Annotated in this window: 48 protein-coding genes, 1 other RNA gene and 1 pseudogene; 29 read left to right on the forward strand and 21 right to left on the reverse strand. The window is 65.6% G+C overall.

The window, feature by feature from the left end:
- Positions 1-249, forward strand: a pseudogene (locus tag AB0L58_RS40740) (cytochrome P450); the annotation flags it as partial.
- 243 nt (positions 250-492) lie between these two features.
- Positions 493-717, forward strand: a complete 225-nt coding sequence (locus AB0L58_RS40745) for a hypothetical protein (protein WP_364396291.1) — start codon at positions 493-495, stop codon at positions 715-717.
- A gap of 116 nt (positions 718-833) precedes the next feature.
- Here the strand turns inward: AB0L58_RS40745 and ssrA are convergent.
- The 11 genes from ssrA to AB0L58_RS40800 all read right to left on the reverse strand — a co-directional run bounded on the left by ssrA (position 834) and on the right by AB0L58_RS40800 (position 10,972).
- Positions 834-1,204, reverse strand: a transfer-messenger RNA (tmRNA) gene (gene ssrA, locus AB0L58_RS40750).
- A gap of 246 nt (positions 1,205-1,450) precedes the next feature.
- Positions 1,451-2,314 (reverse strand): DMT family transporter, encoded by an 864-nt coding sequence (locus AB0L58_RS40755; RefSeq protein ID WP_364396294.1) that lies wholly within the window; start codon positions 2,312-2,314, stop codon positions 1,451-1,453.
- Positions 2,311-2,784, reverse strand: a complete 474-nt coding sequence (gene smpB / locus AB0L58_RS40760; protein WP_364396297.1) for an SsrA-binding protein SmpB — start codon at positions 2,782-2,784, stop codon at positions 2,311-2,313. Before smpB ends, AB0L58_RS40755 begins: the two co-directional genes overlap by 4 nt.
- A gap of 51 nt (positions 2,785-2,835) precedes the next feature.
- The gene (locus AB0L58_RS40765; protein WP_364396300.1) at positions 2,836-3,081 is read right to left on the reverse strand and encodes a hypothetical protein; all 246 of its coding nucleotides are present in this window, start codon (positions 3,079-3,081) and stop codon (positions 2,836-2,838) included.
- Between the two features lie 53 nt (positions 3,082-3,134).
- A complete protein-coding gene (locus AB0L58_RS40770) occupies positions 3,135-4,214 on the reverse strand; it encodes a metallophosphoesterase (protein WP_364396303.1) in 1,080 nt (359 codons plus the stop codon).
- A gap of 8 nt (positions 4,215-4,222) precedes the next feature.
- A complete protein-coding gene (gene recQ / locus AB0L58_RS40775) occupies positions 4,223-6,097 on the reverse strand; it encodes a DNA helicase RecQ (RefSeq protein WP_364396306.1) in 1,875 nt (624 codons plus the stop codon).
- Positions 6,098-6,266: 169 nt separating this feature from the next.
- On the reverse strand, positions 6,267-7,172 hold the full coding sequence (gene ftsX, locus AB0L58_RS40780) for a permease-like cell division protein FtsX (RefSeq protein WP_364396309.1): 906 nt from the start codon (positions 7,170-7,172) through the stop codon (positions 6,267-6,269).
- Entirely contained in the window at positions 7,172-7,861 is a 690-nt protein-coding gene (gene ftsE / locus AB0L58_RS40785) for a cell division ATP-binding protein FtsE (protein WP_364396312.1), read from the reverse strand. The genes ftsX and ftsE overlap by 1 nt, the downstream gene beginning before the upstream one ends.
- Positions 7,862-8,076: 215 nt before the next feature.
- Positions 8,077-8,934, reverse strand: a complete 858-nt coding sequence (locus AB0L58_RS40790) for a mechanosensitive ion channel family protein (RefSeq protein WP_364396315.1) — start codon at positions 8,932-8,934, stop codon at positions 8,077-8,079.
- Positions 8,935-10,050, reverse strand: coding sequence for a peptide chain release factor 2 (gene prfB, locus AB0L58_RS40795; RefSeq protein WP_364396318.1), 1,116 nt, complete (start codon positions 10,048-10,050; stop codon positions 8,935-8,937).
- Between the two features lie 64 nt (positions 10,051-10,114).
- Positions 10,115-10,972 (reverse strand): helix-turn-helix transcriptional regulator, encoded by an 858-nt coding sequence (locus AB0L58_RS40800; protein WP_364396320.1) that lies wholly within the window; start codon positions 10,970-10,972, stop codon positions 10,115-10,117.
- Positions 10,973-11,102: 130 nt separating this feature from the next.
- Between AB0L58_RS40800 and AB0L58_RS40805 the strand changes: the two genes are divergently transcribed.
- On the forward strand, positions 11,103-11,690 hold the full coding sequence (locus AB0L58_RS40805; protein WP_364396323.1) for an NAD(P)H-dependent oxidoreductase: 588 nt from the start codon (positions 11,103-11,105) through the stop codon (positions 11,688-11,690).
- A 128-nt stretch (positions 11,691-11,818) separates the two neighbouring features.
- Positions 11,819-12,601, forward strand: coding sequence for a histidinol-phosphatase (gene hisN, locus AB0L58_RS40810; protein ID WP_364396326.1), 783 nt, complete (start codon positions 11,819-11,821; stop codon positions 12,599-12,601).
- Positions 12,602-12,638: 37 nt separating this feature from the next.
- On the opposite strand, the gene AB0L58_RS40815 is transcribed toward hisN, so the two are convergent.
- From AB0L58_RS40815 to AB0L58_RS40825, 3 genes are all read right to left on the reverse strand, one after another.
- Complete coding sequence (locus tag AB0L58_RS40815; RefSeq protein ID WP_364396329.1) at positions 12,639-13,178, reverse strand: GNAT family N-acetyltransferase; 540 nt, start codon at positions 13,176-13,178, stop codon at positions 12,639-12,641.
- A 9-nt stretch (positions 13,179-13,187) separates the two neighbouring features.
- Entirely contained in the window at positions 13,188-14,153 is a 966-nt protein-coding gene (locus tag AB0L58_RS40820; protein ID WP_364396332.1) for an SMP-30/gluconolactonase/LRE family protein, read from the reverse strand.
- 274 nt (positions 14,154-14,427) lie between these two features.
- The gene (locus tag AB0L58_RS40825) at positions 14,428-16,188 is read right to left on the reverse strand and encodes a glycosyltransferase family 39 protein (protein ID WP_364396335.1); all 1,761 of its coding nucleotides are present in this window, start codon (positions 16,186-16,188) and stop codon (positions 14,428-14,430) included.
- Between the two features lie 133 nt (positions 16,189-16,321).
- Here AB0L58_RS40825 and AB0L58_RS40830 point away from each other — a divergent pair, with 133 nt between their 5' ends.
- The 10 genes from AB0L58_RS40830 to AB0L58_RS40875 all read left to right on the forward strand — a co-directional run bounded on the left by AB0L58_RS40830 (position 16,322) and on the right by AB0L58_RS40875 (position 28,125).
- Positions 16,322-17,713, forward strand: a complete 1,392-nt coding sequence (locus tag AB0L58_RS40830; protein ID WP_364396338.1) for an acyl-CoA dehydrogenase family protein — start codon at positions 16,322-16,324, stop codon at positions 17,711-17,713.
- A 33-nt stretch (positions 17,714-17,746) separates the two neighbouring features.
- The gene (locus tag AB0L58_RS40835) at positions 17,747-18,967 is read left to right on the forward strand and encodes an acyl-CoA dehydrogenase family protein (protein ID WP_364396340.1); all 1,221 of its coding nucleotides are present in this window, start codon (positions 17,747-17,749) and stop codon (positions 18,965-18,967) included.
- A 102-nt stretch (positions 18,968-19,069) separates the two neighbouring features.
- The gene (locus AB0L58_RS40840; protein WP_364396343.1) at positions 19,070-19,909 is read left to right on the forward strand and encodes an SDR family NAD(P)-dependent oxidoreductase; all 840 of its coding nucleotides are present in this window, start codon (positions 19,070-19,072) and stop codon (positions 19,907-19,909) included.
- 112 nt (positions 19,910-20,021) lie between these two features.
- On the forward strand, positions 20,022-20,648 hold the full coding sequence (locus AB0L58_RS40845) for a hypothetical protein (RefSeq protein WP_364396346.1): 627 nt from the start codon (positions 20,022-20,024) through the stop codon (positions 20,646-20,648).
- Between the two features lie 98 nt (positions 20,649-20,746).
- Positions 20,747-21,256, forward strand: a complete 510-nt coding sequence (locus AB0L58_RS40850) for a helix-turn-helix domain-containing protein (protein ID WP_364396349.1) — start codon at positions 20,747-20,749, stop codon at positions 21,254-21,256.
- Positions 21,257-21,446: 190 nt separating this feature from the next.
- Complete coding sequence (locus AB0L58_RS40855; protein WP_364396352.1) at positions 21,447-23,069, forward strand: acyl-CoA synthetase; 1,623 nt, start codon at positions 21,447-21,449, stop codon at positions 23,067-23,069.
- A gap of 142 nt (positions 23,070-23,211) precedes the next feature.
- Complete coding sequence (locus AB0L58_RS40860; RefSeq protein WP_364396355.1) at positions 23,212-24,870, forward strand: acyl-CoA synthetase; 1,659 nt, start codon at positions 23,212-23,214, stop codon at positions 24,868-24,870.
- A 106-nt stretch (positions 24,871-24,976) separates the two neighbouring features.
- The gene (locus AB0L58_RS40865; RefSeq protein WP_364396358.1) at positions 24,977-25,540 is read left to right on the forward strand and encodes a hypothetical protein; all 564 of its coding nucleotides are present in this window, start codon (positions 24,977-24,979) and stop codon (positions 25,538-25,540) included.
- Between the two features lie 309 nt (positions 25,541-25,849).
- Positions 25,850-27,304 carry a PepSY domain-containing protein gene (locus tag AB0L58_RS40870; protein ID WP_364396361.1) on the forward strand — a complete coding sequence of 485 codons (1,455 nt, stop codon included), beginning with the start codon at positions 25,850-25,852 and terminating at the stop codon, positions 27,302-27,304.
- Between the two features lie 119 nt (positions 27,305-27,423).
- Positions 27,424-28,125, forward strand: coding sequence for a hypothetical protein (locus tag AB0L58_RS40875; protein ID WP_364396364.1), 702 nt, complete (start codon positions 27,424-27,426; stop codon positions 28,123-28,125).
- 97 nt (positions 28,126-28,222) lie between these two features.
- Here AB0L58_RS40875 and AB0L58_RS40880 read toward each other — a convergent pair whose 3' ends face one another.
- Positions 28,223-29,560 carry a PLP-dependent aminotransferase family protein gene (locus tag AB0L58_RS40880; RefSeq protein ID WP_364396367.1) on the reverse strand — a complete coding sequence of 446 codons (1,338 nt, stop codon included), beginning with the start codon at positions 29,558-29,560 and terminating at the stop codon, positions 28,223-28,225.
- 85 nt (positions 29,561-29,645) lie between these two features.
- Here AB0L58_RS40880 and AB0L58_RS40885 point away from each other — a divergent pair, with 85 nt between their 5' ends.
- Complete coding sequence (locus AB0L58_RS40885) at positions 29,646-30,278, forward strand: DJ-1/PfpI family protein (RefSeq protein ID WP_364396370.1); 633 nt, start codon at positions 29,646-29,648, stop codon at positions 30,276-30,278.
- 241 nt (positions 30,279-30,519) lie between these two features.
- Positions 30,520-31,182: a DUF6319 family protein gene (locus AB0L58_RS40890; RefSeq protein ID WP_364396421.1), complete on the forward strand. Its 663-nt coding sequence runs from the start codon at positions 30,520-30,522 to the stop codon at positions 31,180-31,182.
- Here AB0L58_RS40890 and AB0L58_RS40895 read toward each other — a convergent pair.
- The 3 genes from AB0L58_RS40895 to AB0L58_RS40905 form a co-directional block, all read right to left on the reverse strand.
- Entirely contained in the window at positions 31,179-32,750 is a 1,572-nt protein-coding gene (locus AB0L58_RS40895) for a GGDEF domain-containing protein (RefSeq protein ID WP_364396373.1), read from the reverse strand. The two genes, AB0L58_RS40890 and AB0L58_RS40895, sit on opposite strands and share 4 nt — an antisense overlap.
- On the reverse strand, positions 32,750-33,307 hold the full coding sequence (locus tag AB0L58_RS40900) for a hypothetical protein (protein ID WP_364396376.1): 558 nt from the start codon (positions 33,305-33,307) through the stop codon (positions 32,750-32,752). The genes AB0L58_RS40895 and AB0L58_RS40900 overlap by 1 nt, the downstream gene beginning before the upstream one ends.
- A gap of 65 nt (positions 33,308-33,372) precedes the next feature.
- The gene (locus tag AB0L58_RS40905; RefSeq protein ID WP_364396379.1) at positions 33,373-33,963 is read right to left on the reverse strand and encodes a pyruvoyl-dependent arginine decarboxylase; all 591 of its coding nucleotides are present in this window, start codon (positions 33,961-33,963) and stop codon (positions 33,373-33,375) included.
- 173 nt (positions 33,964-34,136) lie between these two features.
- Between AB0L58_RS40905 and galK the strand changes: the two genes are divergently transcribed.
- The 4 genes from galK to AB0L58_RS40925 all read left to right on the forward strand — a co-directional run bounded on the left by galK (position 34,137) and on the right by AB0L58_RS40925 (position 38,678).
- A complete protein-coding gene (gene galK / locus AB0L58_RS40910) occupies positions 34,137-35,273 on the forward strand; it encodes a galactokinase (RefSeq protein WP_364396382.1) in 1,137 nt (378 codons plus the stop codon).
- Between the two features lie 138 nt (positions 35,274-35,411).
- Positions 35,412-37,118 (forward strand): sodium:solute symporter family protein, encoded by a 1,707-nt coding sequence (locus AB0L58_RS40915; protein WP_364396424.1) that lies wholly within the window; start codon positions 35,412-35,414, stop codon positions 37,116-37,118.
- Between the two features lie 12 nt (positions 37,119-37,130).
- The gene (locus AB0L58_RS40920; protein ID WP_364396385.1) at positions 37,131-37,373 is read left to right on the forward strand and encodes a hypothetical protein; all 243 of its coding nucleotides are present in this window, start codon (positions 37,131-37,133) and stop codon (positions 37,371-37,373) included.
- 75 nt (positions 37,374-37,448) lie between these two features.
- Positions 37,449-38,678: an epoxide hydrolase gene (locus tag AB0L58_RS40925; RefSeq protein WP_364396388.1), complete on the forward strand. Its 1,230-nt coding sequence runs from the start codon at positions 37,449-37,451 to the stop codon at positions 38,676-38,678.
- On the opposite strand, the gene AB0L58_RS40930 is transcribed toward AB0L58_RS40925, so the two are convergent.
- The gene (locus tag AB0L58_RS40930) at positions 38,675-39,301 is read right to left on the reverse strand and encodes a TetR/AcrR family transcriptional regulator (protein WP_364396391.1); all 627 of its coding nucleotides are present in this window, start codon (positions 39,299-39,301) and stop codon (positions 38,675-38,677) included. The two genes, AB0L58_RS40925 and AB0L58_RS40930, sit on opposite strands and share 4 nt — an antisense overlap.
- 154 nt (positions 39,302-39,455) lie before the next feature.
- On the opposite strand from AB0L58_RS40930, the gene AB0L58_RS40935 reads away from it, so the two are divergent.
- The 7 genes from AB0L58_RS40935 to AB0L58_RS40965 all read left to right on the forward strand — a co-directional run bounded on the left by AB0L58_RS40935 (position 39,456) and on the right by AB0L58_RS40965 (position 48,784).
- Positions 39,456-40,823 carry an NAD(P)-binding domain-containing protein gene (locus AB0L58_RS40935; RefSeq protein WP_364396393.1) on the forward strand — a complete coding sequence of 456 codons (1,368 nt, stop codon included), beginning with the start codon at positions 39,456-39,458 and terminating at the stop codon, positions 40,821-40,823.
- 10 nt (positions 40,824-40,833) lie between these two features.
- Positions 40,834-41,973, forward strand: coding sequence for a serine hydrolase domain-containing protein (locus tag AB0L58_RS40940; protein ID WP_364396395.1), 1,140 nt, complete (start codon positions 40,834-40,836; stop codon positions 41,971-41,973).
- A complete protein-coding gene (locus AB0L58_RS40945; RefSeq protein ID WP_364396427.1) occupies positions 41,973-43,013 on the forward strand; it encodes an NAD(P)-dependent alcohol dehydrogenase in 1,041 nt (346 codons plus the stop codon). The genes AB0L58_RS40940 and AB0L58_RS40945 overlap by 1 nt, the downstream gene beginning before the upstream one ends.
- 21 nt (positions 43,014-43,034) lie before the next feature.
- Positions 43,035-44,714 carry a class I adenylate-forming enzyme family protein gene (locus AB0L58_RS40950; protein WP_364396398.1) on the forward strand — a complete coding sequence of 560 codons (1,680 nt, stop codon included), beginning with the start codon at positions 43,035-43,037 and terminating at the stop codon, positions 44,712-44,714.
- Between the two features lie 4 nt (positions 44,715-44,718).
- Positions 44,719-46,461 (forward strand): amidohydrolase family protein, encoded by a 1,743-nt coding sequence (locus AB0L58_RS40955; protein WP_364396401.1) that lies wholly within the window; start codon positions 44,719-44,721, stop codon positions 46,459-46,461.
- Positions 46,462-46,572: 111 nt separating this feature from the next.
- Positions 46,573-47,436 (forward strand): alpha/beta hydrolase, encoded by an 864-nt coding sequence (locus tag AB0L58_RS40960; protein ID WP_364396404.1) that lies wholly within the window; start codon positions 46,573-46,575, stop codon positions 47,434-47,436.
- Between the two features lie 76 nt (positions 47,437-47,512).
- On the forward strand, positions 47,513-48,784 hold the full coding sequence (locus tag AB0L58_RS40965; RefSeq protein WP_364396407.1) for a DoxX family membrane protein: 1,272 nt from the start codon (positions 47,513-47,515) through the stop codon (positions 48,782-48,784).
- A gap of 12 nt (positions 48,785-48,796) precedes the next feature.
- Here the strand turns inward: AB0L58_RS40965 and AB0L58_RS40970 are convergent, their stop codons facing one another.
- Positions 48,797-49,258 (reverse strand): STAS domain-containing protein, encoded by a 462-nt coding sequence (locus AB0L58_RS40970; protein WP_364396409.1) that lies wholly within the window; start codon positions 49,256-49,258, stop codon positions 48,797-48,799.
- A gap of 122 nt (positions 49,259-49,380) precedes the next feature.
- Between AB0L58_RS40970 and AB0L58_RS40975 the strand changes: the two genes are divergently transcribed.
- Complete coding sequence (locus AB0L58_RS40975) at positions 49,381-49,527, forward strand: hypothetical protein (protein WP_364396412.1); 147 nt, start codon at positions 49,381-49,383, stop codon at positions 49,525-49,527.
- A 229-nt stretch (positions 49,528-49,756) separates the two neighbouring features.
- Here AB0L58_RS40975 and AB0L58_RS40980 read toward each other — a convergent pair whose 3' ends face one another.
- Positions 49,757-51,058 (reverse strand): cytochrome P450, encoded by a 1,302-nt coding sequence (locus AB0L58_RS40980; protein WP_364396415.1) that lies wholly within the window; start codon positions 51,056-51,058, stop codon positions 49,757-49,759.
- A gap of 196 nt (positions 51,059-51,254) precedes the next feature.
- Between AB0L58_RS40980 and AB0L58_RS40985 the strand changes: the two genes are divergently transcribed.
- A partial coding sequence (locus AB0L58_RS40985) for a cbb3-type cytochrome c oxidase subunit I (protein WP_364396418.1) occupies positions 51,255-52,693 on the forward strand: 1,439 nt, incomplete at its 3' end.

A 52,693-nucleotide genomic window follows, 5' to 3' on the forward strand; every position in this document is an offset into this window, starting at 1 on the left:
ATCCGGACCGAGAATCGCACAGGCAATCGCTCGCATCTGGCGTGGGGCATCGGCCCACACGCCTGCCCCGCGCAGTCGCTGGCCTACCTGATCGCCAAGGACGCCATCGATCAGCTTCTCGATGCGCTGCCCGAGATCCGGCTCGCCATACCGGCCGACGAAGCGGCTTGGCGGCCTGGCCCCTTCCACCGTTCTTTGGTGGCTCTACCGGTCACTTTCCCCCCCTCTGCTCCGTTGAACGAATACTGAGAATCGCGCAATCTCCCGCGCGCGTGGAAGCGACCGTCGGCTGCCGAGTTGAATGGGCAGGCGTCGGGTGCCGGCAGCCCTCCCCCGCCGGTTCCGGCGCCGCACCCGTCGACCACCTGCGCGGCCAGGTCGTTGTATCCGTCGACCGGCTCCGCCAGTCGGAACCACGCGGCGTGCACACGAGGGTCTCCGGCGTTCGTGTAGGTCATGAGCACGGTATCGGCACGAACCTGGGCGTCGGCGATGCGATCGATCACCGATCCGAGCGTCTCGGTGCCCCTGACGGTGCTGCGGTATCTGCTGCTCGGTCCACACGTCGATCGCATGCACGAGATAGCCACGCTCATCACCATTCTCGGGCGCCGCAACCGGATTCCTCGGGGCGGCCCGGTGCCGGCCGGCGAAGAGCCACGCCCACTGCGCCGGGCCAAACAAAACAGCTCAGGCCCGGTTGAAAACCGACCCTGACCTGGTGTTTCGGAAGGCTGCGGCGGAATGTGGTCAAAATGTGGGCACAGCGCCGATTCTTGAGGCAGTCAGCGCATGAAAAAGGCCCCTCACCTGCCGTAACAGGTGAAGGGCCTTCGTGGAGCTGCCGGGAATCGAACCCGGGTCCTCCGCCGCGTCTTCAGGGCTTCTCCGTGTGCAGTTCGCTAGGTCTCTGCTTGGATCTCCGGGTCTCGCGAACAAGCTCGGATGACGATCCCAGTCGCTGTTGGATGTCCCGCCCGGCTCCGCGACCGAGTCAGACGGTAATTCCCTCTAGCTGATGCCAGTACCCGGGTCGAGGGACGAACCCGGACTGACAGAGACGCCTGCTACTTAGGCAGCGAGGGCGTACTCGCGCTGATTGGAATCGGCGCTTAATTGGTTGCAACGACGCTTACGGTGGTCTCTTGCCTGCACCGACACGCTTCCCCTAAATCTACGTACGCAGTCGAAACCGTTCAGCCCCGTACGTCCCGACACCTTGTCGGGCTAGTTACTTTAACACTCGGCCATGCCGTGTTCATTCCATTATCCGCGCGGCGCGAATCACGGGCCCGACCTGCAGATATCCGGTCGCCCCCGAGGCAGGCCAGCCCTGCTACCCGAGCCGGACCAAGATCAAGGTGCAGCCATGGCGTCCTCGGCCCGGAACGCTCCGCCACGAGTGCGTCTCGATCTCGGTCGAGCACTGGATGGTCGAGGGAAAACGCGATCACGCCGCCGCGATCAACCCGACCGAGGCGAGTGCCAGCACCATCCCGACCCGCTGCTGGCGGCCGACCCGCTCGCCGAGCAGCACCATCGCCAGCAGGACAGTTGCCGCGGGGTACAGCGAGCCGATGACGCTCACCAACGACAGCAGCGAACCGTGGAAGGCGTACAGCAATGCCGCATTCGCGATGGTGTCCAGCACCGCGACATAGGCGGCCAACCGCAGTGGTTCACCACGCAACGGCTGGAACTCCCCAGCTGATAATGCGATCAGCCAGACCATCGGACTTGCCGCGCCGCGCTGGGCCAGCAGCGGCCAGACCCCGGCACTCGCGTGGGTTTCGTGCAGGAAGACGAAAGCGAGTCCGAAGGCGGCGCCAGAGCCGATGGTTAGCATCGCGACTTTCCTGGTGAAACGCAGCTCACGCCCGCCGGTGATCTCCTCGGTGACGTCATCGGGCGACTCGCGGCTCACCAGGTACACCGCGCCGAGCGCGAACACGATGCCAGCGACCGCCAGCGGGCCGGGGCGCTCGCCTATCACCAGACCGACCAGCACCGGAATACCCGCGACCAACAAGGCCGTCAGCGGCGACACCACCGCCATCGGGCCGCTGGCCAGCGCGGCATAGAACCACCACACCGCGAAGCCGCTCGCCACACCGGCCGCCAGGCCCCAGAGCATCGATGCGGTGTCCGGGGTGCCACCGATCAGCGGTAACAGCACGAGGACGAACAGTGTCGACATCGGATAGGAGACGACGACGACGCGCAGGGCGGTCACCCGCCGCGATGCGACACCACCGAAGAAATCACTCACGCCGTAGCCGACCGCGGCCAGCAGCGCCAGTAGAACAGCGGTCAACGCATGCCTTTGATCCGCCGCCCCAGTTCCCGGGTGACCTCACGCTCGGCGGTGCGCTTGGCCATATCCTGTCGCTTGTCGTAGTCCTGCTTACCCTTGGCGAGCGCGAGTTCGACCTTGACCTTGCCGTCGGAGAAGTACATCGACAGCGGCACCAATGTCTGGTTGCCCTCGCGCGATTTGCCGACCAGCCGCTCGATCTCGCGCTTGTGCAGCAACAGTTTGCGCACCCGGCGCGGCGAGTGGTTGGTCCAGGTGCCGTGGCTGAACTCGGGAATGTGCAGACCCCGTAGCCACACCTCACCGTTGTCGACGGTCGCGAAGGCGTCCACCAGCGAGGCCTTACCCTCGCGCAGACTCTTGACCTCGGTACCGACCAGCGCGATCCCGGCCTCGTAGATGTCCAGGATCGTGTAGTTGTGCCGCGCCCGGCGGTTGGTCGCGATGACCTTGCGCCCCTTCTCCTTCATAACGGTCAACTGTAAGTGACCGGGCAACCGGTTTATTCCGCGCCTGTTCCGCTAGCCACCCGGCCGGACCGCGAGGTACAGCACGAACACCGCGATGAAGGCCGCGATCAGCAAGACCGTGGTCATACGTGGCACACCGCGCGGACGCGGCGGAGGCGGCGGGCGGTGGCGCAGCCATGTGGAATCCACCGCGGGGTCGTGGGTGCCGCGCCGATACGGCGGCGGATCGCCAGGGTCCGTGGACGGTGAGCTGCCCAGGTCGGGCCCGTCGTCGGTGGGGCCATCACCGTGTGCCATAGCGTGCACGGTAGCCGCCGAACCGGTTCGATGCCGGGCAATTTCATTGCGATTCAGGCAATTCGGCGGGTGAACGCCGCGTCGGCACCTCCGCTCGCGAGATCGACGGTGACCACCGTGAGGTCGACGGTGCTCGCGGTGAGGTCCATGACCATGAAGCCGAGTTCGTGATAGTTCTCGAACAGAGCCGCGTTGCCGGAGCCGTCGGAATTCAGCTTCGGTTCCGCGGCAACGGTTTTCGCGGCCGCGCCGGAGACGAGTTGACGGGTGCCCTTCGATGCCGCGGTCGGCTCGAGTACCTGCAGCGAGTGATCGTGTCCGGAGAGGATGAAGTGGCATTTGCCGACGACATGGTCCTCGAAGAACTGCTTCGCGTGGATGCCGTTGATCGGTGCCACGGCCAGCCCCTCGTAGCGGCCCGCGTCACCGTGCGGACCGTTGTTCAGGTAGGGATGGTGGGTACCGGCGATCTTCCACTGCGCGGGTGATTCGGCGATCGCGCGGTCGAGCCAAGCGCGCTGCTCGTTCATGAACTGACCGTCGACCGCCCAGTACGGATCGAGGAGCGGCGGGATATAGGCGGCGAGCGGGTTGACGTCCAGCACAAAGAATTCGACCACCGGCTGTTGCTCGGGTACCCGCACCGAGTAGTACCGGCTCGGCATCCACCAGCGCGGCGAATTCGCATGGTATTCGACCTCGCTGTTGCCGCGTAGCAGCCAGCCGCCGTCGCCGCCGAGCACCGAACTGTTGTCGTGATTGCCGAGCACCATCAGCCACGGGAAATCCAGTCCCGCATTGGGGTCTTCGAATTTGTCCGCGAACTGACCATCGACCGCGCTGTTCGGTCCGCTCTCGTAGATATTGTCCCCGAGGCCGAGGGCGAGCGAAAACGGTTGGCGGCGATGGTAATCCCGCATGGCATCGGCGACGGCCCACTGAGTACGGGTGCCGGTGCCCGCATCGCCGGTGACGAGCACCCGCACATTGCGGCCGGTCGGGAAGTCGAATTTGGTGACGCCGCCGGCGACCGGAACCGCCTCGGCGGGCGAAAGCCCGACCAGCGATACACCGGCCGCGGCGGTGGCCGCGACCGCCAGAAAACCGCGCCGCCCGATCAGACTGTCGTTCACCCTGCTCCTCACTGTCCGGCCAGGACGGCGAGTACTCCTTCGCCGTACTTGGCCAGTTTGTTCTCACCGACACCGCCGACCGTCCCGAGTTCGGACAGGCTCGCGGGCTTGCGTGCGGCGATCTCCCGGAGCGTCGCGTCGTGGAATACGACGTACGCGGGTACACCCTGCTCCTTGGCCGTCGCGGCCCGCCATTCACGCAGCTTCTCGAAGACCGGCACGTCCGCGGAAGCCAAGTCGGCAGCCGGGGATTTGCTCTTGGCCGCCTTGGGTGTCCTGGCCGGTTTGACCGCACGCTCCGGTTCGCGGCGCAACAGCACTTCCCGGCCGTCGAACAGCACCTCGTTGCTGGCCTCGGTGAGGATGAGCACGCCGTAGTCGCCGTGCACGGCGAGTAATCCCTGTGCGAGCAGTTGCCTTATGACACCGCGCCATTCGACATCGCGCAGATCGGTGCCGATGCCGAAGACCTTCAGCTCATAGTGAGCATGTTGCAGCACTTTGGGATTCGATTTGCCGAGCAATATGTCGACGATATGGCCCGCGCCGAAGCTCTGTCCGCGTTCACGTTTCAGCCGCAGCACCGTGGAGAGCACTTTCTGTGCGGGCACCGTGCCGTCCCAGGATTCCGGCGCGGTCAGGCAGGTGTCACAGTTACCGCACGGCCGTCCCGACTGTCCGAAGTAGGCCAGTAGCTGAGTTCGCCTGCAGGACACCGTTTCACACAGCGCGAGCATCGCGTCCAGATGCAGCTGCAGTTGTCTGCGGTGGGTGGCGTCGCCGTCGGAGGAGTCGATCATCTTGCGCTGCTGGACCACATCGGCGAGTCCGTAGACCATCCAAGCGGTCGACGGCAGCCCGTCGCGACCCGCGCGCCCGGTCTCCTGGTAGTAGCCTTCGACCGACTTGGGCAGATCGAGATGGGCGACGAAGCGCACGTCGGGCTTATCGATGCCCATGCCGAAGGCGATGGTCGCGACCACGACGAGGCCGTCCTCCCGCAGGAACCGCGCCTGGTTGGCGGCACGGGTACGCGAATCCAGGCCCGCGTGATACGGAACCGCCTCGACACCGTTCTCGGTCAGGAAGGCCGCGGTCTTCTCGACGGAATTACGCGACAGGCAGTAGACGATGCCCGCGTCCCCGGCGTGCTCGGTCGTGATGAATTCCAGCAGCTGCCGGTCCGGCCGGTTCTTGGGTTCGATCCGGTACTGGATATTGGGCCGGTCGAAGCTGGCGACGAAACGTCGGGCCGAGCCGAGATCGAGGCGCTCGATGATCTCGTCGCGAGTCTTCGCCGTTGCGGTCGCGGTGAGCGCGATGCGCGGCACCTCCGGCCAGCGCTCGTGCAGCATCGACAGGCCCAGATAGTCGGGCCGGAAGTCGTGGCCCCACTGGGATACGCAGTGCGCCTCGTCGATGGCGAACAGCGCCACCTTGCCGCGATCCAGCAGGGCGGCGGTCGACTCCAGACGCAGCCGCTCGGGCGCGAGATACAGCAGATCCAACTCCCCCGCGACGAACTGCGCCTCGACCATCCGCCGCTCATCCGGGAATTGCGTCGAGTTCAGGAATCCGGCGCGCACGCCGAGCGCGCTGAGCGCGTCCACCTGATCCTGCATCAAGGCGATCAGCGGTGACACCACCACGCCGACGCCCGGCCGCACCAGCGCGGGCACCTGATAGCACAGCGACTTACCGCCACCGGTCGGCATGAGCACCAGTGCGTCCCCGCCACCGACCACCTGCTCGACGATCTCCCGCTGATCACCGCGAAAGCTCTCGTAGCCGAACACCCGGCGTAGAACCTCTTGTGCCGCACCGGATTCGGCGACCGGGGCGCCGTCGGTCAATACAGCCGCGAAAGCATCGGGAGATTCCACGCGGCCCATCCTACGAGTGCGGTCGGACATCGGAATCCCCATATCGGCGCGGATACCAGGTGACCCGCCGAGTTGCCCACATGTGGACAACTCGATTTCGATCACCGCACGGCCAGGTCATCGGATACCCGCTGACGGCCTCGCACAAGGTACATGCGAGGCCATCAGATCAGTCGCGCACGTAGTAGCGCAATGTGCCATAGGCCGTGATCGCGGCGAACAGAATACCGAGCGGCCCAATGGTCAAGGACACCAGTGCGATGTCCTCGCCGGTGAGGTGCGGGAAGACATTGCTGCTGAACAGCGCGCCGAGACCACGATTCACCACCAATGGTTGCGCGAGGAACAACCCGACAACCGCCAGAATCGACCCGGCCAGGGCCGCGACCACCGCTTCCAGGAGGAACGGCAACTGCGTGTACCAGCGCGTCGCACCGACCATCCGCATGATGCCGACCTCCTCGCGGCGGCTGAAGGCCGCGATCTGCACCATATTCGCGATCAGCAGCAGCGCGGCCAATGCCTGCAGTGCCGCCAACCCGAACGCCGCATTCCGCAGGCCGTCGAACACCCCGACCAAACGGTCCACGGTGTCCTTGTCGTTGAGTACGCTCTGGATCCCGTCCTTACCGTTGAACGACTGGTAGATCCGCGGGTACTGATCGGCATCGGTCATCTTCACGCGCAACGACGCGGGCAGCCGGGTGTCCTTGATCATGTCCAGCATTTCGGGCTGATCCTTGAAGGTCACCTCGGTGGCTTCCTTCATCGCCTCGTCGCTGTTGACGAACTGGACCGACACCACACCGTCGGTCTTCTTCAGATCCGACATCAGCTGCTGACACGGATTCAGCGAACAGTCCTGGTCGGTCGCCGAAACCAGATCGGTGAGGTAGAGCCGGATCTCGACCCGATCCATGAAGTAGTTCTGGGTCTTGTCCGCGATCCGCAGCGCCAGCAGACCGCCGCCGAGCATGGTCAGCGATACCGCGGTGGTCAGGATCATCGCGATGGTCATCGTCACATTGCGACGCAGACCGGTGAGGACCTCGTTGAGCAGGAATCCAGCGCGCATTACCGGCCCACCCCGTAGACGCCGATCGCGTCGTCGCGGATCAGCCGGCCCCGGTCCAACTCGACCACTCGCTTACGCATCGCGTCGACGATGTGATTGTCGTGTGTGGCCATCACCACGGTGGTACCGATGCGGTTGATCCGCTCCAGCAGCAGCATGATGTCGCCGCTGGTGTCGGGATCGAGGTTGCCGGTCGGCTCATCGGCCAGCAGGACCAGCGGCCGGTTCACAAAGGCCCTCGCGATCGCGACGCGCTGCTGCTCACCACCGGACAGTTCATGCGGCAGCCGATCGGCCTTGCCGCCGAGCCCGACCATATCCAGCACCTCGGGCACCGTCCGGTGGATGAACTGGCGCCGCTTACCGATGACCTCCAGGGCGAACGCCACATTCTCGGCGACGGTCTTCTGCTGCAGCAGCCGGAAGTCCTGGAAGACACAACCCATGCGCTGACGCAACTTCGGCACCTTCCGCCCGGGGAGCCGGTCGACCCGGAAGTCGGCGACCCGGATTTCGCCCGCGGTCGGGGCCTCCTCCTTGAGCAGCAGTCGCATGAAGGTCGACTTGCCCGAACCGGACGGGCCGATGATGAAGACGAATTCGCCCTTGCGCACATCGACGGTGATGTTGTCCAGCGCGGGTCGCGTCGAGGTCTGATACGACTTGGTCACGTTCCGCATAGCGATCACGGCTAGCCAGTGTAACCAGCAACCGTTGTGCGTCCAGTCGGAACATCGTGGTCGAGCGACCCGCAAGCAATCGCTATTGGCCGGATGTAGCCGTATTCAACACCGCGGGAACAATGTTGAGTTTCTCGGGCGATGTCACAGTCGATTGCTCGGGCTTGACGAACAGGTACAGCACGAAAATGGCGATCCATGATGCCATCAGGATCGCCGTGGATCTACGCGGTCTCACTGATTCCCTCCCGGCGCAATGCCGCGGCGACTCGCACCCGCAACTCGCGACCGACCTCGAACTGTTTGCCTGGCAATGTTCGGGCAACCATCCGAATATTCATTTGGTCCACTGTCAGATCTTCGACGCCCATCACGGTGGGCTCGTCGAGCAGCAGCGGCTTCAATCTGCCGTCCTCGTACGCCGTTGTACCGACCTCGTGCAGGATCTCGTTGATCCTGGTGATATCGACGCTGGCCGCAACCGGAACATCGATCGCGGCACGCGCCCAATCCTTCGACAGATTCGTCACTTTGACGATCTGGCCATTGGGCACGGTGATCACCTCACCGTCGGCATTGCGCAATGTAGTGATGCGCAGCGTGACGTCCTCGACGGTACCCTCGGCCTGCTCCGCGGATCCAGTGACCGCGATGCGAACCACATCACCAAATCCGTACTGCCGCTCGGTAATCAGGAAAAATCCGGCAAGGATGTCCTGCACGATCCGCTGTGCGCCGAAGCCGAGTGCGGCACCGAGCACCGCCGCGGGCGCGACCAGACCGGTGACCGCGAAACCCAGCCGCCGCAGCACCTCCATGCCGACGAGGACATACACGACGGTCAGCAGCACCCAGGTGACCACCTGTGCCAGGGCGTGCCGATGTTTGGCCGCCTCGGTACGCACCAGTGCGTCGCTGCTGCGGAATCCGGCGTCGATCCTGCGGGTGATCCGATCCCGGACAAAGGTCGCGAAGCGGCTGAACAGCACCGCGCCGAGGATCAGCAGGATGATCTCTAGACCCGAGGACCGCAGCCAGGTGGTGATATCGGAGGACGTGGAGAAAGCCTGGGGTACGTCCAACTAGCTCGCCTGCTCTCGCATCCGCCAACGAATTCCGGATTCGATGAAACCATCGATATCGCCGTCGAGCACGGCAGTCGGATTGTTGACTTCATAGTTGGTACGCAGATCCTTGACCATCTGGTACGGGTGCAGCACATAGGAGCGCATCTGATTGCCCCAGGAGGCACCTTCGTTGGTCTTGAGCGCATCCATCTCGGCGCGCTCCTCCTGCCGCTTGCGCTCGAGCAGCTTCGCCTGCAACACCCGCATGGCCGAAATCTTGTTCTGCAGCTGGGATTTCTCGTTCTGACAGGTCACCACGATGCCGGTGGGGATATGTGTGAGCCGCACCGCGGAGTCGGTGGTGTTGACGCTCTGGCCGCCCGGACCCGACGAACGGTAGACATCGACCCGGACCTCGCCCTCGGGAATTTCGATGTGGTCGGTGGTCTCGACCACGGGTAGCACTTCGACCTCGGCGAAGGAGGTCTGACGGCGGCCCTGGTTGTCGAACGGGCTGATCCGGACCAGGCGGTGCGTGCCCATTTCCACCGAGAGGGTGCCATAGGCATATGGCGACTTCACCGCGAAGGTCGCGCTCTTGATGCCCGCCTCCTCGGCGTAAGAGGTGTCGTAGACCTCGACGGTGTACTTGTGTCGGTCCGCCCAGCGGATGTACATGCGCATCAGCATCTCGGCCCAGTCGGCGGCATCCACACCACCCGCGCCGGAGCGGATATTGACCAGCGCCTCACGCTTGTCGTACTCGCCGGAGAGCAGGGTGCGGACCTCCATGGCCTCCACATCGCTGTGCAGCGTAGCCCGCTCGGCATCGGCGTCGGCGAGGGCGGCCACTCTGGCCTCGCCCTCTTCTTCCTCGGCCAATTCGTACAGCACGGATAGATCGTCGAGGCGCTGGCGCAGTTCCTCGACCCGGCGCAACTCGCTCTGGGCATGCGACAGCTCACTGGTGACCTGCTGCGCATGCTCCTGGTTGTTCCACAGATCGGGGTCGGCGGCCTGGTGCTCGAGTTCATCGATCCGTCGACGCAGCTCCTCGACATCGAGGACCGACTCGACGGTCTTGAGTGTGGCGTCGAGTTCGGCGAGGTCAGCGGAGACGTCAGGATGCACGATGCTCAAGCCTACTGGGCGGGGTGAAGACGATGAAACACGCGGTGGTGTGGGGGTGCCGACCTCAGCCGGACACCGCTCGCAGCCCGCCGGGGCGGCGACCGGCGAGAGAGTCGAGGGCGGCGGCGGTGGCGTCGTCGGCGGGGAGGTAGACGATGAGCTGCTGATCGTCGTCGGCGGAGAGTTCGAGGGTTTCGTAGGTGAGGCGCAGATTGCCTGCCGCGGGGTGGGTGAGGCGGGTGGTGCCGGTGGCGGCGGCGAGGCTGGGGACGGATTCGACGCGGCGGGTGAATTCGGCACCGGCGGCGACGGTGAGTTCGTCGGCCAGGGCGGCGATATGCGGGTCGGTGCGGAACGGGCCCTGTTTCAATGCGGCGACCAGTTCGTCGGCGACGTGGTCCCAGTCGGGATAGGCGGTGCGGGCCCGCGGGTCGGTGAAGGCGAACAGGGCGAGATTGGCGCGGTGTTCGTGGTCGAGCAGTCCGATCGGCGCCATCAGGCGCTGATAGCCCTCGGTCCAGGCGAGCACCTCGCGCAATCGGTTGACGACCAGCGCGGGCGCGGGTTCCAGGCGATCGAGAACGGCGCGGACCGCTGGGCGCACCTCGCGCGGTGGTTGCGCACCGCCCATACAGCTGAAACCCGGATCGGAGCTCTTGGTGAGACGGTGCAGGTGGATGCGTTCGCTCGGGGTCAGGGCGAGGGCATCGGCGAGTGCGGACAGCACCGGCGGTGAGGGTCGCCGGTCGCGCCCCTGCTCGAGGCGGGTGATGTATTCGACACTCACACCGGCCAAGGTCGCCAGTTCGGCGCGACGCAGGCCGGGGGTTCGGCGGCGCGGCCCGGTCGGCAGACCGACCTGGGCCGGTGTCACCGCCTCCCGTCGGGTGCGCAGGAAAAGCCCCAACTCGTTGTCGCTCACTCCTCGACCGTACAAGCGCGGTCGGCGCCGAGGGTGTCCCTGCCACTACCACTCTTCGCGCGGTCTTCCTGGTCGCGATGCCGGGCCGCAGATTGGGACTCGAACAAATTCGACATCGAAGGAGAACACCATGTCCTTGAAGCTCGCGGTGATCATCGGCAGCGTCCGGGAAGGACGCTTCGCACCGACCGTCGCCAACTGGTTCGTCGAGGAGGCCGCCCGGCACGGACGGTTCGAGATCGACTTGATCGATCTGGCGCAGGCCGACCTGCCATTGGCGCTGCCCGCCGTTTCCCCGGCAATGGAGCCTGATCCGCAACGCCCGGCCGGGATGATCGACCTGAGCAAGCGGCTCGGTGCGGCGGACGCATTCGTCATCCTCACCCCGGACTACAACCGCAGCTACCCGGCCGCGCTGAAGGCCGCCATCGACTGGCATTTCACCCAATGGGACAGCAAGGCAATCGGTTTCGTCGGCTACAGCGGCGCGAGCGGCGGTCTGCTCGCCATCGAACACCTGCGGCAGGTCTTCAATGAACTCAACGCCCACACCGTGCGCAACTACGTCAGTTTTCCTCGCTACTACCTGCTCTTCGACGGCGAAGGCAAACTCGTCGACCCGACGGAACCCGCCGCGGCCGCGCAGGAAATGCTCGACCAACTCCACTGGTGGGCGAGTGCCCTCGCGGCCGCCCGCTCCATCCCCGCCGTCGCGTAGCCGGCAGCCGAGGTCGACGCATAAGCACTGACCGCCCGCATGCGGTCCGACCTATGCGAGACGGGCACTGCTCACGCAGCAGCGGGGAGGCGTCGGGCGGGACAGCGGGCGGACGATAGGGTTCGGGGGTGGCTGGATACTCCTCCGATCTCGAACTTGCGCTGCGGTTGGCCGATGAGGCCGATGGGATTACCCGGGGGCGGTTCGGGGCGTTGGATCTGCGGGTCGATGCGAAACCGGATCTGACGCCGGTCTCGGATGCGGATCTGGCGGTGGAGAAGGCGATACGCCAGGTCCTCGGGCAGGACCGGCCGGGGGATGCGGTGCTCGGTGAGGAGTTCGGCGGTGACGTCGAGTTCACCGGACGGCAGTGGGTGATCGATCCGATCGATGGCACCAAGAATTTCGTGCGACGGGTGCCGATTTGGGCGACATTGATCGCACTGCTCGACGACGGCGTTCCCGTGGTCGGCGTGGTGAGTGCGCCCGCGTTGGCGCGGCGATGGTGGGCGGCGACCGGTTCCGGCGCCTGGGCCAGCGTCGATTCCGCGGCGGCGAAACCGATTTCGGTCTCCGCGGTCGGTGATCTCGGTTCGGCCAGCCTCGCCTTCTCCAGTCTGTCGGGTTGGCGCGAGCGCGGTCTGCGCGAGAAGTTTCTCGACCTCACCGACGCGGTATGGCGAGTCCGCGGCTACGGCGACTTCTTCACCTACTGCCTGCTCGCCGAGGGCGCGGTCGATATCGCCACCGAACCCGAAGTCTCCCTGTGGGACCTGGCCGCCCTCGACATCCTCGTGCGCGAAGCGGGCGGCCGCTTCACCTCCCTCTCGGGCGTGCCCGGCCCACACGGCGGCGACGCCATCGCCACCAACGCCCTTCTGCACGACGCCGTCCTCACCCACCTGAACTGAGCCTCGAGCATGTACTGATGTCGAGCGGCCATTGCCATCAGTGCATGCTCAGTGACTTCTCCATCAGCACCACGTGGGTCGTGCCGTGGAATTGCGGGGGAAGTTCGGTTTCGCGGACTTCGGTGAAGCCTTGGTTGGTGTAGTACTTGCGGAGGACCGGGTTGTCGGCGGCGGTGTCCAGACGTTGTAGTGGGATGCCGTTTGCCAGCGTGCGGTTGGCACAAAAGCGCAGGATGCGGGTGCCGAGGTCGTTGCCGCGGAATTCGGGGGCGACCATGAGCCCGTGGATGTAGCCCGCCGGAGTATCGTCCTCGCCCCAGAATTCCGGGTCGCGCCAGACGATGCGGACGGCGGCGGCCAGGATCTCCGGGCTGTCGCGCCAGACGAACCATTCGCCGCGCTCGGCCTCCTCGGCCACCGTCGCGGCGGGATATTCGCCGGGCAGCCATTGGCCGATGCCGTTGTCGACCATCCACTGCGCGAGGCGATCACGCAGCTGGGCGATGTCGTCGGCATCGGCCGGAGTGGCCACGATCATCGGTGCGGGTTCGGGGGCAAGCGAGTCGGGTTCGGGCACGGTCTCTTTCTATCGCCTCGAATCGGCCGGAGTCAGGTCGATGCCTGCGGGCGGACGCATGCGACGCAGCGTCCCGTCCATGCTCGTCACGAACAGCGCCCACCCGTCACCGTCCCGAGCGATGCGCACGGAGGTGGCACCGTCTGGCGGATTGCGCAGCGGGCCGGGCTTGATCAGCCCGGTGATGATTGTGCAGCCAGTCCCGGTGGCCGGGTCGAGCTGGTAGACCGCGCCTTGGATGTGATCGGCGACGAAGAGCTGACCCGCGCGGGTCGCTTCCATATCGTCGGGCAGCGCAACCAGATCGGGAGCGCCGGCGACGACCGTCGGATTGTCGGGATCGTCGAGCGGGACGCGGAAAACGCGCAGCGTCATATTGTCGGTGTAGATCGACTTACCGTCGGGGGCGAGCGCCAGCCCATTGGACCACGGCACGTTGGACCAGGTCTTGGTGTACTCCCCGGTCGACGGCCGATACCGCGAGATGCCGGTCGGCGGGCCGGTGATGCCGATGGTGGCGAATACGAGGTCGCCGTCGGGTAATTCGAGCAGTCCGTTCGGACCGTTCAGCTCGGTGAGCAGAATCGTCAGCGCGCCGGTGTCGATGTCATAGCGCCGCAAGGTGCCCGGCGCCTCCGCCACACCATCGCCGGTGACGAAGTACACGGACCGTCCGACGACCCGTACGCCTGCCGGATGATCCAGACCGGTCACCAGTTTCTCGAACCTGCCCGCGGCATCGATATGAGCCAGGTAACCATCGACGATTCCGGTGACATAGAAACCGCCGGCCCCGTCGGTATCGAGATTCTCCAGATTCCCGACCCCGCTGACGATCGTCGTAACGTCCCACCCCTCCGCGCACGACCCGGCGGGCGGCTCCGCGCCGGCGGTCGCTCCGGAGATGATGCCCGCGGTAATCGCCGCGGTAAGCAGTGTTGTGCTCAGTCGCCGACTCCGCGGCCGTCTTGCCATGCGGCACAACCTAACAGCCGCGCTGGAATGTTGCCCGGGACGGACCGGCCGCCCCGGGCAACACGACTCACGGAACGAACAACATGGCGATCATATTGAGAACCCCGGAGACGAGCTGATCGACAATGCGAAGAACCATGACATCTCCTTACATGTGCAGCGGTATCAGCCTCGACGGAAAGACATAGCCGAGCACTGTGGACGGCACCTATGTAGATAGGCGTCGATCGGTCTTCGTTGCGGTCGGGCTCGTGGATGGCTTCATCCGGACCGTTCAGCTCAGATGTTTCGCCGCAGGCCACATTTCGGACAGGGGTACTCGCGGTTTGCGACAGATGAACAGCGGTCGGCCCTGTTCGTCGTTGTCGATGCCGAGACCGTTGTCGATCCGACCGGCGGGTTCGACTTCGGCGAAATACGGAGTCAGGTGGTCACGATCGAGGCCGACGGTAATGACCGCGGTGGCTGTATCACCGGGCGGGCCCCACCACCAGTAGGAGTTGTGGCCGCTGTGCGGAGTCGGCAGTCCGTACTCGCCGCCGAAGCGTTCGATAGCGCCCGCCTCGCCGTAGTTGTCGGTAAAGATGGCGATATCGGGTCCGAGCGTCGCCCGCACCTCGGCGATTCGGCGCACCAATTGCGGCCAGCCGATGGTTTCGCCGGCGTCGTAGTTGATCGCGAGGACCGGTGAATCCTTCAGTACCGCCACGGGTAATACCGGCAGGAACAGCACAGCCGAGACCATCGCGTTCACCGCGATCACCGAACCCACGGCCGTCCAACGGATTCGCCGACTACCCAACCAGGCGGCGACCGGTACGGCACCGGCGGCCAACAGCACCGGATACATCCCGCCCAGGTAATACGCCTTACCGCCGCTGACCAGGAATACGACGAACAGCACCGCATACGCGACCGGAAATGCGCGCCGACGCCGATCGCGCCACAGCCGCCAGAGCCCGAATGCCCACAGCGGCACCAGCAATGGACCCATCAGCCCGAATTGCGCCAGCACGAACGTCACCGGTGAATCCGAGGTTCCGGAGGATCCGCCCGCGATCGCCCGACTCATGTCCCACTGCGGCCAGCCATTGCGCCACTGCCACCACAGATATGGCAGCCAGATCACCAGCGCCAGCCCGACCGCCATCGGAAAGTATCCGGTGGCGAATATCTTTCGCGGGCCGACGAGCACCAGCGCGAGCACCAGCGCCGCCACCGGGAAGATCAGCAGCACCTTGTTCTGCAATCCGATCCCGACAACCAGCCCCACCCCGAGCCACCACCCACCGATACCGGCGCGCCCACCCAACCCCACCCGACCACCCGCACGCCCGCGCTCATCCGCCACCGCACGACCACTCGCACCCGCACGCTCATTCGGCGCCAGTCGGCCCCCATGCGCTTCCGCCACGTCACGACCGCCCGTACCCCCGCGCAATGTCGACGCCGACCGACCAGCCATTCCTGTGCGCTCATTCAGCACTGCACAACCCCCACCCGAATCCTCGCGCCCGTCCGTCATCGCACGACCACCACGCATGCCCCGGCCCGCATCCACCTCGGGTCGCCGCCCGGTTCGGTCGACCCCCCAGCCCTGCGGGTCGCGCAGCAATACCAGCACCAGCAGACATACCAACATCCACGCCGCCATATCGAACGACGCGGTACTCAGCAGGTGACCTATCCCCAGCACCATCGCAGCACTCGCGGCGGCAACCGACGCCAACACCTGGGCCCCGCGACCACCGCCGAGTTCGCGGGCCATCAGCCCCGCGGTAACAACAACAAGGGTCGCCGCCGCGATCGACGGAAGCCGCAGCAGCAGTAACGAATCGGCATCGATTGCCGACATCGCGCGGGCCAGTAGTGGGGTCAGTGGCGGCTGATCGGGGTAGCCCCGATCCAGATGTCTGCCCGCTGCGAGAAAGTACAGCTCGTCCCGGTGATAGCCGTAGCGCGTGGCGAATGCGGTGAGTAGTGCGGCGAACAGCACAGCGACGACGGACAGCTGTCGTCCCGCGATTGTGGGCACTTGTCCAGCCTGACACAGTTCGGCGACGTATTCTGCACCTCGACGCACTTCTTACTCTGGAGTAAGATAGTCTTACTCAGGAGTAAGATAGCCGGGGAACAGACCTCACCCACCCACCCGAGAAAACCAGGTGATGATGAGCACTCGAGACAGCGCAACGAAGCGACGTCCAGACACGTCCGCGGTCGGCCTGAACCACCCCAAACGGGACTGGATGGGCGCGGCAATGCGGGTGATGACGACCCTTACCGGGTCGGAGCTCGCCGAGAAGTACAACCTGCGCAAGCCGATCGAGCGGGTCACCTACGAAGGCACGAAGACCGGCTTCCGCACGCTCGGTGCCGCCACCCGCGCATTCGGCAGGGTCGCCGGTGGCGGCGCGCCGAAACGCTTGGCGGACAACGAGTCCAAGACCAAGGACTTCTTCGACCTGACCCCGAGCGACGAGCAGCAGATGATCGTCGAGACGGTGCGGGAATTCGCCGCGGAGATCCTGCGTCCGGCCGCCTATGAGGCCGATAGCGCCGCCAAGGCGCCGCGCGACCTGTTCGAGCGCGCCGCCGAACTCGGCATCACCCTGATCAATGTGCCCGAGGAGTTGGAAGGCGCGGCCGCCGAGCGCGGCGCGGTCACCAACTCGCTGGTCGCGGAGGCGCTCGCACACGGCGATATGGGGCTGGCGCTGCCGATCCTGGCGCCGAGCGGTGTGGCGATCGCCCTGTCCCAGTGGGGTACCGATGCACAGCAGCAGACCTATCTGCCCGCCTTCACCGGCGAGAATGTGCCGCAGGCCTCGGTCGTGATCAGCGAGCCGCGGGCCCTGTTCGACCCGTTCGCCCTGCAGACCAAGGCGACCCGCGTCCCAAGCGGCTACCGCATCAACGGTGTGAAGAGCCTGGTCCCGGCCGCGGGTGATGCCGAACTGTTCATCGTGGCCGCCGAACTCGACGGCCGCCCCGCCCTGTTCATCGTGCCGTCGGACAGCCAGGGTCTGGTCGTGGAGACCGATCCGAGCATGGGTCTGCGCGCCGCCGGCCTCGGTCGCCTGCTGCTCAACGATGTCGCCGTCGGCACGGACGCCATCCTCGGCGACGGCGATGCCATGACCCGTGCCGAGGAGTACGCCGACGCGGTGCGCCTGGCCCGGCTCGGCTGGGCCTCGCTGGCCATCGGCACCGGACAGGCCGTGCTCGATTACGTGATTCCGTATGTGAACGAGCGCGAGGCATTCGGCGAGCCGATCTCGCATCGCCAGGCGGTGGCGTTCATGGTCGCGAATATGGCGATCGAACTGGACGGCCTGCGGCTGGTGACCCTGCGGGGTGCGTCCCGCGCGGAGCAGGGGCTTTCCTACGCCCGCGAAGCGGCACTGGCCCGCAAGCTCGCCACCGACAAGGGCATGCAGATCGGCCTCGACGGCGTGCAACTGCTCGGCGGCCACGGCTTCACCAAGGAACACCCGGTCGAGCGCTGGTACCGCGATCTGCGGGCCATCGGCGTCGCCGAAGGTGTCGTGCTCGTCTGACCGGCTGATTCCTTACTTCCAGGAGATATCACCATGATCAATCTCGAACTCCCCAAGAAGCTGCGGGCCAGCGCCAACCAGGCCCATCAGGTCGCCCAGGAAATCTTCCGGCCGATCTCGCGCAAGTACGACCTCGGTGAGCACGAGTACCCGGTCGAGCTGGACACCATGGCCGCCATGGTCGAGGGCCTCGCCGATTCCGGCACCCAGAAGATCGGCGGCGCGGCCGGTGGTCGTTCCGATGCCGACGAGCATGCCACCGAGTTGCTCGGAAACTCCAACGGCGGCAATATGTCCGCACTGCTGAACGCGCTGGAGACCTCCTGGGGCGACGTCGGCCTGATGCTGTCGATCCCCTACCAGGGTCTCGGCAATGCGGCCATCGCGGCCGTCGCCACCGATGAGCAACTGAAGCGCTTCGGCAAGGTATGGGCCTCGATGGCCATCACCGAACCGTCCTTCGGCTCCGACTCGGCCGCCGTCACCACCACCGCCGTACTCGACGGCGACGAGTGGGTGCTCAACGGCGAGAAGATCTTCGTGACCGCAGGCCAGCGCTCCACCCACATCGTGGTGTGGGCCTCGGTGGACCGCAACCTCGGCCGTGCGGCGATCAAGTCGTTCGTCGTGCCGCGGGATGCTCCCGGACTTTCGGTGGCCCGGCTCGAGCACAAGCTCGGCATCAAGGCCTCCGATACCGCCGTACTGCTGTTGCAGGACTGCCGGATTCCGAAGGACAACATTCTCGGCAGCCCGGAAGTCAACGTGGAGAAGGGTTTTGCCGGGGTCATGCAGACCTTCGACAACACCCGACCCCTCGTCGCCGCGATGGCGGTCGGTGTCGCGCGGGCGGCGCTCGAGGAGTTGCGCGCCATCCTGAAGGACGCGGGCATCGAACCGTCCTACGACGTCCCGGCCAACAACCAGCCCGCGGCCGCCGCCGAATTCCTGCGGATGGAGGCCGATTACGAGGCGGCGTACCTGCTGTCGCTGCGCGCCGCGTGGATGGCCGACAATAAGAAGCCGAACTCCCTCGAAGCCTCGATGTCCAAGGCCAAGGCGGGCCGCACCGGTACCGATATCACCCTCAAGGCCGTCGAACTCGCGGGCACCATCGGCTACTCCCAGCGCACACTGCTCGAAAAGTGGGGTCGTGACTCGAAGATCCTCGACATCTTCGAAGGCACCCAGCAGATCCAGCAGCTCATCGTCGCCCGCCGCGTCCTCGGCAAGACCAGCGCCGAGCTGAAGTGATGCCGAACTAGCAAGTGCTACAGGGGAACCGGTGCGACTCGCGCCGGTTTCTTGTTTCCGCCCGACTGGAGGGCGATCGGGGCGGATGGCAAGGTTGTCCGCATGGGTGCAGATATTACTTCGCGCCGCTGGCTGATCACCGGAGCCAATAGCGGATTCGGCGCATCGTTCGTGCGGGCGGCGCTGGCGGCAGGCGACGATGTCATCGCGGCGGTGCGACGGCCGGAGACGATGGACGAGGTAGTCGCCGCAAATCCGGGTCGGATCACGGTGGTCGCCTTGGACGTTCGGGATGCCGATGCCGCCCGCCGCGCCGTCGAGGCCGCGGGGCGCATCGATGTGCTGGTGAACAACGCCGGGTACGGCATTGTCGGTGCGATCGAGGAGACCAGCGACGCGGAACTGCGCGATGTCATGGAGGTCATGTTCTATGGACCGCTGAACCTGACCCGGCTGGTGCTGCCGCAGATGCGCGAACGACGCAGTGGCGCAATCGTTCAGGTGAGCAGCATGGGCGGCTTTCTGTCGTTCGCGGGTGTCGGCGCATACTCCGCCGCCAAGGGTGCGCTGGAGCTGGCTTCGGAAGCCCTGGCCGCCGAGGTGAGTTCGCTCGGGATTCGGGTACTGATCGTCGAACCCGGTTCCTTCCGAACCTCTTTCGCCGGACCGGCGCTGCGCATGAGCGCCGAGATCGCCGATTACGCCGACACCGTCGGCAGCACTCGTGGCAACCTCGCCGACAGCGATCAGCAGCAAGAGGGCGATCCGGAGAAGGCCGCCGCGGCCGTTGTGGCGGTGCTGAGCATGGCCGAACCGCCGCTGCGGTTGGCACTCGGCGCGGACGCGGTCGGTGCGATCCGCGGCAAGCTGGCCGCGGTCGCCGACGACCTGGACGCCACCGCCCACCTCGGCCTCACGACTGCGGTCACCGAGAATTCATGATTGTTCGCGGCACCCGCCGAAAGCGGTGAAGTAACGCACGGTATCTTGCCAGCTGAGAATCAGCGGACGAATTCCATCGAGCAGTACCAAGAACCCCAACAGGAGACTGGTTATGCACAGGCTGGGTTTGATACGTCGCTTCACCGCCGCGGTCGCGGCCACCACCGCATTCATCGTCGTCTTCGCGGGTCATGCCACGGCCGAGCCGACGACATTCGACTGGAATGCGGCCACACAGCAATTGCGTAAGGCCGCCATCGGAAATCCCGGCGCCGAACAGGCCGTGGCTCGGCTGCTGGCATCCGGACAGGTCGCCACTCGGGTGGCGTTGCCCGCACAGCCGTTCCAGATCCCGGCGCAATCCGACATCGGGCGCGGTGACGGGCCGGGCGTATACGGATCCGGCGTCGCGCTCGGCTACGACGGGTTCCGATTCGGATTTTTCGGCGGACCGGGCGCGATCGCACCGAATCAGGCCGGGGCCAGGCTCGAGGTCCTGTGGGTCAATCTGTCCAATGGCCGCAGCGGCACCGAGGTGATCTCCGAGCACAACGACGCCACGGTCGACACCACCATCCGCACCCGCCCGCTCGACACCGGTGCCGGTGTCATCGTCGGCGCGGTCTACGGCACCCTCTTGCACCGCTGGCCCGTCCCGGTCAGCGACGCCAACCCGGACGGTTTCCAATACAAACTCGCAACCATCTCGATCCCGTCGTTCGGATCCGTCTACAACTGACGATCAAGCGAAAGCCCGGCACGGAGATCCGTGCCGGGCTTTCGCTTCGCATCAACTAGCCATTGCCAGCATTTACGTAACTCCGTAGATTTGCGCTCGTGAGCGTGGAGGACCGACTAGCGAAGCTCGAACGCCGACTCGCGGCCAAGGACCTCATCAAGGATGGCAGCGGGCAAGCGAGTGGATCCGCCCCGCAAGGTGGATGGGCGCTGCGGCGGCTTCATGAAGAGTTCGCGAATGCGGACCAGCGCAATGGCGGGGTGATGTTCGCCGGTTCGGGCTCATTACCGAGCATGGAACAGTTCGACTGGCAGGTCCAGTTCAGTACCGATGACATCGTCGGCTACGACTGGGACGATGCCGCGGAATGCCTCGCCGCCCTTGGCAGTCCGGTCCGCCTGCGCATTCTTCGGGAGATCCTTCGGGGCAGCAGAACTGCCGCCGAACTCACAGACCTCGGCGAGGTAGGCACCTCTGGCGAGATCTACCACCATCTCCGTCAACTAGCAGCTACCGGCTGGCTGCACACCGTTGGCCACGGCCACTTCGAAATCCCCCCGAGTCGGGTCGTCCCTTTGCTGGTCGCGCTGGCTACCGTGCGGAGGTGACCGAGCTCGAGTGGAACCGGTGGCGGGAGCTTCGCGTTCGGGTGCCGTGGTTTCCACGTGATCATCTGTCCAGCCCGCCTGGCGTCAGATGTGATATGAGTCATAGCGCTGATACGGTTGGTGAGACAGAACGGTGGTTCAGATCGCTTGGGCGAGTGCCGACGCGAGTTGCTGGTAGAGGTGGTCGACGATGAAGTTGGCGCATGCGCTGGAGGTTGTGAAGGCACTCGGGGTGCTGCGGGCGCGCGGGGTGAGCGATCCCAAGAAGCCGCTGGAAACCCTGCGGACGGCGAAGGAATCGCAGGTCTACGGGCCGCAGGCGACCTTGATTCGGCATTCGGCGCGAGTCGCGCCCGATGCACCTGGACTGGTCGACGAGCGCGGCGAACTGACCTATCGACAACTCGACGAGCAGTCGACGGCGATCGCGCGCGGGCTGCGCACGAATCTGACCGAGGGTTCCGTGGTCGGTGTGCTGGCCCGCGACCATCGCGGCCTCATCCTGGCGATGGCCGCGGCGGGCAAACTCGGCGTGCGGGTCGCGCTGATGAATACCGGCTTCGCGAAACCGCAATTCGCCGAGGTGTGCGAGCGGGAGCAGGTCAAGGCGGTCCTGCACGACAGTGAATTCCTCGGCCTGCTCGACGCGCTGCCGCCAAGTCTGCCGCGCTACCTCACCTGGGTCGACGAGGGTACCGAATTGCCCGAAGGCGCGCAGACTCTCGACGATCTCATTGCCGCCAACTCGACCGCCGACCTGCCCGCCCCGTCCAAGCCGGGCGGTTTCGTCATCCTCACCAGCGGCACCACCGGCTTGCCGAAGGGCGCGCCGCGCAGCAAGGTGACCCCGCTGGCCACCGCGCAGATGGTGGACCGGATTCCGTTTCCGGTCAGGGGAGCTCAGGTCATCGTGTCGCCGATCTTCCACAGCACCGGTCTCAGCACCTACCTGGTCGGCTCCGCGATGAGCAATAAGGTGGTGGTGCGCCGCCGCTTCGACGCCGAGGCCACGCTGCAGATGGTGGCCGATCACAAGGCCGAAATGCTGGTCGCGGTGCCGACCATGCTGCACCGGATGACCGAACTGGCACCGGAGATCCGCGGCAGATACGACACCACCTCGCTGAAATGCATTCTGCTCGCCGGTTCGGCGCTCTCGCCGGAACTGTGCGTCAAGGCCACGCAGATCTTCGGCCCGGTGCTGTACAACCTGTACGGCTCGACCGAATGCGCCGTGGCCACCGTCGCGAATCCGGACGATCTGGCCATCGCGCCCGGCACCGTCGGCCGAGCGCCGATTACCTGCGAGGTCCGGCTCTACGACGATAACGACAAGCAGGTCAGCGCGATCAACACGACCGCACGCATCTTCGTGCGCAGCGGTGCGCCGTTCGAGGGCTACACCGACGGCAGGCATAAGCAGATCATCGACGGCTATATGTCCAGCGGCGATGTCGGCCACTTCGACGAGCACGGGCTGCTGATGGTGGACGGCCGCGATGACGACATGATCGTCTCCGGCGGCGAGAACGTCTTCCCGCAGGAGGTCGAGAACCTGCTGTTGGAGCGACCCGATGTGTTCGACGCGGCGGTCGTCGGCGTCGACGACGCGGAATTCGGTAAGCGCCTGCGCGCCTTCGTGGTTCCCGAGGCCGGTCACGCCCCCGACGGCGAGGAGATCAAGGCCTACGTCAAGGAGAATCTGGCCCGCTACAAGGTGCCGCGCGAGGTCGTCTTCCTCGATGATCTCCCGCGCAACCCCACCGGAAAACTGCTGCGCCGGGTGCTCGTGGAGTACGAAGTCAACGCATAGATCTGGGCAGCCATCGGACGACTGAGATACATGACACAGCGAGTCACAGACGCTTGCTATTGTTAGCGACAGCACTGGATCTCGAGGTTGCGGTCCACCTCACCCCCGGTCCCGGTGGGTGGACCGCGGAAGGCGTTGTCGAATGTCTCTATCCCTGCCTGCGTTGAACGACTCCGTCCGGAAAGCGGGCGATTTCGCCCAGGGCGTGAACGTCATGGTCAAGCGGCATTTGTTCAATCCGCTCCGACCCGATCACGCGGCACGGTCCGCGTTCAATGTGCTCAAATTCGGCCCGTTCGCCGGTGTCGTCATGCACGCGGCGCAGACCCGACCGGATGCGGCAGCCATTGTCGACGAGCGCGGCGAGGTCAGCTTCGGCCAGCTCAACGACCAGTCCAGTGCGCTGGCCCGCGGATTCGAAGCCCACGGCATCAAACCCGGTGATGTGGTGGCGCTCCTGGCGCGCGACCATCGCGGCATGGTGCTGAGCCTGCTCGCGACCGGCAAGCTCGGTGTGCGCACGGTATTGATGAATACCGGCTTCGCGAAACCGCAGTTCGCCGATGTGGCCGCGCGCGAGAACGTCAAGGCCGTGCTGCACGACAGCGAATTCGTCGACCTGATGAGCGCGATCCCGGCCGAGATCCCGCGGGTGCTCACCTGGGTGGACGAGAAGGACAATGTCGATCCATCGGTCCCGACCATCGAATCGCTGATCCAGGGCCGCTCCACCGCGCCGGTGCCCGCACCCGCCAAGCCCGGCGGCACGGTCATCCTCACCAGCGGCACCACCGGAACGCCGAAGGGCGCACCGCGCGATCGGGTCAGCCCGTTCGCCTCGGCCCAATTCGTCGACCGGGTACCGCTGCCCGATAACGGAACCATGATCATGGCCGCGCCGATCTTCCACGGCACCGGACTTTCCCAGTTCACCCTGGGGCTTGCCCTGGGCAACCGGGTGATCTTCCAGCAGCGTCGGTTCGATCCGGCGCAGACGCTCGCGAATATCCAGCGGTACCAGGCGGATTCGCTGGTCGTGGTGCCGACCATGCTGCAGCGCATCCTCGATCTCGGCGACGAGGTGCTGGCCGAGTACGATCCGCGCAGCATCAAGGTGATCTTCGCGGCGGGTTCGGCCATCGCACCCGATGTCGTCACCCGCACCCTCGACTACTTCGGCGACAGCCTCTACAACCTGTACGGCTCCACCGAATGCGCGGTCATGACCGTCGCCACGCCGGAGGATCTGCGCAAGGCCCCGACCACCGCGGGCAAGGCACCGGTCGGCATCCGGATCGTGCTGCTGGACGAGAACCGCAAGCCGATCACCGAACCGAATGTGACCGGCACCATCTTCGTGGACAACGGTTTCGCCTTCACCGGCTACACCGACGGCCGCACCAAAGAGATCGTCGACGGCATGATGAACAGCGGCGACGTCGGACATTTCGACACCGAGGGCCTGCTCTACATCGACGGCCGCGACGACGACATGATCGTCTCCGGCGGCGAGAACGTCTTCCCGCTCGAGGTGGAGAACCTGATCGCAGGCCGCGACGATATCTTCGAGGCCGCGGTGGTCGGCGTGGACGATCGCGAATTCGGCAAGCGGTTGCGCGCGTTCGTCGTTCCCGGTCCGGACTCCAAGCGTGACGCACAGGAGATCAAGGATTACGTCAAGACGAATCTGGCGCGGTACAAGGTGCCGCGCGAGGTGATCTTCCTCGATGAGCTGCCGCGCAATGCGACCGGCAAGTTGCTGCGCAAGCCGTTGATCGAGATGGAAATCGACGCGGACTGATTTCGGCTTTCGGATTTCTTCCATCCGGAAACTCGACGCATCCCATGAATTCCGGACCGCGCTCGGGGTGGGAATCGGCGGGTAATTCGTCGGCTATCATCAGCGCGTGAGTATCGAGCTCGGCCCGGCCGCTGCGGGGCAACGCAGCGCCGTCGCGCGAGTGCGCGGCGCATGTGCCGGCTCGATCTCCGGTGCCATATCCGTTGCGGCCCACGGGTGGGCCGCAGGTGGGATGCCGCCGAGCAGTACCACGCTCGCGCTCCTCGCCGCCGCTTCCGCCGTGGTCGGCGCGCTGGTCGCCGGGCTCGCGCCACTCCGCGACACCTCGATCGGGCTGATTTCGGTGCTCGTCGCGGGTCAGCTGCTCGGACACGTCACCATGGGCTGGAGTTCCGGGCATATGCATCACGGCGATGCCCAGCTCACGCCCGGTATGGTCGCCGCGCACGTCGTCGCGGCCGTGCTCGCGGCGGTGGTTATCCGAGGTGCGGAGGCCGCATACCGAATCGGCTGTGCGGTGCTGTCGCGGGTGCTGCCGATGCGGTATCACCCACCCGCCATACCCGGCCCGGTCTCACTGCGCCTGACGCATCGCGATCGTGTTGTCCTGCGCATATTCGCCGCGGAATCGCTGCGCACGCGCGGTCCGCCGCTCGCGTTCGGTCACTGATATTCCTCACCCGGTGCGCGGGCTCTGCTCGTGCGTCGTCGTTGTCGCGCAACACCTTTGCGAGGGCGAGATTTCGTACCAGGTGAATTCGGTTCCCTGGAACGACGGTTCGCCGGTCGGCATAACCGCCGAGCCGGGACTTGCCTGATTGTTGCGCGGTGCGCTGCTTGCCCGGCGAACGCCGGTATCCGCTGTCCGTCACGAGTTTCGCCACTCCGATGGGCGTCGCGGCGGATTCCGACGACTACTCGCCCATTGCGGACGGCCGACGGTCTTCCGGGTTCTTCCGAACTCCAGAAACGAATAATCATGAGCATTACCGACACCAGTCCGCCGGATGCCGAATCATCGGATCCGACAAAGGAAACGCGGATACGGTCGCACAACGGCCGCTATCCCCTCGCGATGCGATTGCATTTCTATGCGGGCATCTTCGTCGCACCGTTCATCCTGATCGCCGCGGTCACGGGAGCGCTCTACGCCGTCTCCCCGACCTTGGAATCGATTACCTCGCACGACCTGTTGCGGGTCGAACCAAATGGCGAAATGCGACCGCTGTCCGAACAGGTCACCGCGGCCGTCGCCACCCAGCCGACGCTGAAGCTGGTCGCGGTGGCCCCGGCACCCGAGGCCGACGACACCACCCGCGTGCTGTTCGACGACCCGGCGCTCGGCGAGTCCGAACGGCGTGCGGTCTTCGTGAACCCGTATACCGCACAGCCGGTCGGCAGCGATGTGGTCTATGGCAGTTCGGGTGCGCTCCCGATGCGCACCTGGATCGATCGGCTGCACCGTGATCTGCACTTGGGCGAACCGGGACGCATCTACAGCGAGCTCGCCGCCTCCTGGCTGTGGGTCGTGGCGCTGGCCGGTCTGGTGCTGTGGATCCGTCGGGTGCGCGGGCGCCGCAACCGCACTTCCGCCGCCTGGCTGCTGGCACCGGACGGTTCCCAGAAGGGTCGCGCTCGCTCGATGAATTGGCATGGGGCCGTTGGCGTTTGGATCATGCCGGTGATCCTGCTGCTATCGGCGACCGGAATGACCTGGTCGACCTATGCGGGCGAGAACATCACCGAACTGCGCGAGCAGCTCAGCTGGACCACACCCGCGGTGCGCACCGCGCTGCCCGGTGCGACCACGCAGGAGCACGCCGGGGGCGAGCACCACGGCGGCGGGGACCACGCGCCCGCGCCGGTCGATATCCCGACCCGGATCGCCCAGCTCGATGGGGTCTATGCGGTGGCAAGGGCCCATGGCATCACCCAGGGCTCCGAGATCACCGTGCCGGCCAAGTCCGACGTGGCCTTCGCGGTGAAGGAACGGCGCATGCCGGGCACCTACACCGTCGATGCGGTCGCCGTCGACGGCGCGACCGGCACGGTCACCGACCAGCTCGCCTACGCCGACTGGCCGATCATGGCCAAGCTCACCAACTGGGGCATCCAATTCCACATGGGCCTGATGTTCGGCCTGCTCAACCAGTTGCTGCTGCTCGTGGTGATGATCGGGCTGATCGTCGTACTCGTGCTCGGCTACCTGATGTGGTGGCAGCGGCGGCCGACCCGCCGTACTTCCCGGTTCGCCATCGGACGTGCACCACGTCGCGGTGCGTTGCGCCAGACCTCGCCGTGGCTGGCAGTGCCCATGGTGGCGGCCGCGCTGGTCGTCGGCTGGTTCGTGCCGCTGGTCGGGCTGAGCCTGCTCGCGTTTCTCGTCGTCGACGTCCTTGTCGGTCTCGTGACACGCCAGCGCGCCACGACCTGATTACCAACTGAAACCGCCGGGGCGTGAGGGGCTCCGGCGGTTACCGATTCGACCTACCGAACGTCAGAGGTACGGCCGTCGTATCGCCATGCCTCGAACAGACAGGATGCACCGATCTCATGAAGATCAATACGTTCGCCCTGGCCGCCGCATGCACGGCGACCGCGGTGGGAATTGCCGCCGGCGCGAGCTCCGCCGAACCGATCGAGGCCGCCGACCGGATCAACTTCACCGCCCATGCCACCGACACCCAGGCGGTCATCACCACCGATTCCGGGTCGCTGGTCGTCGAGGACGGCGCACTGAAGATCAAGGCCGCCAACGGAACAACCGTGGCGGGCACCCCGCTCACCTTCCGTGTCGACGACTTCGAATTCCCGGTCGCGGCCGAAGTCGCCGATAACACCGCAACTCTCACGCCGCAGTTCGATATCGCACGTGCGGTCTATAAGCCGGTCGCACTGCCGTACGAGGACAAAGCGCCCTGGAAGACGGAATACGATCGCGAACAAGCCGCCTGGTCCCGCATGACCAGCACCATCGGCATGGGCGCCACCATCGGCACCCTGGTCGGCGGCATCGGCGGCGGTGCCATCGGCTGCGTGCTCGGCGGTATCGCCGGCGCGACGGTCGCCTCGGCCACCATTGTCGGCCTGTTCGGTCCGTTCATTCCCGCCGCCGCCATCGGCTGCCTGGGCGGCATCGTCGCCGTCGGCGCACTCGGTGTGCTCGCGGGCCAGATCCTGGTGACTGCACCGGTTGCGATCGGCGCGTCGATCCAGTACCTCACCACGGTCAATTCGCCTTTCCAGGGGAAATAGCCGGGCATCGCGCCGATCGAGCGCGTTGCGAGCGGGCGAGGCTCCCGTTGTCCCGACACCGGGGGCCGCACCCGCGGCGGAGGTCGTCTTCGCCGACTCAGCGATAGGTGTATGCGTCGACGACCCGTTTTACCTTCTCCAAGGCTTCGCGCAGGGTTTCCGGATTTGTCGAGCCGAGAGCCAATCGGAGCGCGTGTGGCACGTGCGCGGATGTGGCGAACGGTTCCGCCGTGGACACCGCCACCTGCTCGCGCATGAGCGCGGCCGCCACCTGATCGGCTCGGACATCCTCGGGCAGCGGGAGCCAGAGGAAATACGACGACGGATGGCTGACCTGAGGTAACCCCGCGAGCACGTCGCGGGCGATCGCCTGCCTGATCCGGGCGTCATCGCGCTTTTGCGTCTCCAGACCGGCGACCGTGCCGTCGTCGAGCCAGCGGCACGCGATTGCTGTCATCAGCGCGGGCGCATTCCAGGTGGTGACCCGGATCGAGCGCTCGATGGCGGGTACCAATGTGCTTGGGGCAGCGATGAATCCGAAGCGCAGGCCGGTCGCGACGTTCTTGGAGAGTCCGGAAACGTGGAGCGTCCTTTCCGGTGCGAGCGCCGCCAGTGGGGGTGGCGGTTGCTCGGCCAGGAAGGCATATGCGGCGTCCTCGATGATGAGCAGTTCGTATCGTCGCGCGATCTCGACCAGCTGCGCACGGTGCTGCTCCCCGGTGACCCAACCCAGTGGGTTGTGCAGTGTCGGCATTGTGTAAACGGCACGAACCCGCCGCGTCGCGCAGAGTTGTTCGAGGGCGTCGAGATCGGTCGCGCGACCCGCCGCGGGCAGCGGTGCCAATTCCAAGCGGAGCGCGTTGGCGAGCACCTTGAAGCCCGGATAGGTCAGGGCATCGGCCGCTACCAGATCTCCTGGCTGCAGCGTCGCCATGGCGGTGACGGCCAGTCCGTGTTGAGCGCCGTTGACGATCAGCACCTGATCGCCGCCGACCGCCAACCCGTTGCGCCGCAGATGGCGGGCTACCGTGGTCCGCTCGTCCGGGCGCCCGCCATGGGGTTGGTAGCGCAACAGGGCCTCCAGGTCGCCCGAGGACGCCAGCTGACGCAAGGCCTTCCGCAGCATGTCGGCCTGCCCTGGCAGTGCGGGGTAGTTGAAGTTGAGATCCACCACATCCGCCGCAGCCGCGTGCAGGTCGATGCCATGGCTGGGCGGCAGCGCGATCTCGCGGACAAAGGTGCCTCGACCGGGTTCCCCGCTCACCAGCCCCATGGCCTCGAGCTCGGCATATACCCGCGACGCAGTCACCAATGCCAGTCCCTCCCTGGCCGCGAGTTGACGATGGGTCGGCAGCCGCGTCCCGGACGCCAACCGCCCTGTTCGAATGTCGGACGCCAACGCGTCCACGATGCCCTTGTATCTCGCGACTGCCATGCCCGAATTGTATGCATGACAATTTCTTGATTGTATTGGATCGAGGTCATACGGTGCCCGGTAACAACCGGGAAAGGCAACCGTCATGCATATCGCGATCCTTACCTTCGATGGCTACAACGAACTCGACTCACTCATCGCGCTCGGCGTTCTCAATCGCGTGGAGTCCGATTGGCGGGTATCGATCGCCTGTCCGACGCAGCGAGTCCGTTCGATGAACGGTGTGGTCATCGAGTCGATGGCCACCCTGACGGACGCCAGCGCCGCGGATGCGGTCATCGTGGGCAGCGGCGCGCGGACCCGCGACGTTGTCGCCGACCAGAAGCTGATGGCCCAGTTGCGACTCGACCCGTCTCGGCAACTGCTGGCCGGACAATGTTCCGGGACACTGGTGTTGGCCGAACTCGGACTGCTAGACGGCGTTCCGGCGTGCACCGATCTGACGACCAAACCGTGGGTCCAGGCGGCCGGAGTGGACGTGCTCGAGCAACCGTTCTTCGCCAGGGGCAATGTCGCCACCGCAGGCGGCTGCCTCGCATCGCCCTACCTCGCAGCCTGGATGATCGCCCGCCTGCACAGTGTCGAAGCGGCCGAAAGCGCTCTGCACTACGTCGCCCCGGTCGGCGAGAAGCAAGACTACGTGGCACGCGCGCTGCGCAACATCACACCGTATCTGCACGGGGAACCGGCCACCGTATCGGCCGGGCGCGACCGCTGACGATATTTCGCGACAGTACCGTTGCTACATATTCGCTGAGGTTCGGAATCTTGTCTGATACCGGGCGGATTCGGTGGTGGCCTGTGAATCTGTCGGTGCGGTACGGCATCATCTGTGCACGCAGCCATCCACGAATACCGCTCGGAGTGCCACCATGCCGTCCCCACGAACAAAACCACAGCCGTTGTCGGACACTGAGATTCAGCAGATCGCCACGGATATCGCCGGCGGCCGCCCGCCGATGGTGTGGTTCACCGCGGCCGCGGTGGGGGTGGCGGAGGGACGATCCGGCAAGGTGGTCGAGATCGGTGATCGATCCGAGAGTGACTTCCTGCGGGTCAAGCCGACCGGATCGAAGGATGTACTGTCCTTTTCTCCGACCGAAGTGACGTTGACCAAGCCGCCGCGGGATAAGGCGGCAAGCACCAGCTCTGCCCAGCCGAAGTCGACAACCAGGAAGGAATCCACTGTGACCCAGCCGGCGACCTTGACGAGCCCCGCACCACCGGCCCCGAGCCCCACCCCGACCGCGGCCCCGAAACCCGTTGCCCCCGCATCGGAACCGGCAAAACCGGCGACACCCACCGCGACTACGAAGCCCCCCGCGGCGAAGGCGACCGCCGCGCGGAGCAAGGCGAAGACGCCGGAGGTCACGGTGACGCTCACCGGTACCGCGGACGGCGAATGGTCGGTCGATGTGGTCAGCGGCAAGAAGAAGTCCGTGCGCGGTTTGCCGGTGACCAGTTCCGCGGTGGCGCAGGCGGCCAAGGTGCTGCATCCAGAGGTGGCCGAGGTGGTGGCCGGAATCCTGGAGGCGGCCAGGGTGGTCCAGGAGTCCAAGGTGCAGCAGTTACAGGCCGAGCTGGAGGAAGCGCGGCGACTGCTCGACGAGCTCTCGGACTAGACCGCGGTGCTGGCGGATCGACCGCTGGCGTTATGGGGCCGGCCGCTCGGGCGCCAGATCCGGCGTCCCGAGTCGGCGGCGTTGTGCCGCGGCTCCGCAGCATTGCGCAGATCGTCGTGGAACGCGTAGCCGAGCGAGTACTCCTTCGCGTGGTACATCGCCGAATCGGCATCCCGGATGAGGTCGTAGATGGTGTCGTCGGAGCTGCGCGGGCTGCCACAGGCCAGACCGACACTGGCGGTGATCGGAATTTCGCCCGCGCTCAGCTCGAACGGCCGAACGAAGGCGCCGAGTAGTCGCTCGGCGAGCATGGCGGCCTCCTGCCGGTCGAGCGGTGCGAGCACCACGAATTCGTCACCGCCGTAGCGGGCCACCACGTCGTCGCGCCGGATGATGTGCCGGATCCGGGATGCCGCATTGGCGATCAGCTCGTCGCCGACCGCGTGGCCATAACTGTCATTGACCATCTTGAAGCCGTCGAGATCGATGAACAGCAGACACAGCGGCCGCTCGATCCAGTGCTCACGGTTGCGATTCAATGCGCGCAGCAGCGCGGACCGGTTCAGCAAGCCGGTGAGCATGTCGTGATCGGCCTGGTACTGTGCGCGCCGTTCGCTGCGCGCGCTGCGGACAATCGCGCGTTCGCTGCGCACCAGCACACCGATGAGCAGCAGCGCGCACAGTGACGAGACCACCACCCGATCGAGGGTGTCCAGACTGGAACCGACCACGGGGATCAGCGAGGCCATGATCAATGCGACCGCGATGAAGCTGGCCCGCTGTCGCGCATGGTGTGGGTGAATCCGCCGCGGCGCACCGAGACTCGCCATGGTCGGATGCAGTGCCGCGACGCCGACGATCGGATAGGCCACCAGCAGCGGCACCAGCAACAGCTCGTGCGCGACGGGTGCTTGGCCGACGGCGTCGAGGCTGTAGCCGAAATCGCCGATCAGCACGAAGATCAACCCGACGTGCAGCAGCCGCAGCGAGGTCTCCGAACGGGTCGCGGTCGCCATCGAATGCGCGACCAAGCTCAGCAGCAGTGCGTCGAGCACCGGATAGGTCGCGGCCACCAGAGTGTCGGCGGTGGTGTCGTGCGACTGCAGGATCGGCGAGATCAGAAAGGTCCACGAAGCGAGCAGCGCGCCGAGGCCGATGAGCGCCGAGTCGAGCATCAGATCGTAATTGGGCCGGACCTGGCGTGGGCGCAACCACAGCGCCGCGGCCACCCCTGTGCCGAAATAGCCTGCGAGCGTGAACAGGTCATCGATCGGGTGCAGCGCGTGGCCGTCGATCTCGCGGGCGGCCGTACCCACGGCGAACAGTACAGACGACGCCGACAGCAGATACCATGGCAGCGGCCGCTCGGGACGATATCGCCGCAGACCGATGCAGATCATGGTGAGCGCGCCGAGCACCACGGCAGCCATGGTCAGCAGCGACAACGGCCGGACATCGAGGTGGAGCAGCACCGCGAGGGCGATTGCGGTCAGTGCGAAAAGTGCTGTGCACCACCGCATTTCGAGGCGGTGTCGGACGGTGGTCGACTGCTCTGCACGGACGGTCATCAGCCCCCCTTGGTCGCTCCATCCCCAGTGAACCGCGCCGCGTAGTAGGTCTGCGAATCCTCCACCGCGACCTCGACATTCGCCTCCTGCTCATCGAGCACCGCTCGAATGCTGTCGGCGAAGGAAAACCGAGTGTTGTTGTACGAGCAGATGTCCCAACCGACCGCCGCGCGTTCGGCCACCAATACCTGGACAACTGATTTGATCATGGCATGGAAGGCCGCCCCCTGTCGCGCACTTGGCGCAACAAGGGTGAAACCCGCGTAGTAGATCGCATCGCGCGCCGCATGTTCGGGATAGCGCGCGGCGAAGTACTCCGGGCTGATCCACGGAACGGTCTCGAGATGTTTGGTCAGCGTGGTCACGCCGATGGGTTCGCCGGTCGCGGTGCGCGCGACATGTTTGGCGACCCGCGGGTCGATCATCTCCGCGCGGAATTCGGATCGGTGCAGCACCTGCCTGGCAATGGCCTTGGTGCGCAAGGGTCCGAAGGCCTCCTCGTACAGGAGGTGGAACATGTCGATCCGGTCGTCCGGAATGGTCGATTCGATGGTCACCACCGTTAGTCCGCTCAGCACACCTGTCGCCCGAGCACCCCTTATCGAATCGCTGCGCAGTGTTGTCATTGTCGTCCCCACGGTGTGGTGTGGTGCGCCGCGAGCACCAGCGCGCAGGGCGGCGTGCCATCGGAGCGGGCCTCGGTGGTGCACAGGTGGATCGGGCCGAAACGCTCCGGCCGATTGCGGGTCATATCGGTCAGGCTGGCGCGGATCAGCGCGGCGACCCGCGTGGCCGTCTCGGCCTCGTGCTCGACGAAAAGTCCGGCGCCGGAACCGTCGTCACGCAGCACCCAGCCGATGCCTGCGCCGGCGCGCTCGTCCGCCGCATCCGCATGCTGCGCGGCGTAGACACGATAGCGCCGGTCGCCCCAGGGGATCGGCTTGCGGACCCGACCGGTGCGGGCCAGGACGGCACGCGGCGGGATGACCGATGACAGGCGGATCAAGTTGGCATCACCCACTCCCAGGTCACGCAGTGCCGCATCGAAAGCCGACATAGCCGTCGAGCCGACCCCTGTCGCCGCGCCGATCTCGATCGTCAGTGGAGCTCCGGAGTCACGCTGATCGCCGCGGTCCGGCCTGCCTGTGGGCGGGAGTAGTCGATCGATCCACTGCAGCCCGAGTAGGCCGCCGCGTGGGGTTGTCAGAACCATAATGCCCTCCCGTAACCGTCGACCGGATTATTTAGGCCGGTATTGCGTCAAATTCGACTGTGCGTCAAGGCGATCGGTCACGCATCCGCGTGGGTCGAAAGACATGTTCCGGCGGCGTGTCTCGTAGGGTGTGGTGCCCGGGGTTGCCGGGATGACATGCGTGGGCACTGGCAATGCGACGAAGTGAGGAATTCGTGCCGAAGTGGGTGGCGCCGGGGCGGGTCAACATCATCGGTGAACACACCGACTACAACGATGGTTTCGTGCTGCCCATCGCATTGCCGCTGGTGGTCGAGTGTCGAGCGGAGGTGCGAACCGACGGCCGGGTCCAGGTGGTCTCGCGGCAGCGGCCGGGTGACACGGTGCTGGTCGCGGTGGGCGAGCTTGCCGCCGAACGCGATCGGGTGCCCGGATGGTCGCGGTATCCGCTGGGCGTTGTGTCCGAATTCGCCCGGCGCGGATATGCGCACGGCGGTATCGATCTGGAGTTGGACGGCGCGGTGCCGATCGGCGCCGGATTGTCGTCCTCGGCGGCGCTGTCGTGTGCGGTGGCCGTCGCACTGCGAGATCTGTTCGCGCCCACCGTCACCGATCGGGAGTTGATCGACCTCGCCCGCGCCGCCGAGAACGACTACGTCGGGGTGCCGACCGGACTGCTCGATCAGTCCGCATCGATTCTGTGCATGGCGGGGCATGCGTTGTTCCTGGATGTGCGCCGATTGGTCGCCCACGACGGTGTCGCGCACGAACAGATTCCGTTCGATCTCGACCGGTTCGGACTGGAATTGTCGGTGATCGATACCGGACAGCCGCACGCGCTGATCGATGGTGGTTACGCGCGGCGGCGCGCCCAATGCGAGGCCGCCGCCGCGGCACTCGATGTGCCCGCGCTGCGCGATATCGAATCGGTGTCCGCTGTGGACCACATCGACGATGCCGTGCTGCGGCGGCGGGCACGGCATGTGGTGACCGAGAATGCACGCGTGCTTTCGATTGCCGAAAAGTTGCGAGGCGGTGCGGATCCCCGCGAGATCGGGCCGATCCTGACCGCGGCGCACGAGTCACTGCGCGATGATTTCGAGGTTTCGACACCGGCACTGGATACCGCGGTATCCGCCGCGCTCGACGCCGGGGCATATGGCGCGCGCATGGTCGGCGGCGGATTCGGCGGCAGCGTGATCGCGCTGGTCGATCGAGACGACACCCCGTCGGTCGCCGACGCAGTGCGAAATCGGTTCGCGCGATCGGGTTTCGCGGCACCGCGCACATTCGTCGTCGTACCCGCCGCGGGCGCGCACCGCATCGGTTGAGCAACTGCCCAATATTTGTGCGCGATTGTGCCGCGCGGGTGCGGCACAATCGCGCACAGTAGAACGCGAACGCCCGGTTTCATCGCCTGGAGGGACGACGCTGTGCCGCTTGCCGATTCGACCGTTTTCACCTCGGCGCTGGACGCCGTCTCGGTACAAGCCGAGACGACACTGCGCCTGGACGCGCAGCCCGTCGACTATGCGCTGGTAGCGCTGTATTTCATCTTCGTACTCGGCATCGGCCTGCTGGCCAGACAGCGGGTCTCGTCCAGTATCGACTTCTTCCTGTCCGGACGGTCGCTGCCTGCCTGGGTGACCGGCCTCGCCTTCATCTCCGCCAACCTCGGCGCGGTCGAGATCATGGGCATGTCGGCCAATGGCGCCGAATACGGTTTCCCGACCTTCCACTACTTCTGGATCGGCGCGATACCGGCCATGCTGTTTCTCGGCGTGGTGATGATGCCGTTCTACTACGGCTCCAAGGTGCGCAGTGTGCCGGAATTCATGCGGCGGCGCTTCGGCACCGGCGCACATCTGGTGAACGCATTGAGCTTCGCGATCGCGCAGGTACTCATTGCCGGGGTGAATCTGTATCTGCTCGGTTCGATCCTGAATGTGCTGCTGGGCTGGCCGCTCTGGGTTTCCGTGCTGGTGGCCGCGGCCATCGTGCTGTCCTACGTCACCCTCGGCGGATTGTCCGCGGCGATCTACAACGAGGTATTGCAGTTCTTCGTGATCGTCGCCGCGCTGTTGCCGCTGACCCTGGTCGGCCTGCACAAGGCCGGTGGCTGGAATGGGCTGCGGGACAAGGTGACCGCCTCGCCCGGCGGTGGCGCGCAGCTGGAGTCCTGGCCGGGCAATGCGCTCAGCGGGTTCTCCAACAATTTCCTTTCGGTGATCGGCATCGTCTTCGGGCTCGGATTCGTGCTCTCATTCGGTTACTGGACCACCAACTTCGTCGAGGTACAGCGCGCGCTGGCGACACATTCCATTTCCGCCGCGCGGCGCACCCCGATCATCGGCGCGTATCCGAAGATGTTCATTCCGCTGATCGTGGTGATACCCGGCATGATCAGCGCGGTGCTGGTACCGCAGATGAGCGAGTACAAGGCGGCCGAGACGTCCGGCTCGAACTACTCCGGTGATGTCACCTATAACCAGGCACTGCTGTATCTGATGAAGGATGTGCTGCCGAACGGGCTGCTCGGCGTCGGCCTCGCCGGATTGCTCGCGGCGTTCATGGCGGGTATGGCGGCCAATATCTCCGCCTTCAATACGGTGTTCAGTTATGACCTGTGGCAGCAGTATGTGCGGCGGGATCGACCGGACGGGTACTACCTGAATGTCGGTCGGCTCGCGACGGTCGGCGCGACCGTCGCGGCGATCGGAACCGCGTTCATCGCAGGCAATTTCAGCAATATGATGGACTATCTGCAAACGCTGTTCAGCTTTTTCAACGCACCGCTGTTCGCGACCTTTATTCTCGGTATGTTCTGGAAGCGGATGACACCGACCGCGGGTTGGATGGGACTGGTCTTCGGAACCGGCTCGGCCATTGCGGTTTTCATCATGCACAAGACCGGTGTCTTCGAATTGTCGGGTCAGGGATTGAGTTTCGTCGCGGCCGGTGTGGCATTCGTGGTGGATATCGTGGTCAGCGTCGCGGTCACCCAGGTGACGCGGTCGAAACCGGACGCCGAACTCGTCGGGCTGGTCTATTCGGAGACGCCGAAGCAACTGCGGCACGATCCGGACGAGGCGAACCTGCCCTGGTATCAGCGGCCGGTGCTGCTCGCCGGAATTGCGCTGGTCCTGGTCATCGCGCTGAATATCATCGTCGGATAAGGAGGCCAGTCGATGCTTTTCGATATCCGCACCATTGTCGGCGCACTGCTGGGCAGTTACGCCGTAATTCTGGTCGTGACCGGGCTGGTGCACGACACCGGCGCCGAGGAGGCCAAGACCGGTGGGGTGAATGTGAATCTCTGGGCCGGTCTCGGGATGGGGGCGGTCGCGCTCGCCTTCCTGGTCTGGGCGCTGTTGCGGCCGGTCTCGGTGCCGACCGAGGCGCCCGACGAGGATTCGTCGCCCGAGGCGTGACGCTCCGCCCGCGATTTTCGCCGGTGTTACGGTCGGAGCATCCGAGATTCGCGACGCGATTGCAGGAGATGATCTTTGGGCCACGCCGACCCGTTCCCGATCCAGCCGACACCGATTCACGTACCCGATGCCGTGCTCACCGATCTGCGGCAGCGCCTCGCGCTCACGCGCTGGCCCGACGATGCGGGCAATCACGACGGGTATTACGGCATAGACCGCGGCTACCTGCAAGAACTCGTCGAGTACTGGCAGCACGAATACGACTGGCGCAAGGCCGAAGCCACGATCAACGCCTACGACAACTACCTCGTCGACGTCGCGGGCGTTCCGGTGCATTTCCTGCGCAAACCCGGTGTCGGCCCGAATCCGATACCGCTGATCCTCACCCACGGCTGGCCGTGGACGTTCTGGCACTGGTCCAAGGTCATCGATCCGCTCGCCGATCCCGGTGCGCACGGCGGCGATCCCGCCGACGCATTCGAGGTGATCGTGCCGTCCTTCCCCGGTTTCGGTTTCTCCAGCCCGCTGCCGAAGCACCCGGATATGAACTTCTGGAAGGTCGCCGACCTCTGGCACACCCTGATGACCGAAACCTTCGGCTACCCCAGATATGCCGCCGCGGGGTGCGATGTCGGCGCGTTGGTCACCGGTCAGCTGGGCCACAAATACGCCGATGAGCTGTACGCCATCCACATCGGCTCGGGCCAGAAGCTGACGCTGTTCGACGGCGATCGCGGCTGGGATATCACCGGTGGGCGTCCCATTCCGGACGGTCTGCCCGCCGAGGTCCATGCCCGAATCATCGAGTTGGAGCACCGTTTCGGCGTCCACCTCGCGGCGCACGTCCTCGAACCGAGCACCCTGGCCTTCGGACTCTCCGACTCACCCGCGGGCATGCTCGCGTGGATACTCCAGCGTTGGATGGCATGGAGCGACGACGGCGGCGATATCGAAACCGTCTTCAGCAAAGACGAGTTGCTCACCCACGCCATGATCTTCTGGGTCACCAACTCCATCGGCACCTCGATCCGGACCTACGCCAACAACAACCGCTACCCCTGGACCCCGTCCCACGACCGTAACCCCGTCATCGAAGCCCCCACCGGAATCACCTTCGTCGGTTACGAAAACCCGCCCGGCGTCACCACCGCCGACCGCGTGGAACACTTCATCGCCAGCGATCGCGGCCCCTGGTACAACCACGTCAACCTCACCGCCCACGACCAGGGCGGCCACTTCATCCCCTGGGAAATCCCGGACCTGTGGACCCAGGATCTGCGCCGCACCTTCCGCGGCCGCCGCTAGGTACGTTCGGGGGCCTGCAGGGCGGGAAACCAGATATCGGTGAGGACTTCGGCGGCTTGGTCGGCCGAGACATCGATGGTGCCCTGCATGGCCCAGCGGGTGAAGAAGCGTTCCAGTTGGGCGACCAGGAGTTCCACGCGAAGGCGGGCCTCGTCGCGGCGGTTGTCGGGCCAGCGGTCGAGATAGGCGGTCATCGCATTGGGCAGCGCCAGGATGCCGCGGCGGGCGATTTCGCGGAATTCCGGCTCGAGTGCGGTGGCCTCGTCCCAGGCGGGCAGCAGATCCTTGTATTCGTGGAACCAGGCGATGGCGCGGGTCACCCAGTCCACGAATTCCGCACGGGAACCGGTGTCGAGCACCCGGTCCAGATCCTCGTAGAAGTGCAGTGCGGTCGGCGCGGTGCCCTGTTCGGCGATGGCGCGCAGGATCTCCTGCTTGCTGGTGAAGTGCAGGTAGAAGGTGGCGCGGCTGCAGCCGACGGCGGCGGCGATGTCGTCGACCCGGACCGCCGCATAGCCCCGTTCGGTGAACAGCGCCTTGGCACCGTCCATGAGTCTGGCGCGGGTCTGCAGCTTCTGTTCATCGCGCAGGCTAAGTCCGGGCGGGTTCGACTTGGTCGACATGGTAGACATCATGTCATTCACTAGACACCACGTCTAGTCAGTGCTAATTTGTTGCCTACGTCACTCCATGTGCCGCAGGCGGCGCGGGATGGTTCGCCGCACCGGATCCGGTGCCGCCCATGTGACGGCAATCCTTCGGACGAGGACTACGGAATTGACTCACAGCAATCTGCCCCGGGTATGCGTCATCGGCGCGGGCCCCTCCGGAATCACCGCCGCAAAACGCCTGCAGGACTTCGATATCCCCTTCGAGGTCTTCGAGGCGAGCGACGAGGTGGGCGGCAATTGGTATTTCAAGAATCCCAACGGCATGTCGGCCTGCTACCAGTCGCTGCATATCGACACCAGCAAGTTCCGACTCGCCTTCGAGGATTATCCGGCGCCCGAGGAATGGCCGGACTTCCCGCACCATTCGCAACTGTTCCAGTACTTCAAGGATTACGTCGACCATTTCGGCTTCCGCGACAAGATCCTGTTCGACACCTTGGTCACCGCGGCCGAGCGGCAGGACGACGGCAGCTGGCAGGTCACCGCGAGCGACGGCCGTACCCGGGCCTACGACGCACTGATCGTCTGCAACGGCCACCACTGGGATCCACGCATTCCGGACTATCCGGGGGAATTCGATGGTGTGCTGATCCACAGCCACGCCTACAACGATCCGTTCGACCCGGTGGATATGCGCGGTAAGAAGGTCGTGGTGGTCGGCATGGGCAACTCCGGCCTGGATATCGCCTCGGAACTCTCGCAGCGCTTCGTCGCCGAGAAGCTCACCGTATCCGCGCGCCGCGGGGTCTGGGTGCTGCCGAAGTATGTGAACGGCAAGGTGGGCGACAAGCAGAGTGTGCCGCCGTGGATTCCGCGCAAGGTCAGCCTGAAGCTCAAGCAGCGCTTCGTGCGCAAGTTCCGTGGCGATATGGAGTTCTACGGGCTGCCGAAACCGGATCACAAACCGTTCGAGGCACATCCGTCGGCGAGTGAGGAGTTCCTGCACCGCGCGGGCTGCGGCGATATCGCGTTCAAACCGGCCATTACCGCGCTGGCAGGGCGGCAGGTGCGCTTCGCCGACGGGAGCACCGAGGAGGTGGACGTAATCGTCTGTGCCACCGGCTATCACATCAGCTTCCCGTTCTTCTCGGATCCGAAGCTGGTGCCCGATGAACAGAACCGCATCCCGCTCTTCAAGCAGATGATGAAGCCGGGGGTCGACAATCTGTTCTACCTCGGGCTGGCCCAACCGCTGCCGACGCTGGTGAATTTCGCCGAGCAGCAGAGCAAGTTGGTCGCGGCATATCTGACGGGCAAGTATTTGCCGCCATCGGAGGCGCAGATGAATGCCGAGATCGAGGCGGCCGAACAGCGCCGCAGCGGACGGTATTACAACTCGCCCCGGCATACGATCCAGGTCGAATTCGAGCCCTATGTGCGCGATATGAACCGGGAAATGGCCAGGGGCGCAAAACGAGCCGCCGCCGCTGGCAATGCCGTGCCGGTGCCCGCCAGGGCGCTCGAGAACGCGTGAGGGTCGCCCGATGACGATATCAGGATTCTGTACCGACGAATTCTCCGGTGTGCGAACGGAATTGGCCGATCAGATCGCCTCGGGCGAGGAGCTCGGCGCATCGATCTGCGTGACCGTCGACGGCGAACCGGTCGTCGATATCTGGGGCGGGCACCGTGATCTCGAACGAACCGTGCCGTGGACCGAGGACACCCTAGTCAATGTCTTCTCCATCAGCAAGACCATGACCGCGCTGTCGGCGCTGTTGCTGGTGGATCGGGGCGAGCTGGATGTGCGGCAGCAGGTCGCGCATTACTGGCCGGAATTCGCCGCGAACGGCAAGGGCGATATCGAGATTCGCCATCTGCTCGGCCACACCTCCGGTGTCTCCGGTTGGGAACGGCCGATCGAGCTGGCCGATATCTACGACACCGAGGCGGCCAGCGCCCGGCTCGCGACCCAGCCGCCGTGGTGGGAGCCGGGCACCGCATCGGGCTATCACGCACTGAACTATGGACATCTGGTCGGCGAGGTGATCCGTCGAATTACCGGCCGCACCCTGGGCCAGTTCTTCGCCGACGAACTCGCCGAACCGCTGAATGCCGATTTCCATATCGGCACCCCGTCGGAAAACCATCACCGCATCGCACCACTCGTCCCGCCGCCGCTGCTGCAATTCGATATGGCCGCGCTCGATCAGGACAGCATCCTGGTCAAGACGCTCACCAGTCCCCTGCTCGATATTCCGGAGGCCAATAGCGCGGGGTGGCGCGAGGCCGAGATCGGTGCGGTGAACGGACACGGCAATGCCCATTCGGTGGCGGCGGTGCAGTCGCTGGTCGCCTGCGGGGGCGAGCTGAACGGTCGAAGGTTGTTGTCGGAGAAAACGATCGATCTGATCTTCGCGCAGCAGTCCGATGGTCCGGATCTGGCGCTGCTGCTGCCGCTGCGCTTCGGACTCGGTTACGGCCTGCCCCAGTCGCAGACCGCGCCCGCGGTCCCCGATGGAAAGGTCTGCTGGTGGGCCGGATTCGGCGGCGCCATCGTGGTCAACGACCTCGATCATCGAGTCACCTTCGCCTACACGATGAACAAGATGGCCCCGGGACTCATCGGCTCCGATCGTGCGAATGCCTATCTGCGCGCGGTGTTTTCGGTGGTGCGCGCGTGATGCGGGCATTGCAGCTCACCGAGCCGGGCGTGCTCGAACTGCGCAAGGTCGCGGTGCCCGCGATCGGGCCGACGGAGCTGCTGCTGCGCGTCGGTGCCGCGGGCATCTGCCATTCCGATCTGCATGTGCTGCATATCCCGTTCCGGATGCGCGAGGATCCGCTGACGCTCGGGCACGAGGTCGCGGGCACCATCGAGGCGGTCGGCAGTGCTGTCGACGGTCGGCTGGTCGGTGAGCGCGGCATCGTCTACCTGTGCTGGTCCTGCGGTGTCTGCCGAGAATGTGTGAGCGGCAACGAGAATGTCTGCCGCGCCGCCGGACGTACCGCCATGCCGCCGTGTCCGGGACTCGGTCCGGACGGTGGTATGGCGGAGTTCATTCGCATCCCCGCCAGCTCCTTCGTCCCCATCGGGGAGCTGGATTTCGTGCAGGCCGCGCCGCTGGCCGATGCGGCGCTGTCGAGCTATCACGCGATCAACGGCGCGCGCGAACACCTGCACCCAGGTTCGGTCGCGGTGGTCATCGGTATCGGCGGGCTCGGCCACGTCGCGGTGCAGATCCTCACCGCGACCAGCGCGACGCGGGTAATCGCCGTTGACGTCAGCACGGACAAACTCGCCCTGGCCGCCCGCTACGGTGCGGCCGAGGGCCTGCTCTCCGGTTCCGATACCGCGCGCGCAATCCTGGACCGCACCGATGGCCGCGGTGCCGACGCGGTCTTCGACTTCGTCGGTGTCGATGCGACGGCTCGGCTGGCGGTGGAGTCCGTTGCCCCCAATGGCGCGTATCGCATGATCGGGCTCGGCGGCGGCGCACCGGAAATAACCGCAGGACCGGCGGGCGGGCCGGGCTGGCCGTGGGGCGCTTCGATTCGAAAGTCCTACGGCGGCACCAAATCCGACCTGATCAATGCCATTGCCCTGGCCCAGTCGGGTCGGCTGGCCGTCGAAACCGAACGCTTCGATTTGGCGGACGGCCGCGCGGCCCTCGACCGTCTAGAGCGCGGGCTCATTACCGGCCGCGCCGTCCTGGTGCCCTGAACTCATAAGGAAGTACCTTTTATGACAAAGTCTTTCGATCCACAGACATTGGCCGCACAGGCCGTCGCGCGGCTGACCGGTCCCGGGGGACCATTCGAGATGACGGTCGAAGATGTACTCGGCGCGCCGCTTCCGGTGATCAAGGACCGGGTCCGCTCATTGCGCGAAGTGCTCGCGGCCTCGGTCGCCCTGGGTGATCGCGACTACCTGGTCACCGAGGACCGGCGCATGTCCTATGCCGAGCACGCTGCCGCGGTCGGTGCGCTGGCTCGCGCGCTACGCGACCGATACGGCATCGAAAAGGGTGATCGGATCGGCATTCTCGCGGCCAATACTCCCGAATGGGTAGTGACGTTCTGGGCCGCACAGACGCTCGGCGCGATCGCGGTGGGCTACAACGCCTGGTGGATGCCGCGCGAAATCGCCTACGGCCTCGAGCACACCAGTCCCGCCGTCCTGATCGTCGATGCGAAACGCGCGGGTCAAGTGGCGGCGCTGGACATTCAGGTCCCCGTGCTCACCATGGAGCACGACCTGCCCGCGCTGATCGCCGAATTCGGCGACGGCGAGCTACCGCATACCCCGGTGGACGAGGACGATCCCGCGGTCATCCTCTACACCAGCGGCACAAGTGGCCGCCCCAAGGGTGCGGTGCACTCGCATCGAAACCTGGTGGCGGTCATCGACTATCACCGCTGCAACGACGCACTCGCCGCCGCCTTCCAGGGCGGCGTCGACGACGGCGGTCCGAAGGGCCGCCGCTTCCTGCTCACCTCTCCGCTGTTCCACATCGCCAGCCTGCACAATCTGGTGCTGCCGCGCATGGTGACCGGTGATACCGCCGTCATCTACCAGGGCGCATTCGATGCCGACCGGATACTGCGGCTGATCGAACGAGAACGGATCAGCAATTGGGGTGCGATGCCGACCATGGCGAGTCGCCTGCTCGAAGTGGATTTGGCCGAATACGACCTCACCTCACTGGCCGCCTTCTCGCTCAACTCCGCACCGTCCTCGGCCGCGCTGCAACAACACCTGCGCGACCAACTTCCGGTCGCCAAGACCGCATTGGTCACCAGCTACGGCATGACCGAATGCAGTACCGCGGCGACCATAGCCGCACCGGCCGAACTCGCCGCCTTCCCGGATACCGTGGGCCGCCCGGTCATCGGGGTCGAACTGCGGATCCGCGACGCATTCGGCGAATCCGTCGACGAGGGCGTCGAGGGGGAGATCTGGGTGCGCAGCCCCTACGTCATGCTCGGCTACTGGGCGGACAAGGCCGCGACGGCCGCCGCCATCACGCCGGACCGCTGGTTGCGCACCGGCGATATCGGTGTGCTCGAGCAGGGCCGACTCCGATTGTCCGGCAGGCGTTCGGATCTCATCCTGCGCGGTGGCGAGAATGTCTACCCGACCGAGGTCGAGCAGTGCCTGGACGAACATCCCGCGGTGCGTGAATCCGCCGTTGTCGGACTGCCCGACGCCGATCTCGGTCAGGTGGTCGCCGCTCTGGTTGTCGTCGAGAATGCCACCGCCACAACGGAACAGGAACTGACCGAATTCGCGAAGCAGCGCATCGCGTACTACAAGGTGCCCGCACGGTGGCGGATCACCACGACACCCCTGACCCGCAATGCGACCGGCAAGGTGGTGCGCGCCGGGATCGCCGAAGCCCTATCCGATTCCACCGCGGAGTGAAGTCATGTTCGACACGATCATCAAGGGCGGACGGTGGTTCGACGGCACCGGCTCGCCGTCGGCCATCCGCCATCTCGGCATCCGCGACGGCCGGATTGCCGTCGTCGCCGCCGAATCGCTCGACGAGACCGACTGCCCGCATGTCATCGACGCAGCCGGGAAGTGGGTGATGCCCGGCATGATCGATATCCACACCCACTACGACGTCGAGGTGCTGCAGAGTCCGGCGCTGGCCGAATCCATCCGGCACGGCATCACGACCGTGCTGCTCGGATCGTGCTCATTGTCGACGGTGCATGTCGACGCCTCGGACGCCGGTGATCTGTTCGGCCGAGTGGAGGCCATTCCCCGTAAGCACGTCATCGCGGCAATGACCGAAATCAAGTCTTGGACTTCGGCGCACGAATACGTGGCTGCGCTGGAGGCATTGCCGCTCGGACCGAACCTCGCCGCCTTCATCGGACATTCCGATATCCGGGCCGCCGAAATGGGATTGGATCGGGCCACCCGCAAGGAGATTCGGCCAACCGATGCCGAATTGAATGCCATGGCAGCCAAACTCGATGAGGCACTCGATGCGGGCTTTGTCGGCATGTCCTCCCAGCAGCTGCTCTTCGACAAGCTCGACGGAGCGGTCTGCCGGTCACGCACCCTGCCGTCGACCTACGCGACCACCCGAGAACGCCGCAGGCTCAATGCGATCCTGCGCCGCCGTGGCCGGGCATTACAAGGCGGGCCGGATGTGGCTCGGCCGCAGAGCCTGATCGCGATGGCGGCCAGCAGCCTCGGCATCTTCCGCAAACCGCTCAAGGTCAGCCTGCTGTCCGCCGCCGATATCAAAGCCATTCCCGCTGTCGCCCGGATATTTCCGTTGATCGCCCGGGTGATCGATCGGCTGGGTGGCGACTTCCGCTGGCAGCATCTGCCGGTGCCGTTCGAGGTCTACTCCGACGGTATCGATTTGCCGGTTTTCGAGGAATTCGGTTCCGGCGCGGCGGCACTGCACCTGTCCAACCAGCTGGAGCAGCGCCGCGTGCTACTGCGCGACGAAGGGTATCGACGACGATTCCGCAAGGACTACGACAAGAAGTTCGGGCCGCGGGTGTGGCATCGCGATTTCTTCGACGCCGAAATCGTGGAGTGTCCGGACGCTTCGGTGATCGGCAAGACCTTCGGTCAGGTCGGGCTGGATCGTGGTGGCCTGCACCCGGTGGACGCCTTCCTGGACCTGGTCGTCGAATACGGTGGCAAAGTGCGTTGGCGCACAATCATTTCCAATCACCGGCCGCAGGTGCTGGACAAGTTCGCCGCGGATCCCGGTGTGCAGCTCGGCTTCTCGGATGCGGGCGCGCATCTGCGCAATATGGCCTTCTACAACTTCGGGCTCCGGTTCCTGCGCCGGGTATACGACGCCGAACGCGCGGGCCGTGGGTTCCTATCGCTCGAACGCGCGGTGCATCGCATAACCGGTGAACTCGCCGACTGGTACAGCATCGACGCCGGCCACCTGCGTCCCGGCGACCGCGCCGATCTGGTCGTCATCGATCCCGCGCAGCTGGACCAGACCGTCGACGCGTACGCCGAAGCCCCGATCGCCGTATTCGACAACCTCTCGCGCATGGTCAACCGCAATGACGCCACGGTGGTCGCGGTACTCGTCGGCGGGGAGTACGTCTTCGGCGCGGGTGTGCCCGCACCGGTCCTCGGCACCCGCCGCACGGGCCGCTTCCTGCGGGCGGCCACCTGACCTCGCCATATCGACCGACCGCTGGGCAATTCGCTTCGTCGCGCGATCCACGCTACCTTTAGCGTTACTGGCGAACACAGGTGTTCGCCTATCCAGGCGCAAGGAGGCGACGTGGCGATCTTCACCCATCGCGGTCGGGATGTGGTCTATGACCGCGTCGGCAGTGGCGCACCGGTCATCCTGCTGCACAATGCGGGCGCCCAGCGCCGTATCTGGGACGATCAGGTCGGCGAATTGCGGCACGACCACGAGGTATTCGCGCTGGATCTGCCCGGTTACGGCGAATCCGACCAACCCGGGGACGGCTATCGCCTCGCCGACTATGTGAGCATGCTCGAGGCCTTCCTCGTCGCACAGGAACTGACCGATGTCGTGCTGATCGGCAACTGTCTGGGCGCCGCCACCTCGCTGCGCTACACGATGGCGCATCCGGACAGTGTGCGCGCCTTGGTGCTGTGCAACCCCCTGACCTGGAACACCATGCGTGCCGGACGCCAGTCCGGACTGGCCTGGGTCGATGCCAGACTGCCGCTGGCACCGCTGGCCCGCAGATTGGCGCTACCGGATGCGCTCATCTCCCGGATCGTCGCCGACCAGCTCGGTGAGAACGGGCGGCGGCGCAAACTGCACCACTCGCCGCGGCTCGTGGCGCACTGGGGCGACAAGGGCCGATTACAGGCGCTGCACGGCCTGGTGCAGGACTTCCCGGCCTATGCCGACCTCGATGTTTTCACCCCGGGCCCCGGATTCCCGCCGATCTGCACCATCTGGGGCGAGCAGAACCGCATCCTGTCGCCGCGCGCCGGCACCCGACTCGACGAGACACTGCATCCGCACACTCGAATTCAGCTCACGGAATGCGGCCACCTGCCTATGGTGGAGGATCCAGAGACCGTAACGAACATCATCACCACCTTTCTGTCCAGTCCGGAGGTCCGGCCGTTCGGCGCGACAGAACACCCGGTCAAACCCTGATTCCGGGTGTTGATCTTGTTGTTTGACGGCGCCGAACGCGGTTACCCGAACCTCAGCCATCGAGGAAAGGGACGTCATGTTGCTACGCCGATTTGCCCGACCACTGCTGGCGACCGCGTTCGTCGCCGATGGGGTCGACGCGCTGGTCCACCCCGAGCCGCGCACCCAAGCGGCATCGGCTCTGGTCCAGCAGGGTCAGCAATCGCTGCCCGACAATATCGCCGCGAAATTGCCATCGGATCCGGGGACGTTCGTGCGGATCAACGCCATCACCCAGGTCTCGGCCGGTGTGCTGCTAGCCCTCGGTAAGTTTCCGCGCCTGGCATCGTTCACCTTGGCCGCGACGGTGATTCCCGCGACGGTCACCGAACAGGATTTCTGGGCGGAGAAGGATCCGGAACGCAAGGCGGCCAAGCGCGCCGCCTTCCTCAAGGATGTGAGTCTGCTCGGCGGTCTGATGATCGCCAGCGCGGATACCGAGGGCAGGCCGTCGCTCGGCTGGCGCGGTCGACGTGCCGCGAGCAATGCCACGGCGGCGGTGTCGGCCGCATTGCCGTTCACCGCAACGGATTCGACCGGCGAGGCATTGCGCCGCCATGCGCACGATGCCGCCGTGCGGGCCCGCGAACTCGGCGATGTCGCGGCGGTGCGGGTCGCGGTCGCGCAGGAGCGGGGCTCCGATATCGCGGAGACGGTCCGGGAACACGGGCCGGAATGGGCCGAACAGGCCAGAGAACGCGGTGCGAAGTGGGCCGAGAAGGCCGCGGAACTCGCCGAGCTCGCCAAAGAGCGCGGACCTGAAATCGCCGCGACCGCACGCGAACGCGGCGCACACCTCGCCGAACTGGCCCAGCACCGCAGCGCTGAAATCGCCGAACTCGCCAAAGAGCGCGGACCCGAAATCGCCGCGACCGCACGCGAACGCGGCGCCGAGCTCTCGGACAAGGCGCAGAAACGAAGCGCACGCTTGGCCGAGAAGGCCCAGCACCGCAGCGCTGAGCTGGCCGAGCTCGCCAAAGAGCGCGGACCCGAAATCGCCGCGACCGCACGCGAACGCGGCGCGCACCTCGCCGACATCGCACAGCACCGCGGTATCGAACTCGCCGAGCTCGCCAAAGAGCGCGGACCCGAAATCGCCGCGACCGCACGCGAACGCGGCGCCGAACTCTCGGGCCGGGCACACAAGCGCGGTGCGCGCTTGGCCGAGAAGGCGGAGCGCCGAGCCAAGAAGGCCCAGCCGCAGGTCGACAAGGCCCTACGCAGTCTCGACAGAGCTCAGGAGCGGGTGACCCTCGCGCAGGAACGGATCGCGCAGGCCCGCGCCCGAGTGGAGGCGCGGCGCGGCTGACTCGCACGGACCCTACACCGGGGCAGCACATCCCGGTGTAGGGTCCGCGAGCGCCGCGGCCAGGGAGCCGACGCGGCGGAAGTTCGTGGCAAGTCCGGTGAGCTCGATGGCCCGATCGACACAGCGCACCGTGGTGATCAAAACCATTCGGCGGTCAGCCTTTTCGGCCGCCGCCTGGGCCTCGATCAGGGTCGCCAGGCCGGCGGCGGCGAAGAAGGTGACCGGCGACAGATCGACGATCGTGATCGAGCCCCGAGAACCGAAGGCGCGCAATAGCTTGTCCCGTAGTCGTGGCGCGGTCCACAGATCGACCTCGCCCGCGACGACCACCAGCGTGACATCGCCACGCGGGTGGCTCACCGTGAACTGGATGATCCGAGCTCCGGGCACGGTCGAAATATCGACGCGATCACCGTGTTCCGGTTCGTCACGGTCAGCGGGTCTACCTGCCGGATAAGCGAAATGGGTCGACATGCGCTCTCCTGCGGTCCGGTCGGACCTGTCTCACAAGTCAAGCAGGGTCGGCTGGGTCTGTACAGGGATCATGCGCGCCAGATGCGGTGAACCCGTTCAACCGCACGGACGGAACAACTTTCGTGACGGTCGGCAGGGAACAACTCACCGTCATTCCGGTCGACGGACTCGTCGTGGTCGACTACCGCAATCCCGATATCGACGGTGCCGCCAAGCGGATCCTCGAGCAGTTCCCGCAGTGGAACGCCAGCAAGAACACCAGCGCTTGACCTGCACGTTTTTCACCAATCCTCGAAACGGGAGAGCAGCGACGGGCAATGGATGCACCGGTCCTCGCACACAGGTCGGCCACGGCGCGATGCCGGTTCCAGCACTGCGGCCGGTGCGACGCACCTCACATGGCTGTCACAGCGGACGGCGACGGGGTATCCGGCGCCGAAACCATCGGAACACGCAACCGGCGCATCGGCATCGCAGCACCGTGGCGAAGAAGCAGTGCTACCACGACACCGGATGCTGAGCGCGGGCTGAGCCGAGTACGACCGGAATGTGCTGGTAGCCACGCAGATTCGCCAATCCACGATGCGGTGCTTCACCCACGATCCGCAGGTCGGGGAACCGCTCGTACAGCGCCCGCAGGGCGATCGCGCCCTCCATCCGGGCCAGGCTGGCACCCAGGCAGGCGTGCACGCCGCTGCTGAACGACAGGTGATCCTTGGCATTCGGGCGGTCGATATCGAAGGTGTTCGGATCCGCGAATACCGCCGGATCCCGATTGGCGGAGCCGAGCAGCAGCGAAATCATCGCCCCCTCGGCGATCGGCACACCGGCGATCTCGTTGTCGCACAACGCCGTTCGACTGGTCATCTGCACCGGACTGTCGAACCGCAGCATCTCCTCGATCGCGCCGGGCCAGCGCGCCGGATCCGCGCGCAGCAATTCGAGCTGGTCCGGATGCCGGTGCAGCAGCATCGCGCCATTGCCGATCAGATTGACCGTGGTCTCGAACCCGGCACCCGCGACAAGCGTTGCGGTGGCCATGAGTTCGGACGAGCTGAGCTGACCGCCGATGGCGAGATCGCTCAGAATGTTGTCACCCGGATCGCTGCGCAGCCGGTCGATATGCCCGACCAGGAAGTCCTGACTGCGCCGCAGCGCGGCCACCGCATTGCGGAACACCGGCCACGAAAGACCGATATCGAGCAGCGGTGCGCCCGCATGCCCGATCTCGAGCATGAAGTCGCGTTTCTCGGTGGGCACGCCCAGAATTTCGGTGATGATCGCGATCGGCAGTCGAAGCGCGAAGTCCGCGATCAGATCGGCCCGATCACGTCCCGCCAGACCGTCGAGCAGTTCAACGGTCACCTCGACGATCCGGTCGTGCAGCCGGTCGACCGCGCGCGGGGTGAAGGCCTGCGCGACGGTTTTGCGGTATCTGGTGTGCTCAGGCGGATCGACCACCAGCATGGACGGCAGATCTACCGGACTGGCCAGTTTCAGATCGCTGGCCCGCAGCAGCGCGCGCATCGGCCGCGGCAACTGCATGCTCTCCGGTGGCGTCGCGCCGAAACTCTTGTCGCGCAGGATATTCCGGCAGATCTCGTGATCGGCGACGACCCAGGCGAACGGGGTACGCACGATGCGCCCACGATCACGGATCCGGTCGCCGTAGGGGTAGGGGTTCTCCCTGGCCCTCGGGTCCGAGAGCAGAGCGGCCAGTGGATCCCCGCGACGCGCCTGCAGCCGCAGAAACAGCCCCGGCGCGCCGTGCAGCGTCGCCCATCGAATCAAGCTCTTCATTGCGCTCCAACGTCGGGATCAGCGTATTCCACGCTACGGCGCGCGTGCCCGGCGCACATCCCACCGTGGTCGCAGTCGAACTCATACCGTGGACGCAGACACGACAGCGGCAATGGCGCAAAGCGCGCATGTCGGCGATCGAACAGGCGCATAATCCGGACAAGGCTGCTCGGCGATCGGAAGGTGGCGACGGCCCGTGAGTACCACAGAACTCGAGGTTGTTCGGCCCTATCCGCAGCGGGTCGGGCCGAAGGGCTCCTATTTCTGGAAAATGATCACGACCACCGATCCGAAGGTGCTCGGGGTCATGTATCTGACCACCGCGATGACCTTCTTCTTCATCGGTGGTCTCATCGCGCTGCTGATGCGCGGTGAGCTGGCACGCCCCGGTATGCAATTCCTGTCGACCGAGCAGTTCAACCAGCTGTTCACCATGCACGGCACGATCATGCTGCTGTTCTATGCGACGCCGATCCTGTTCGGCTTCGCGAACTGCGTGCTGCCGTTGCAGATCGGGGCGCCGGATGTGGCTTTTCCCCGGCTCAATGCCTTCAGTTACTGGCTGTACCTGTTCGGCGCGACCATCGCCACGGCGGGCTTCGTCACCCCTGGCGGCGCCGCCGACTTCGGCTGGACCGGCTACACCCCGCTGAGCACCATCGAGCACGCCCCAGGCGCGGGCGCGGATCTGTGGATCATGGGCTTGGCGGTCTCCGGTGTCGGCACCATTCTCGGTGGCGTCAACATGATCACCACGGTGATCTGCCTGCGCGCACCCGGTATGACCATGTTCCGGATGCCGATCTTCACCTGGAACATCCTGGTCACCAGCATCCTGATCCTGCTCGCCTTCCCGATTCTGACCGCGGCGCTGATGGCGCTGGCCTATGACCGCCACCTCGGCGGACATATCTACGATCCGGCCACCGGCGGCATCCTGTTATGGCAGCACCTGTTCTGGTTCTTCGGCCATCCCGAGGTGTATATCGTCGCGCTGCCGTTCTTCGGCATCGTCACCGAGATCTTCCCGGTATTCAGCCGCAAGCCGCTCTTCGGTTACACCACACTGGTTTACGCGACGCTGGCCATCGGCGCGCTGTCGATCGCGGTGTGGGCACACCACATGTACGCCACCGGCGCCGTGCTGCTGCCGTACTTCTCGTTCATGACCTTCCTGATCGCCGTCCCGACCGGGGTGAAGTTCTTCAACTGGATCGGCACCATGTGGCGCGGCCAGCTGACCTTCGAGACGCCGATGCTGTTCTCGGTCGGCTTCCTGGTCACCTTCCTGTTCGGTGGTCTGTCCGGCGTCATCCTGGCCTCGCCGCCGCTGGACTTCCACGTCACCGACAGCTATTTCGTGGTCGCGCACTTCCACTACGTGCTCTTCGGCACCATCGTGTTCGCGACATTCGCGGGCATCTATTTCTGGTTCCCGAAGATGACCGGCCGCATGCTGGACGAGCGCCTGGGCAAGTGGCACTTCTGGACCACGATCGTCGGTTTCCACACCACCTTCCTGGTGCAGCACTGGCTGGGTGCCGAGGGTATGCCGCGTCGCTACGCCGACTACCTGCCCAGTGACGGGTTCACCACGCTGAACACCATTTCCACGATCGGCGCCTTCATCCTCGG

It is taken from the genome of Nocardia sp. NPDC052112 (genome assembly GCF_040680135.1).
In the GTDB taxonomy this organism is placed as follows: domain Bacteria; phylum Actinomycetota; class Actinomycetes; order Mycobacteriales; family Mycobacteriaceae; genus Nocardia.

What these genes read in the sequence shown, in the direction of transcription:
- AB0L58_RS40745 (WP_364396291.1), top strand. Translation starts at nt 493, where the DNA reads ATGCGATCGATCACCGATCCGAGCGTCTCGGTGCCCCTGACGGTGCTG.
- smpB (WP_364396297.1), bottom strand. Translation starts at nt 2,784, where the DNA reads ATGAAGGAGAAGGGGCGCAAGGTCATCGCGACCAACCGCCGGGCGCGG.
- AB0L58_RS40765 (WP_364396300.1), bottom strand. Translation starts at nt 3,081, where the DNA reads ATGGCACACGGTGATGGCCCCACCGACGACGGGCCCGACCTGGGCAGC.
- ftsX (WP_364396309.1), bottom strand. Translation starts at nt 7,172, where the DNA reads ATGCGCGCTGGATTCCTGCTCAACGAGGTCCTCACCGGTCTGCGTCGC.
- AB0L58_RS40805 (WP_364396323.1), top strand. Translation starts at nt 11,103, where the DNA reads ATGTCCTTGAAGCTCGCGGTGATCATCGGCAGCGTCCGGGAAGGACGC.
- AB0L58_RS40820 (WP_364396332.1), bottom strand. Translation starts at nt 14,153, where the DNA reads ATGGCAAGACGGCCGCGGAGTCGGCGACTGAGCACAACACTGCTTACC.
- AB0L58_RS40830 (WP_364396338.1), top strand. Translation starts at nt 16,322, where the DNA reads ATGATGAGCACTCGAGACAGCGCAACGAAGCGACGTCCAGACACGTCC.
- AB0L58_RS40835 (WP_364396340.1), top strand. Translation starts at nt 17,747, where the DNA reads ATGATCAATCTCGAACTCCCCAAGAAGCTGCGGGCCAGCGCCAACCAG.
- AB0L58_RS40840 (WP_364396343.1), top strand. Translation starts at nt 19,070, where the DNA reads ATGGGTGCAGATATTACTTCGCGCCGCTGGCTGATCACCGGAGCCAAT.
- AB0L58_RS40845 (WP_364396346.1), top strand. Translation starts at nt 20,022, where the DNA reads ATGCACAGGCTGGGTTTGATACGTCGCTTCACCGCCGCGGTCGCGGCC.
- AB0L58_RS40855 (WP_364396352.1), top strand. Translation starts at nt 21,447, where the DNA reads ATGAAGTTGGCGCATGCGCTGGAGGTTGTGAAGGCACTCGGGGTGCTG.
- AB0L58_RS40860 (WP_364396355.1), top strand. Translation starts at nt 23,212, where the DNA reads ATGTCTCTATCCCTGCCTGCGTTGAACGACTCCGTCCGGAAAGCGGGC.
- AB0L58_RS40870 (WP_364396361.1), top strand. Translation starts at nt 25,850, where the DNA reads ATGAGCATTACCGACACCAGTCCGCCGGATGCCGAATCATCGGATCCG.
- AB0L58_RS40875 (WP_364396364.1), top strand. Translation starts at nt 27,424, where the DNA reads ATGAAGATCAATACGTTCGCCCTGGCCGCCGCATGCACGGCGACCGCG.
- AB0L58_RS40880 (WP_364396367.1), bottom strand. Translation starts at nt 29,560, where the DNA reads ATGGCAGTCGCGAGATACAAGGGCATCGTGGACGCGTTGGCGTCCGAC.
- AB0L58_RS40885 (WP_364396370.1), top strand. Translation starts at nt 29,646, where the DNA reads ATGCATATCGCGATCCTTACCTTCGATGGCTACAACGAACTCGACTCA.
- AB0L58_RS40890 (WP_364396421.1), top strand. Translation starts at nt 30,520, where the DNA reads ATGGTGTGGTTCACCGCGGCCGCGGTGGGGGTGGCGGAGGGACGATCC.
- AB0L58_RS40895 (WP_364396373.1), bottom strand. Translation starts at nt 32,750, where the DNA reads ATGACCGTCCGTGCAGAGCAGTCGACCACCGTCCGACACCGCCTCGAA.
- AB0L58_RS40905 (WP_364396379.1), bottom strand. Translation starts at nt 33,963, where the DNA reads ATGGTTCTGACAACCCCACGCGGCGGCCTACTCGGGCTGCAGTGGATC.
- galK (WP_364396382.1), top strand. Translation starts at nt 34,137, where the DNA reads ATGCGACGAAGTGAGGAATTCGTGCCGAAGTGGGTGGCGCCGGGGCGG.
- AB0L58_RS40920 (WP_364396385.1), top strand. Translation starts at nt 37,131, where the DNA reads ATGCTTTTCGATATCCGCACCATTGTCGGCGCACTGCTGGGCAGTTAC.
- AB0L58_RS40930 (WP_364396391.1), bottom strand. Translation starts at nt 39,301, where the DNA reads ATGTCGACCAAGTCGAACCCGCCCGGACTTAGCCTGCGCGATGAACAG.
- AB0L58_RS40940 (WP_364396395.1), top strand. Translation starts at nt 40,834, where the DNA reads ATGACGATATCAGGATTCTGTACCGACGAATTCTCCGGTGTGCGAACG.
- AB0L58_RS40945 (WP_364396427.1), top strand. Translation starts at nt 41,973, where the DNA reads ATGCGGGCATTGCAGCTCACCGAGCCGGGCGTGCTCGAACTGCGCAAG.
- AB0L58_RS40950 (WP_364396398.1), top strand. Translation starts at nt 43,035, where the DNA reads ATGACAAAGTCTTTCGATCCACAGACATTGGCCGCACAGGCCGTCGCG.
- AB0L58_RS40955 (WP_364396401.1), top strand. Translation starts at nt 44,719, where the DNA reads ATGTTCGACACGATCATCAAGGGCGGACGGTGGTTCGACGGCACCGGC.
- AB0L58_RS40965 (WP_364396407.1), top strand. Translation starts at nt 47,513, where the DNA reads ATGTTGCTACGCCGATTTGCCCGACCACTGCTGGCGACCGCGTTCGTC.
- AB0L58_RS40970 (WP_364396409.1), bottom strand. Translation starts at nt 49,258, where the DNA reads ATGTCGACCCATTTCGCTTATCCGGCAGGTAGACCCGCTGACCGTGAC.
- AB0L58_RS40980 (WP_364396415.1), bottom strand. Translation starts at nt 51,058, where the DNA reads ATGAAGAGCTTGATTCGATGGGCGACGCTGCACGGCGCGCCGGGGCTG.